Annotated in this window: 55 protein-coding genes and 1 pseudogene (1 of these 56 only partly in view); 40 read left to right on the plus strand and 16 right to left on the minus strand. The window is 62.5% G+C overall.

The features are described from left to right. The 11 genes and pseudogenes from NCCP691_RS05200 to NCCP691_RS05250 all read left to right on the plus strand — a co-directional run. Window positions 1-184, plus strand: a pseudogene (locus tag NCCP691_RS05200) (phosphomannomutase/phosphoglucomutase); the annotation flags it as partial. Between the two features lie 179 nt (window positions 185-363). Further along, window positions 364-2010 (plus strand): FAD-dependent oxidoreductase, encoded by a 1647-nt coding sequence (locus NCCP691_RS05205; RefSeq protein WP_220807204.1) that lies wholly within the window; start codon window positions 364-366, stop codon window positions 2008-2010. Between the two features lie 182 nt (window positions 2011-2192). Then, entirely contained in the window at window positions 2193-3218 is a 1026-nt protein-coding gene (galE, locus tag NCCP691_RS05210) for a UDP-glucose 4-epimerase GalE (protein WP_220807205.1), read from the plus strand. Between the two features lie 18 nt (window positions 3219-3236). Next, window positions 3237-4097, plus strand: a complete 861-nt coding sequence (locus tag NCCP691_RS05215) for a glycoside hydrolase family 16 protein (RefSeq protein WP_238482326.1) — start codon at window positions 3237-3239, stop codon at window positions 4095-4097. A gap of 198 nt (window positions 4098-4295) precedes the next feature. Next, the gene (locus NCCP691_RS05220; protein WP_238482327.1) at window positions 4296-5999 is read left to right on the plus strand and encodes a glycoside hydrolase family 16 protein; all 1704 of its coding nucleotides are present in this window, start codon (window positions 4296-4298) and stop codon (window positions 5997-5999) included. Between the two features lie 9 nt (window positions 6000-6008). Next, entirely contained in the window at window positions 6009-6158 is a 150-nt protein-coding gene (locus tag NCCP691_RS05225) for a hypothetical protein (protein WP_220807207.1), read from the plus strand. A gap of 397 nt (window positions 6159-6555) precedes the next feature. Continuing rightward, window positions 6556-7224, plus strand: coding sequence for a glycoside hydrolase family 16 protein (locus tag NCCP691_RS05230; RefSeq protein WP_238482328.1), 669 nt, complete (start codon window positions 6556-6558; stop codon window positions 7222-7224). A 223-nt stretch (window positions 7225-7447) separates the two neighbouring features. Beyond that, window positions 7448-8434: a glycoside hydrolase family 16 protein gene (locus NCCP691_RS05235; protein WP_220807209.1), complete on the plus strand. Its 987-nt coding sequence runs from the start codon at window positions 7448-7450 to the stop codon at window positions 8432-8434. Between the two features lie 372 nt (window positions 8435-8806). Next, complete coding sequence (locus NCCP691_RS05240) at window positions 8807-9907, plus strand: GNAT family N-acetyltransferase (protein WP_220807210.1); 1101 nt, start codon at window positions 8807-8809, stop codon at window positions 9905-9907. Between the two features lie 159 nt (window positions 9908-10066). Further along, window positions 10067-11203: a glycosyltransferase family 4 protein gene (locus NCCP691_RS05245; protein ID WP_220807211.1), complete on the plus strand. Its 1137-nt coding sequence runs from the start codon at window positions 10067-10069 to the stop codon at window positions 11201-11203. Window positions 11204-11301: 98 nt separating this feature from the next. Next, a complete protein-coding gene (locus tag NCCP691_RS05250) occupies window positions 11302-12063 on the plus strand; it encodes a polysaccharide deacetylase family protein (RefSeq protein WP_220807212.1) in 762 nt (253 codons plus the stop codon). Window positions 12064-12183: 120 nt separating this feature from the next. Here NCCP691_RS05250 and NCCP691_RS05255 read toward each other — a convergent pair whose 3' ends face one another. From NCCP691_RS05255 to NCCP691_RS05305, 11 genes are all read right to left on the minus strand, one after another. Then, the gene (locus NCCP691_RS05255) at window positions 12184-12930 is read right to left on the minus strand and encodes a WecB/TagA/CpsF family glycosyltransferase (protein ID WP_238482329.1); all 747 of its coding nucleotides are present in this window, start codon (window positions 12928-12930) and stop codon (window positions 12184-12186) included. Further along, window positions 12923-14110 (minus strand): glycosyltransferase, encoded by a 1188-nt coding sequence (locus NCCP691_RS05260; RefSeq protein WP_220807213.1) that lies wholly within the window; start codon window positions 14108-14110, stop codon window positions 12923-12925. Before NCCP691_RS05260 ends, NCCP691_RS05255 begins: the two co-directional genes overlap by 8 nt. Before the next feature lie 434 nt (window positions 14111-14544). Next, window positions 14545-15405, minus strand: coding sequence for a glycosyltransferase family 2 protein (locus NCCP691_RS05265; RefSeq protein WP_220807214.1), 861 nt, complete (start codon window positions 15403-15405; stop codon window positions 14545-14547). Then, window positions 15402-16163: a glycosyltransferase family 2 protein gene (locus NCCP691_RS05270; protein ID WP_220807215.1), complete on the minus strand. Its 762-nt coding sequence runs from the start codon at window positions 16161-16163 to the stop codon at window positions 15402-15404. The genes NCCP691_RS05265 and NCCP691_RS05270 overlap by 4 nt, the downstream gene beginning before the upstream one ends. Before the next feature lie 12 nt (window positions 16164-16175). Beyond that, on the minus strand, window positions 16176-17405 hold the full coding sequence (locus NCCP691_RS05275; RefSeq protein ID WP_220807216.1) for a glycosyltransferase family 4 protein: 1230 nt from the start codon (window positions 17403-17405) through the stop codon (window positions 16176-16178). A gap of 9 nt (window positions 17406-17414) precedes the next feature. Continuing rightward, window positions 17415-18908, minus strand: a complete 1494-nt coding sequence (locus tag NCCP691_RS05280; RefSeq protein ID WP_220807217.1) for an oligosaccharide flippase family protein — start codon at window positions 18906-18908, stop codon at window positions 17415-17417. After that, window positions 18895-20322 (minus strand): O-antigen ligase family protein, encoded by a 1428-nt coding sequence (locus NCCP691_RS05285; protein ID WP_220807218.1) that lies wholly within the window; start codon window positions 20320-20322, stop codon window positions 18895-18897. Before NCCP691_RS05285 ends, NCCP691_RS05280 begins: the two co-directional genes overlap by 14 nt. 233 nt (window positions 20323-20555) lie before the next feature. Further along, window positions 20556-21587 (minus strand): GDP-L-fucose synthase, encoded by a 1032-nt coding sequence (gene fcl, locus NCCP691_RS05290; RefSeq protein WP_220807219.1) that lies wholly within the window; start codon window positions 21585-21587, stop codon window positions 20556-20558. After that, complete coding sequence (gmd, locus tag NCCP691_RS05295; RefSeq protein WP_220807220.1) at window positions 21556-22737, minus strand: GDP-mannose 4,6-dehydratase; 1182 nt, start codon at window positions 22735-22737, stop codon at window positions 21556-21558. The genes fcl and gmd overlap by 32 nt, the downstream gene beginning before the upstream one ends. Window positions 22738-22791: 54 nt before the next feature. Next, window positions 22792-24198, minus strand: coding sequence for an undecaprenyl-phosphate glucose phosphotransferase (locus tag NCCP691_RS05300; RefSeq protein WP_220807221.1), 1407 nt, complete (start codon window positions 24196-24198; stop codon window positions 22792-22794). A 254-nt stretch (window positions 24199-24452) separates the two neighbouring features. Further along, window positions 24453-24596 (minus strand): hypothetical protein, encoded by a 144-nt coding sequence (locus NCCP691_RS05305; protein ID WP_220807427.1) that lies wholly within the window; start codon window positions 24594-24596, stop codon window positions 24453-24455. Here NCCP691_RS05305 and NCCP691_RS05310 point away from each other — a divergent pair. The 3 genes from NCCP691_RS05310 (at window position 24595) to NCCP691_RS05320 (ending at window position 27885) form a co-directional block, all read left to right on the plus strand. Continuing rightward, on the plus strand, window positions 24595-24996 hold the full coding sequence (locus NCCP691_RS05310) for a group II truncated hemoglobin (protein WP_444980940.1): 402 nt from the start codon (window positions 24595-24597) through the stop codon (window positions 24994-24996). The two genes, NCCP691_RS05305 and NCCP691_RS05310, sit on opposite strands and share 2 nt — an antisense overlap. Window positions 24997-25012: 16 nt before the next feature. Beyond that, window positions 25013-26482 carry a DNA recombination protein RmuC gene (locus NCCP691_RS05315; protein ID WP_220807223.1) on the plus strand — a complete coding sequence of 490 codons (1470 nt, stop codon included), beginning with the start codon at window positions 25013-25015 and terminating at the stop codon, window positions 26480-26482. Between the two features lie 80 nt (window positions 26483-26562). Further along, entirely contained in the window at window positions 26563-27885 is a 1323-nt protein-coding gene (locus tag NCCP691_RS05320; protein ID WP_220807224.1) for a hemolysin family protein, read from the plus strand. Between the two features lie 22 nt (window positions 27886-27907). Here the strand turns inward: NCCP691_RS05320 and moaA are convergent, their stop codons facing one another. The 3 genes from moaA to NCCP691_RS05335 all read right to left on the minus strand — a co-directional run bounded on the left by moaA (window position 27908) and on the right by NCCP691_RS05335 (window position 33334). Next, complete coding sequence (moaA, locus tag NCCP691_RS05325; RefSeq protein WP_220807225.1) at window positions 27908-29020, minus strand: GTP 3',8-cyclase MoaA; 1113 nt, start codon at window positions 29018-29020, stop codon at window positions 27908-27910. Between the two features lie 30 nt (window positions 29021-29050). Next, a complete protein-coding gene (gene chrA / locus NCCP691_RS05330; protein WP_220807226.1) occupies window positions 29051-30385 on the minus strand; it encodes a chromate efflux transporter in 1335 nt (444 codons plus the stop codon). Window positions 30386-30481: 96 nt separating this feature from the next. After that, window positions 30482-33334, minus strand: a complete 2853-nt coding sequence (locus NCCP691_RS05335) for an Rne/Rng family ribonuclease (RefSeq protein ID WP_220807227.1) — start codon at window positions 33332-33334, stop codon at window positions 30482-30484. Between the two features lie 572 nt (window positions 33335-33906). Here NCCP691_RS05335 and NCCP691_RS05340 point away from each other — a divergent pair. From NCCP691_RS05340 to NCCP691_RS05355, 4 genes are read left to right on the plus strand one after another with little or no spacing between them, the layout of a single operon-like run. Next, on the plus strand, window positions 33907-34911 hold the full coding sequence (locus NCCP691_RS05340; protein ID WP_220807228.1) for an RluA family pseudouridine synthase: 1005 nt from the start codon (window positions 33907-33909) through the stop codon (window positions 34909-34911). 22 nt (window positions 34912-34933) lie between these two features. After that, window positions 34934-35593 (plus strand): HAD-IA family hydrolase, encoded by a 660-nt coding sequence (locus tag NCCP691_RS05345; protein WP_220807229.1) that lies wholly within the window; start codon window positions 34934-34936, stop codon window positions 35591-35593. Further along, complete coding sequence (locus tag NCCP691_RS05350) at window positions 35586-35987, plus strand: Rieske (2Fe-2S) protein (RefSeq protein ID WP_220807230.1); 402 nt, start codon at window positions 35586-35588, stop codon at window positions 35985-35987. The genes NCCP691_RS05345 and NCCP691_RS05350 overlap by 8 nt, the downstream gene beginning before the upstream one ends. A gap of 9 nt (window positions 35988-35996) precedes the next feature. Next, a complete protein-coding gene (locus NCCP691_RS05355; protein ID WP_220807231.1) occupies window positions 35997-36977 on the plus strand; it encodes a S49 family peptidase in 981 nt (326 codons plus the stop codon). 240 nt (window positions 36978-37217) lie between these two features. On the opposite strand, the gene NCCP691_RS05360 is transcribed toward NCCP691_RS05355, so the two are convergent. Further along, window positions 37218-37970: an SAM-dependent methyltransferase gene (locus NCCP691_RS05360; RefSeq protein ID WP_220807232.1), complete on the minus strand. Its 753-nt coding sequence runs from the start codon at window positions 37968-37970 to the stop codon at window positions 37218-37220. Window positions 37971-37973: 3 nt separating this feature from the next. Beyond that, window positions 37974-38585, minus strand: coding sequence for a Maf-like protein (locus tag NCCP691_RS05365; protein ID WP_220807233.1), 612 nt, complete (start codon window positions 38583-38585; stop codon window positions 37974-37976). 94 nt (window positions 38586-38679) lie between these two features. On the opposite strand from NCCP691_RS05365, the gene NCCP691_RS05370 reads away from it, so the two are divergent. The 22 genes from NCCP691_RS05370 to acpS form a co-directional block, all read left to right on the plus strand. Next, window positions 38680-39180, plus strand: coding sequence for a YceD family protein (locus tag NCCP691_RS05370; protein ID WP_220807234.1), 501 nt, complete (start codon window positions 38680-38682; stop codon window positions 39178-39180). A gap of 117 nt (window positions 39181-39297) precedes the next feature. Next, a complete protein-coding gene (gene rpmF / locus NCCP691_RS05375; protein ID WP_057293158.1) occupies window positions 39298-39480 on the plus strand; it encodes a 50S ribosomal protein L32 in 183 nt (60 codons plus the stop codon). A gap of 145 nt (window positions 39481-39625) precedes the next feature. After that, complete coding sequence (plsX, locus tag NCCP691_RS05380; RefSeq protein ID WP_220807235.1) at window positions 39626-40696, plus strand: phosphate acyltransferase PlsX; 1071 nt, start codon at window positions 39626-39628, stop codon at window positions 40694-40696. Window positions 40697-40711: 15 nt separating this feature from the next. Further along, window positions 40712-41698: a beta-ketoacyl-ACP synthase III gene (locus tag NCCP691_RS05385; protein ID WP_220807236.1), complete on the plus strand. Its 987-nt coding sequence runs from the start codon at window positions 40712-40714 to the stop codon at window positions 41696-41698. Between the two features lie 18 nt (window positions 41699-41716). Continuing rightward, window positions 41717-42649 carry an ACP S-malonyltransferase gene (fabD, locus tag NCCP691_RS05390; protein WP_238482330.1) on the plus strand — a complete coding sequence of 311 codons (933 nt, stop codon included), beginning with the start codon at window positions 41717-41719 and terminating at the stop codon, window positions 42647-42649. Beyond that, window positions 42646-43392 carry a 3-oxoacyl-ACP reductase FabG gene (gene fabG, locus NCCP691_RS05395; protein WP_238482331.1) on the plus strand — a complete coding sequence of 249 codons (747 nt, stop codon included), beginning with the start codon at window positions 42646-42648 and terminating at the stop codon, window positions 43390-43392. The genes fabD and fabG overlap by 4 nt, the downstream gene beginning before the upstream one ends. Before the next feature lie 122 nt (window positions 43393-43514). Then, window positions 43515-43754 carry an acyl carrier protein gene (acpP, locus tag NCCP691_RS05400; protein ID WP_040041346.1) on the plus strand — a complete coding sequence of 80 codons (240 nt, stop codon included), beginning with the start codon at window positions 43515-43517 and terminating at the stop codon, window positions 43752-43754. Window positions 43755-43785: 31 nt separating this feature from the next. Further along, entirely contained in the window at window positions 43786-45033 is a 1248-nt protein-coding gene (gene fabF / locus NCCP691_RS05405) for a beta-ketoacyl-ACP synthase II (RefSeq protein ID WP_220807238.1), read from the plus strand. Between the two features lie 107 nt (window positions 45034-45140). Beyond that, on the plus strand, window positions 45141-45578 hold the full coding sequence (locus tag NCCP691_RS05410) for a protein YgfX (RefSeq protein WP_220807239.1): 438 nt from the start codon (window positions 45141-45143) through the stop codon (window positions 45576-45578). Window positions 45579-45675: 97 nt separating this feature from the next. Further along, a complete protein-coding gene (rpoE, locus tag NCCP691_RS05415) occupies window positions 45676-46278 on the plus strand; it encodes an RNA polymerase sigma factor RpoE (RefSeq protein ID WP_040041344.1) in 603 nt (200 codons plus the stop codon). Between the two features lie 63 nt (window positions 46279-46341). Next, window positions 46342-46959 (plus strand): sigma-E factor negative regulatory protein, encoded by a 618-nt coding sequence (locus NCCP691_RS05420; protein ID WP_220807240.1) that lies wholly within the window; start codon window positions 46342-46344, stop codon window positions 46957-46959. A 5-nt stretch (window positions 46960-46964) separates the two neighbouring features. Beyond that, on the plus strand, window positions 46965-47960 hold the full coding sequence (locus NCCP691_RS05425; RefSeq protein WP_220807241.1) for a MucB/RseB C-terminal domain-containing protein: 996 nt from the start codon (window positions 46965-46967) through the stop codon (window positions 47958-47960). Window positions 47961-47970: 10 nt separating this feature from the next. Next, window positions 47971-49461: a DegQ family serine endoprotease gene (locus NCCP691_RS05430; RefSeq protein WP_220807242.1), complete on the plus strand. Its 1491-nt coding sequence runs from the start codon at window positions 47971-47973 to the stop codon at window positions 49459-49461. A gap of 100 nt (window positions 49462-49561) precedes the next feature. Next, window positions 49562-49831: a glutaredoxin family protein gene (locus NCCP691_RS05435; RefSeq protein WP_220807243.1), complete on the plus strand. Its 270-nt coding sequence runs from the start codon at window positions 49562-49564 to the stop codon at window positions 49829-49831. Between the two features lie 156 nt (window positions 49832-49987). Next, complete coding sequence (gene lepA, locus NCCP691_RS05440) at window positions 49988-51781, plus strand: translation elongation factor 4 (RefSeq protein ID WP_220807244.1); 1794 nt, start codon at window positions 49988-49990, stop codon at window positions 51779-51781. Next, entirely contained in the window at window positions 51778-52689 is a 912-nt protein-coding gene (lepB, locus tag NCCP691_RS05445) for a signal peptidase I (RefSeq protein ID WP_220807245.1), read from the plus strand. The genes lepA and lepB overlap by 4 nt, the downstream gene beginning before the upstream one ends. 43 nt (window positions 52690-52732) lie before the next feature. Then, entirely contained in the window at window positions 52733-53110 is a 378-nt protein-coding gene (locus tag NCCP691_RS05450) for a DUF4845 domain-containing protein (RefSeq protein WP_220807246.1), read from the plus strand. Window positions 53111-53134: 24 nt separating this feature from the next. Next, window positions 53135-54121, plus strand: coding sequence for a ribonuclease III (rnc, locus tag NCCP691_RS05455; protein WP_220807247.1), 987 nt, complete (start codon window positions 53135-53137; stop codon window positions 54119-54121). Beyond that, a complete protein-coding gene (gene era, locus NCCP691_RS05460; RefSeq protein ID WP_220807248.1) occupies window positions 54118-55020 on the plus strand; it encodes a GTPase Era in 903 nt (300 codons plus the stop codon). Before rnc ends, era begins: the two co-directional genes overlap by 4 nt. Window positions 55021-55067: 47 nt before the next feature. Then, the gene (gene recO / locus NCCP691_RS05465; RefSeq protein WP_220807249.1) at window positions 55068-55877 is read left to right on the plus strand and encodes a DNA repair protein RecO; all 810 of its coding nucleotides are present in this window, start codon (window positions 55068-55070) and stop codon (window positions 55875-55877) included. A gap of 14 nt (window positions 55878-55891) precedes the next feature. Next, the gene (pdxJ, locus tag NCCP691_RS05470) at window positions 55892-56659 is read left to right on the plus strand and encodes a pyridoxine 5'-phosphate synthase (RefSeq protein WP_220807250.1); all 768 of its coding nucleotides are present in this window, start codon (window positions 55892-55894) and stop codon (window positions 56657-56659) included. Beyond that, window positions 56656-56769, plus strand: the start of a protein-coding gene (gene acpS, locus NCCP691_RS05475; protein ID WP_220807251.1) for a holo-ACP synthase. The gene runs 279 nt beyond the window's last position; 114 of the gene's 393 nt are visible here — the first part of the coding sequence; its start codon is at window positions 56656-56658; its stop codon lies beyond the right edge, outside the window. The genes pdxJ and acpS overlap by 4 nt, the downstream gene beginning before the upstream one ends.

Genomic DNA, 56769 nt, shown 5'->3' on the forward strand with positions numbered 1-56769 from the left:
CGTGACCATCGACGGTTTGCGGGTCGAGTATGCGGACGGCTTCGGCCTGGCGCGCTCGTCCAACACCACGCCGGTGGTGGTGCTGCGCTTCGAGGGCGAGACCGATGCGGCGCTGGCGCGGATCCAGAGCGAATTCAAGCGTGTGATCCTGGCCACAAAGCCTGATGCCGTGCTCTCGTTCTGAAAACAATTTCTAACATTCGTCAACATGGAGTAACCCGCTGCAATTTATCTTGAAGTCAGACCATCAACTGCTTCAGGCGCATGGTGCCAGCACAGGGAGTATGGCAGGCACGCGCCGGCGCATTCGCTGACTCCGGGAATGCATGATCGGATTTCATTCATTGAAAGCATAAGAAAACAATGTTTATTGATACGAGACGAGTAGAACAGGGCTCTGTTGTCGAGAGCACAGTCTGCATCATCGGGGGCGGAGTGGCTGGAATCACTCTGGCGCTGGAGCTCGACAAGCAGGGGATCGATGTCGTGCTGCTCGAAAGCGGCGGTTTCGCGCCCGACGATGGGACGCGCGACTTGTATCGCGGCGAGGACGTCGGTGAATGGCGCTACAACTTCGCCGATGGCTGCCGCAGCCGCTTCCTCGGTGGCAGCAGCAATTGCTGGGGCGGCTGGTGCCGGCCCCTCGACCCGTGGGATTTCGAAAAGCGCCACTGGGTCGCGCACTCGGGCTGGCCTTTCGGCCTGGATGAGCTGCTTCCCTATTATGACCGCACGCACTCCCTGCTCAAGCTGGGGCCGAACAACTTCGATCCGGAATTCTGGGAACGTTCCATCGGTCGTCCCGACGTGCGCCGCATGCCGCTCACCAGCGGCAAGGTGCGCGACACGATCTCCCAGTTCAGCCCGCCCGCCCGCTTCGGCAAGATGTATCGGGAGGCGCTCAAGAACTCGCAGCGCATCCGCGTCTATCTCTATGCGAATGCGGTCAACATCGACAGCGACCGGCCGGCGCAGAACGTGACCCGGATCCAGGTCGCGACCCTGAGCGGCAAGCGCATCGAGGTGAAGGCGAAGCAGTACATCCTCGCCACCGGCGGCATCGAGAACGCGCGACTGCTGCTGGCATCGAACAAGGTGCAGCCGGGCGGGCTGGGCAACGGCAACGACCTGGTCGGCCGCTTCTTCATGGACCATCCGCGCCTCCTCACCGGTAATATCCGCTTTACCCGCGAATGGTCGCGGAACAAACTGTCGGACGTGAAGTATCACTACATGAACTCGGCGGTGGCGGCCCACGGCACCCATATCGCGCATCAGTTCGCGCTGACGCCCGAGACGCTGGAGCAGGAAGAGATTCTCAACGCCCGCGTCTGGTTCAACTCGATATTCCCCGGCGAGGGAAGCGACGGCGCCCAGGCACTCTTCCGCATCAAGCAGGCATTGCTGCAGAAGGACCAGCAGGACTGGAGTCTGACGAAAGACGTGCTGACGATGTTCTCGCATCCGCTTGATACGATCGGCTACGGCTACACCCGCCTGTTCCAGCCGCGCTGGCTGATCCAGGGGGTCAAGTTCCAGCTGATCGTCGAGCCGGAACCGGATCCGAACAGCCGCGTGATGCTGTCTCCTTCCCAGAAGGACCAGCTCGGCATGAACCGGGTCCGCGTCGACTGGCGTCTGACTTCCCGCGTACAGCGCACCTTCGACCGGACGCTTGCCATCCTGGCCGACGACATGCGGCGCAGCGGCGTGGCGGAAGTGGAGCTCGATCCGGAGATCGAGGGCAAGAAGTGGCCGTCCGACCTCGAGGGAACCTGGCATCACATGGGTACCACGCGCATGCACGACTCGCCGAAGCATGGCGTCGTCGACCGCAACTGCAAGGTGCACGGGATGAACAACCTCTACGTGGCCGGCAGTTCCGTGTTCCCGACCTGCGGCGCAAACTTCCCGACGATCACGCTGGCCGCGCTCGCCTTCCGTCTCGCGGATCACCTGGCGCGCGAGATGAAGACGCCGGCCACGCAACTCACGATGGAGGCGGCATAAGATTACGCCGGGGCGCCGAGAGCCCTGCCCGCGCCGCCGGTTGCGGCGATGCAGGAGCCGCGGCGGAACAAGCGTAAACTATGGGGTTTTCTGGCGCGGAAGCCGGCGCTATCCGACTTGCGGGCCAGGACTCCGATTAATCTGGTCGAGCACCCGCGACCACCTCCAACTGGAAATCCTGCATGAAGAATCAAAAGACAGTCCTGGTAACCGGCGCGGCCGGCTACATCGGGTCGCATACCTGCGTCGAACTGCTTGCCTCCGGCTACGCAATCGTGGCACTGGACAACCTGTGCAACAGCTCGCGCGAGTCGCTGCGGCGGGTCGAGGAAATTTCCGGGCAGGCGATCCCGTTCTACGAAGCCGACATCCGGGACCGGGCAGCCGTCGAGCGCGTGCTGGCGAGCCACCGCATCGATGCGGCGATTCATTTCGCGGGACTCAAGGCCGTCGGCGAGTCGGTACAGCAGCCCCTCGCGTATTTCGAGAACAACGTCGCCGGCACGGTCGCGCTGCTGCAGGCACTGGGGCAGGCGGGGGCAAAGAAATTCCTGTTCAGCTCCTCGGCCACGGTTTATGGCGATCCCGAATCCGTGCCGATCAGGGAAACGGCAAGACTGTCGACGACGAATCCTTACGGCCGCTCCAAGCTGATGGTCGAGCAGATTCTCGAAGATCTGTCGGCGTCCGACGCCAGCTGGGCCATCGGCGCGCTCCGCTATTTCAATCCCGTCGGCGCCCACCCGAGCGGCCGGATCGGTGAAGATCCGCGTGGCGTTCCGAACAACCTGATGCCCTACATCGCCCAGGTCGCGGTCGGTCGGCGCGAACGGCTCTCGGTATTCGGCAACGACTATCCGACACCGGATGGTACCGGGGTACGCGACTACATTCACGTGGTCGATCTCGCGCGCGGCCATGTCGCGGCCCTCGACGAACTGTTCCGCTCCGAGCGGGGCTTCACCGTCAATCTCGGTACCGGGCAGGGCTATAGCGTGCTGGAGATGGTGCGGGCCTTCGAGCAGGCGAGCGGCAGACAGGTGCCGTATCAGATCGTCAGCCGCAGGCCGGGCGACATCGCCGTCTGCTACGCCGATCCGGCCAGGGCAGAGTCATTGCTCGGCTGGCGCGCGACCAAGGGGCTGCAAGAGATGTGCGCCGATCACTGGCGCTGGCAAAGCACCAATCCGAACGGATTCGGCGCCTAGCAAAACGAGGAGGGGGAGATGCTCAAGACAAAGGCTGTCCTGCGTGCCGCGACCTTCAGTGTCTGCGCTACGCTTAGTGTCACCGCATGCGGTCAGGAGCCCGCTTTCGACGAGCGCACGCTGATGGCGGCGAAGACGCTCGCGGCCAAGAAGAAAGAGTCGTCTTCCCGCACCCCCTTCGGACAGAAGGCCGAAGACTATGTGCTGACCTTCGCCGACGAGTTCGATCGCTACGATCCCGCGGTTTGGAACGACCATATCTGGTACGAGAAATCCAATCCGACGCGCAACTACACCGTCGAGGGCGGCAAGCTCAAGATCTGGCCCCAGCGCGATGCGACGGGCAAGTTCTTCAACCGCACCATCGACACCGACGGCAAGTTCGAACAGCGCTACGGATATTTCGAGATCGAGGCAAAGCTCCCCCGGGGCAAAGGAACGTGGCCCGCGTTCTGGCTGTTTGCGCATCCCGGCAACCGTCGCCCGGAAATCGATGTGATGGAAGCGTATGCGGGTGGCGTGGATCCGTGGGGATTCGTGGATGCCGACGGCGTGGCGAGGCCGCGCGCATACGGCGTGACGGTCTGGTACGACGAAGGCGCGCAGGCTGGCAAGCTGCAGTACGACACCGGCAAGGACCTCTCGGCGGGATTCCACAAATATGCGGTGAAGTGGGAGCCGCATCAGCAGACCTTCTACTTTGACGGGAAGCCTATTCATACCGTCAAGGCTGCCATCAACGACAAGCTGTATCTGATGCTCGACCTCTGGTTCGGCAGTTCAAGCGGCGATCCCGACGAAACCACACCGCAGGGCAAGTCCAACTCTTTCGAAATCAATTACATCCGTGCATGGCAGTTCCGCCATCACATGGAGTAGGCATCCTGGCTGTTCATCGGCTTGCCCTTGTAATTGTTTCCGGTTGTAACCTTTTCGGCTTCCCGCACTATATGTAGCAAGGAAAATCTTCCACAGATTTTGTAATGATTTCCGGAACCATTTCTTCATAGAAATGCTCGTAGGAAAGCCTCGCCCATCACGACAATGGGGCGAGAATTTTCTAGGAAGGAAATCACCTTGTTCAATCTGTCATTCCATCGTCAATCGGCTGCCGCGCTGTCCTGCGCCGCCGCCGCTGTTCTGTTGGCCGCCTGCGGTGGCGGCTCGGGCGAGGACAGCGCCGAAACCGCATCGGCCTCGGCTGGCGGGGCAACTCAACTCGCTGCCACCACCACCGTCACCACCTGGACCAAGTGCGCCAATGAGTATCAGACCTGCTCCTTCTCCGGTACTCGTCAGGTGCGCTATGGCCTGAACGGCAAGTTTGCGACGCGTACGGCAACCGGCTCGATCGCCTGCAACAACGAAGTGTTTGGCGATCCCGCTCCCGGCGCCGACAAGATCTGCGAATACGCGACGACGACCACCACGACGACGCCTTCGCCCGCTCCTGCACCCGCTCCGGCCCCGGCGCCTGCACCTGCGCCCACAACCAGCACCACGACGTGGACCCGTTGCGCGACCGAGAACAGCACCTGCAACTTCAGCGGCACCAAGCAGGTGCGTTATGGCCTGAGCGGCAAATGGGCATATCGTACGGCCACCGGCACGATCGCCTGCAACAATAATGTCTTCGGCGATCCGGCTCCGGGCGCGGACAAGGTTTGCGATGTCGCTACGACGACTTCCGCGCCGGCTCCGGCACCCGCTCCGGCTCCGGCGCCTGCTCCGGCACCCGCACCCGCACCCGCACCCGCACCCGCACCCGCACCCGCACCCGCACCCGCACCCGCACCCGCACCCGCACCCGCACCGACCACTTCCAGCTGGACCCGCTGCGCGACCGAGTACGGCACCTGCAGCTTCAGCGGTACCCGCCAGGTTCGTTATGGATTGAACAGCACCTGGGCCTACCGCACCGCGACCGGCTCCGTCGCCTGCAGCAACGATGTCTTCGGCGACCCGCTGCCTGGCGCTGACAAGGTTTGCGAATATGCGGGCACGACCAGCACGACTGCGCCCGCACCGGCACCTGCGCCGGCCCCGGCACCCGCACCCGCACCCGCACCGAGCGGCACTCCGGTCCCGTACGGCCAGGACGCAAGCGCTTATACGCTGAGCTTCAACGAAGAGTTCAACAGCTATAACACCAGCCTGTGGAACGACCATATCTGGTACGAGACTTCCAACGCGACGAAGAACTACACGGTCGAGGATGGCAAGCTCAAGATCTGGCCGCAGCGCGACGCCTCGGGCAACTTCTTCAACCGCACCATCGACACCGACGGCAAGTTCTACCAGACCTATGGCTACTTCGAGGTGGAAGCCAAGCTGCCGGTCGGCAAGGGCACCTGGCCCGCATTCTGGCTGTTCAACCATATCGGCAGCCGCCGTCCGGAAATGGACGTGATGGAAGCGTACGCCGGCGGTGCCGCGCCGTGGGGCTTCAACGTCAATGGCGTGGCCCATCCGCAGGCCTACGCGCCGACGGTATGGAAGGGCGACTACGAAGGCCAGCTGGTCGGCTCCCGCCAGTACGACACCGGCATGGACCTGTCCGCCGGCTTCCACAAGTACGCGGTGAAGTGGGAACCGAACAAGCAGACCTACTACTTCGACGGCAAGGAAGTGCTGGTGCTGAACGTGAGCATGGGCGACCCGATGTACCTGATGCTCGACCTCTGGTTCGGCAGCGCCTCCGGCACCCCCGACAATTCGACCCCCCAGGGCAAGTCGAACTCCTTCGAAGTCAACTACGTGCGCGCCTGGCGATTCAAATAAGGTTGACGCATGAACATTGAGCGAGGCGTCCGCCTTGCCCAAGCAACAAGGCCGATGGAGACATCGGCCTTTTTATTGCTGGGCGATCATCATGGCGCCCCGAAACCGGGGTTATTTTCACTGGAAATCGTTGCCCTGAAAAAAGGGCAACCGGATTAGGAAGCCACCAAAACGAAAAGTTCAACAAAGCAAGAAAAAACCTTCTTTTATGCATTTCTCCGGAACCATTTTCCCGGGGGTAAGCTCTGAACGTGCGTTGCCAGTGAGGATCATTGGCTACCATCAACCAGTTAAAAGAGGAACTGCTTTGTTTAATTTCACCGATTACCGCTCCGCTATTTCCACTCTGTGTTGCGCCTGCGCTACGGCTCTCCTCACCGCTTGCGGCGGTGGCGGTGGTGGCAGCTCCACCGAAGCAGCACAAACTTCGGCTGCATCCGGTTCTTCCCCTACTGTGACAGCATCGTCTGCCGCTACCGGCGATACCCCCACCTCGGCAATTCCTGAGTCCACTCAAGCCTCCGGCCCTTACGGCCAGGACGCCAGCGCTTATACCTTGACCTTCAACGAAGAGTTCAACAGCTATAACAGCGGCCTCTGGAATGACCACATGTGGTACGAGACTTCCAACCCGACGAAGAACTACGCCGTCGAAGATGGCAAGCTCAAGATCTGGCCGCAGCGCGACGCCTCGGGCAACTTCTTCAACCGCACCATCGACACCGACGGCAAGTACTACCAGACCTATGGCTACTTCGAGATCGAAGCCAAGCTGCCGGTCGGTAAGGGCACCTGGCCCGCATTCTGGCTGTTCAACCACATCGACCACCGCCGCCCCGAGATGGACGTGATGGAAGCCTATGCCGGCGGTGCCGCACCGTGGGGCTTTGAAGTCGACGGCGTGGCGCATCCGCAAGCCTACGCACCGACGGTATGGAAGGGCGACGCCGAAGGCCAGCTGGTCGGCACCCGCCAGTACGACACCGGTACCGATCTGTCCGCCGGCTTCCACAAGTACGCGGTGAAGTGGGAACCGAACAAGCAGACCTACTACTTCGATGGCAAGGAAGTGCTGACGGTGAACGTGACCATGACCGATCCGATGTACCTGATGCTCGATCTCTGGTACGGCAGCGCCTCGGGCACGCCGGATGATTCGACCCCCCAGGGCAAGTCGAACTCCTTCGAAGTCAACTACGTGCGCGCCTGGCAGTTCAAGAAGTAAGCGCGACAACACTCCGCATGAAAGGGCCGGCCCGCAAGCCGGCCCTTTTTCATTTCGCGATTGCCGAGTTGTGTTGTTTTTTTGTCGGCAAAGCGCAGAAGTAAGCTGAAAAATCACCTCATTTTCTTGACAGAAAGCCGGAACCAATTCCAACGGGCAATGCTCAGATACAACGTTGCTGCCGAGAATTGAGCGCAGCTTGTTAGATTCGGAAAGGTCCACCATGCAGAAGTCAGTTATCCAGCAGTTCAAACTCTCCACGCTCACCTGTGTTTGCAGCGCCGTCCTGCTTGCCGCTTGCGGCGGTGGCGGTGGCTCCGGCACCACCGAGCCTGCAGCCTCCCAGGCTTCGGTGCAGGGCACCGCGGCCGTGGCAACCGAGAGCGCCGCTGCGGAAACTGTCGCGGGTGACACCAGTGCCGGCGCGAGCAGCGACAAGGCCGACGCCTCCGGCGAGAGCGCAGCCACCCCGAGCGCCAACACCTCGGGCAGCGAACAGGCATCGGCTCCCGTGCCCTATGGCCAGGACGCCAGCGCCTACACGCTGAGCTTCAGCGAAGAATTCAATACCTACAACACGAACCTGTGGAACGACCACATGTGGTACGAGGGTTCCAATCCGACGAAGAACTACACCGTCGAAGATGGCATGCTCAAGATCTGGCCGCAGCGCGACGCCTCGGGCAACTTCTTCAACCGCACCATCGACACCGACGGCAAGTACTACCAGACCTATGGCTACTTCGAGATCGAAGCCAAGCTGCCGGTCGGTAAGGGCACCTGGCCCGCATTCTGGCTGTTCAACCACATCGACCACCGCCGCCCCGAGATGGACGTGATGGAAGCCTATGCCGGCGGTGCCGCACCGTGGGGCTTTGAAGTCGACGGCGTGGCGCATCCGCAAGCCTACGCACCGACGGTATGGAAGGGCGACGCCGAAGGCCAGCTGGTCGGCACCCGCCAGTACGACACCGGTACCGATCTGTCCGCCGGCTTCCACAAGTACGCGGTGAAGTGGGAACCGAACAAGCAGACCTACTACTTCGATGGCAAGGAAGTGCTGACGGTGAACGTGACCATGACCGATCCGATGTACCTGATGCTCGATCTCTGGTACGGCAGCGCCTCGGGCACGCCGGATGATTCGACCCCCCAGGGCAAGTCGAACTCCTTCGAAGTCAAGTATGTTCGCGCCTGGCAGTTCAAGTAAGCTGCTCGGAACGAAAGAGAATGCCGGCCACGTGGCCGGCATTTTTTTTGTCCGGTCGCCGCAGTGGCCGAGCGCTTCGAACGCGCCGGCAGGAATCGCCCACGAGAACCTCGTTTGGTGCTCATCAAACGAGTGAGCACAACCTCGCAGGCAAGGGATTTCGGCGTGAGAAGCAGATGTCTGACCTGCAGAGTGGGAGCAGGCTGAACCTGGCCGTGTGCCAGCGTATGGCATGTGCATGTGGACGATGTTGCGAACGCATTCGAAAGGTGGGCATGTATTTCGCATACGACCGTCCATGTAATGCGCTCTCGGTCCAGGAACGCATTCCGGGTGTCTCATTCATTAAGCCAATGTGGTGACAGCGAGAACATGGAAGCCAATAAGAACAGCATCATCTGCTACGAAAACGAAGTGCCTTCATTTGTCGAATCCGAAGTGGAGGGCTTGTACGGCAATATCTTTTCCTCTCTGATAGAGTTCAGGATCTACGGTTGGCAGGCGGGCGCAACGAGCACTTATGTGGCACGGTGCGGAGACAAAGTTCGCGCGATCTTTCTATTCGAGCGAAAACACGGAAGCGTTCGTGTGCTCAATGAAGCCATTCGCGTCGGAAGGGAAGAGATGGACTGCTTCTCGAACTATATCTTCGAGCGCTATCCGGACGTGCACGTCATCAGTTTCAAGGCAATCGAAACCGACGTCGAGACCTTGCCCTATCCGTATCAGCGTTTCAATCATCTCGAAGACATCACGCTCGCACTGCCTGACTCGCCGGACGCGTATCTCGCGGCGCTCGGCAAGAACACGCGCCGCAACATCAAGCGCTACGGAGACAGGTTGCGCAAGTCGTTCCCTGATTGCCGGTTCGAAGTCTTCACCGAGGAGGCCATCCCCGAGCATCACATACGCACGCTCATCGGCTTCAACCGTACACGGATGGCGAACAAGAACATCGCCTCCGCCATCGACGAAGATGAAACGCGCCGCATCGTCGCGCTTGCCCGTGCGTGTGGGGTGGCCGGCATCATGACGATAGACGGTGAAGTGGTCGCGGGGGCGATTGCCTATCGCGCAGGGCGAAACTACTTCCTCAACATCCTGGCGCACGATCCGCGTTACGACGATCACTGGGTCGGCTTCCTCTGCTGCTACGAGACCATAAGGGAATGCATTCGGCGCGGCGGCAAGGAATTCCACTTTCTCTGGGGACGCTACGATTACAAGTTCGCGCTCGGCGCCGTTCAGCGCGACCTCGACAACGTGACCATCTACCGATCGCGCCTGCAATTCCTGCTGAACGGCCGCGTCGCCTGGCGCCAGGCCGCGGAGGGCTACCGCCGGCAAGCCAAGGTCTGGGTGAAGTACCAGGATGCGCTGCTGCCGAAAACGATCCGGAACTGGGTCGAACGCGGCCGGGATCTGCGGCGGATGGCCGCCGAAATGCTGCCGCGGGGGCGCACCCCCGCCTGATCACGGAGGGGGCTAAGGTGGCATGACATTGCTCAGTTTCACCACGGTGGGAGTCCTATACACTGCGGCAACATGAGGAAGAGGCATCGAGGCTGCGGCGGGCCTGCCTCTCTTGATTTTCGTCATTTGTCGCAACTTCATTCCCACTACCATTAGCGCATGTTAAAAATAGCAATTGTCACGAACGAGCCGCCGCCGTATCGCATCCCCGTGTTCAACCGCATTGCGGCGGCCGCGGGCGTGCAACTGCAGGTAATTTTTTGTGCGCGCCGCGAACCCAACCGGCACTGGGATCTGCCGGTTTTCGAATTCGACCATCGCTTCCTCCGCGAGCGCATTACGACGGTCAAGGGCAGGTACATCCACAACAACCCGGATGTGGTGCCCGCGCTGAGCCGCTTCGGTCCCGACGTGATCGTCACCGACGGCCTCAATCCGACCCAGATCTATGCGTTCGGATACGCCTTCCTCAAGCGGATTCCGCATGTGCCGCTGACGGATGGCACCGACATGTCCGAGCGTGATCTCAGCCGCGTCCACAAGCTGGTGCGGCGCATCGTCTATGGCCGGTCCGCCGCCTTCCTCTCCGCGAGCGACGGCGGCCAGCGGCTGTTCGAGAGCTATGGTGCGGATCCGGGCAAGTGCTATCGTTCCTATCTGTGCATCGACAACGATGCCTACCGGCGCGAGCCGGAGCCCGCGGCGAAGCCCTACGATTTCATCTTCTGCGGTCGCATGGTTCCTGAAAAGGGACCCCGGTTTGCGCTGGACGTGGCGGCGCGGGTGGCACGGCGGCTGGGCAGGAAAGTCGGCATCCTGTACGCGGGATCGGGCAGCGAAGAGGCCGCGGTGCGGCAGGCGGCCGAATCATTGCGGGAGTTCGTACACGCCGATTTCCATGGCTTCGCGAAGCAGGCTGAATTGCCGGCATTGTACAAGTCGGCGCGCATTTTCCTGTTCCCGACGTCGGCCGACGTATGGGGTGTGGTGGCGAATGAAGCATGCGCGGCCGGACTGCCCGTCATCGTCAGCCCGCATGCCGGTGTCGCCGGCGAACTGATCGTCGACGGCGAGAACGGATATGTCTGTCCGCTGGAGGCGGATGTCTGGGCGGAAAAGGCGACGGCGCTGCTTGCCGATCCCGCCCGCCTCTCGGCCTACGCCCAGCGCAGCCTGTCGCTGGTGAGGGAATACTCTTTCGATAATGCCGCCGACGGCCTCGTCCAGGCGTGCAAGCGGGCGGTTTCTCATGGGCAGCCGGGCGCGGACCGGCGGCCTGCAGGCAAAACGCTCTGAACCGCACCGCGCGGGGAGCATCCAACTTTGAAGAAAGAATACATGGGCGGCTGCCTCCGCTTGCGGAGCAGATATACCGTTCAGAGGCGGAGCGAGTGATGGAAACCGTATTTACCTGTTCAATCGATGACGGACACCCGTCGGACATGAAGACCGCGGAACTCTTGCACAAGCATGGGCTACGCGGGACCTTTTTCGTGCCTATCCGAAACTGCGAAGGAGACCAGGTCCTCGCCGATGCGGGTATCCGGGAGCTTGGCAGGCATTTCGAGATCGGTTCCCACACGATGGACCACCGCTACCTGAAAAAGGTCGATATCTGGCATGCCTATCATCAGATCAGCGATGGCAAGGCGCGCCTGGAAGATATCCTCGGGGTCAGGGTCAACGGTTTCTGCTATCCGGGCGGGCGCTACACAAACCGGGATGTCGAACTCGTCAGGGCATGTGGATTCACCTACGCGAGGACCACCATGAACCTGCGCTTCGACGCGGGACGCCTGCCCTACGAGATGCCGACCACGCTGCAGCTGTACCCGCATGATCGCGCGGTCTACCTGCGCAACTTCGCCGGGTCGGGGGAGTGGGTGCAACGCCTCGAGGGACTCAGGCTCGCGTTGTCGCGCGAGGACTGGATTCAGCGTCTCTATACGATGTTCGACCATGCCTGCCACCATGGCGGCATCTTCCATCTGTGGGGGCATTCGAAGCAGTTCGACGAGCTCAATGCCTGGGAAGAGATCGACAGCTTCTTCGCCCATGTTGCCGCCCGTATCCCATTCCAGAACCGGCTGACGAACGAGCAGCTGGCGGTTCGAACCCACTATCTGTCGTCGCCCGCGCTGGCCAAGTCGGCCTGACGGCACGGGGCAAGGCCGGTACATCCGGCCGGATTTCCACGGTCTGCCCGGTGCGTTCTTCGTGCACGCAACGGCGAGGCGCTTTCCTTTCCAGGGTGCGCCTCGCGGCACGTTGTCGTCTCAGGTTTCGCCCGCTGGCAGCTTGGCCTGCACGTACTGGCGAATCAGGCCGATCACGAAAAGCGTATTGGTTACCGCATACCGCTTGAACAGGCGACGCGGTTCTGATCCGAGCCGATAGAGCCACTCAAGACCGTTCTTTTGCCACCAGAGAGGCGCGCGCCGGATGACCCCGGCATGGTAGTCGAAGGCCGCACCGACACCGATCATGACGGCGTTGATGCGCCCGCGGTGCTCGGCCATCCATTTTTCCTGCTTGGGACAGCCCAGACCCACGAATACGACGTTGGCGCCGCTGGCGTTGATCTCCTTGACGATGGCGTCGTCCTCTTCCCGGGACAGCGGCCTGAATGGCGGCGAGTACGTGCCGCCGATCTGCAGCCTTGGAAAATCGCGCGCCAGGGCCAGCCTGAGCTTGGCGAGGGTCGTGTCGGTGCTGCCGTAGAAGAAGACGACCTGGCCGAGCCTCTCCGCCTCCTTCAGGTACTTCATCATCAGGTCCGGGCCGTTGATGCGCTCCTGCGCCGAATGTCCCATCCGCCGCAGCGTCCATGCGATCGGAGCACCGTCGGCCGTCGCCATGTCGGCATTGTTCACGGCGATCTTGAACTCGACGTCCTGTGTCGTCGTCACCACCGAATGGACATTGCAGATGCAAACGTATCGCGATTCATGCGCCGCCCCCCAGTTGGTGATGCGGGTGAGGGCTTCATCCCAGGTTACGGCATCGATGAATGCCTCAAGCACAGGCTGGCCGGCTCGCGGTATCACGTTTGCGTCGTAGTGTTGAAATTGCATCTTCATAGATTTCCATCAGCTGTTCATAGTTGCGCTCAGGCGTGTACTTCGCCTCGTACTCTGCTCGTGCTGCCCGGCCCATGCGCATCATTTCCTCGGGGTGCGCTTCGGCCCAGGCCATCTTGTCCGCCAGGTCGGCCGCATCGCCCGGGTTGAACAGCAGCCCGGTGACCCCGTCCCTGACGATGTCGGCAAGCGAGCCCAGGCGGCTGGCGATGACCGGCAAGCCGCAGGAATAGGCCTCGACGATCGTGCGCGGCGAGTTTTCGTAGCAGATGCTGGGCAGGACCAGGTAGGCCGCGGTTTCCATCCGCGTCATGATCTCGTCGAGGGGGCGGAAGCCGAGCCACCGCGTGCCGAAGGTATCGCGTGCAATCCCCTCAAGCGGGCCGCCGCCGATCACGTCGATATCCAGACCCGGGCGCAGCCGGAATGCGTTGGCGAGGACCTCCAGGCCTTTCTCCGAGGAGAGGCGGCCGACATACATGCCGCCGGTGCGCTTGTGCCATTGCGGGGACCGTGAAGATGCAACGAAATTGGGCTTGATGCGAAACCGGTCGGCCGGCAGTCCGCCTTCCACATACTTCGACAGTGCGAATTCGTTGAGCGCGATGTAGCGCGTGACCTGGCTTCTGTAGGTGCCGATCGCGCGATGGACGGTCAGCATGCCCGCCAGCACCGCGGTCTGCGCGGCCGACTGGCGATAGCACTTGCGCGTGACGGCCCGCCACGGAAGCTTGCCCAGGCAGTCCTCGCAGATCTTTTCCTCGCGCAGAAAAATCGCTTGCGGGCACAGGAGGCGGAAGTTGTGGAGCGTCTGTACCACGGGTATGTCCAGGCGCGATGCCGCCCAGTACAGGGAGGGGGAGATCAGCGGGAAGGTGTTGTGCACGTGGATGATCTCCGGCTTGAAGCGGTCACAGATATCCTTCAGGTCGCGCGGACTGCGCATTGACCATACCGTCGTCGAGGCCGCCTGCACCTTCGGCATGCCGTTCAGCTCGTCGTTGTGAACCTGGTACATCTCGACCGTGTGGCCGCGGGACCGCAGAAGCTCGACTTCCGCTTCGACGACGACGTCTTCGCCGCCGCGATGTTGATAGGCATTGTGGGCGACAAGAATTCTCATGGATTTCGCGCTTTCCGCACCCCAGGTGCGATGCCGTGCATGCTGCTCCCGTAGCAGGCATCGCAAGAGCATCCGCTGCCGGCGACTCGCGCTGACCTGCGTCCAAGGGCGAACGCGCCGGCTGCCGGCGCCGCGTCGGGGCACAGGCCACGATGCAGCGCGATGTTTGAGATGGCCGTAGCCTTTTGCATGCTGTACTCCGGTACCGTGCGCGGGAGATTCCCGCGCGCGGTCTGTTTATGTCGTCTGTTTTTTTCCGCGAACAGTGATCGCCGCAAGTTCTTCATGCATTGTGATGGCGACGGCAGCCGGCAGTGCTGCAAAAATCAAACAGATTTCAATCGTCGCCAGACGACTTTGTAAAAATTCTTATACGTCGCTTCATCCTTGCACTGCACGCTCTGCCGTCCTGAGCGGTCGCGGCCCACACGGCGCTACGACTGGTGTGTCCGGCGCCAGCCGAGCAGTCCGTCGATTCGCCCGCGCATGGTCGCGTAGCCGAGCGCTAGCTCGGCGCCGAACGTGCCTTTCAGCACCGGCCTGAGCAGCGGGGCCGCCAGCCCGCGCAGGATGACCCACAAGGGGAGCTGGTGCTTGGCATACAGGGCACCCGTGCCGCGGGCGCGATGACGCACAGCCAGCTTCGTCGTCGGCGTGGCAACCGGCTTTTGAGGATTCACCGCATGGTGCACTTCGCCCAGCGGCTCATAGGTGAACAGAGCGCCTGCGCGCAGTGCGCGCATGACGAAGTCGGTTTCCTCGCCTGCACCGAACCACTGTCCCACGCCCAGCCTGGCGTCGAAGCCGCCGATATCCTTGAAGAGCTTGCGTTCGCAGAACAGGGTGATGGAGCTGACGGGAACATCGCGGAAAGCCCGTGAACGCTCCCAGGACAGATCGGCCGGACTGAGCGGCTGTTCATTCTGTTCGACCCAGCGGACGATGATGCCCGCCGGCTTGTCGCCTGCGCCATAGCGCGCCGCAACATGCTCGAGCAGGCGCGGCGAATACCAGCAATCGTCGTCCGGAAAGCCGATCCATCGACCGCGCGCGGCTTCGATTCCGACATTCCTTGCGGCAGCGAGATTCGCGGGACGGTGGCGAAGGTGACGGACAGCCACGCCGAGATAACGGGCGCGGTCGAGGTGCGGCAGCAGGCGGTCGTCATCGTTCTGGTCGACGACGATGACCTCGAAATTGCTGAAGGTCTGCGCCGCCAGTGATTCGAACAGGCGGGCAAGCTCGTCGGTGCGGCCGACGGTGGCGAGGATGAGGGAAATCTCGGGCGTTCTCATGCATGTCCTTTCGCATTGATTACACGCTGACGACGAACGAAATACCTTGCGTAGTGGGCAAGGCGGCTGACCGGGTTGTACCCTGCGTATTTGAGGCGAACCCGGAAATCCTCCGCCATCGCCGCCAGCCGGGTGCGCGACGAGCTGGAGAGGCTGCCCTCGTGTTCACGGAAAGCGGTGAGGGGTTCGTCGAGCTGCACCGGGTCGTGCATCCTGCCGATCTTCAGCCAGAGGTCGTAGTCCATCGCATACTTGAGGCCGGTGTCGAAGCCCCCGGCGCGCAGCATCAGATCGCGCCGGACGAAGGTCGCCGGATGCGGGATGAAGTTGCCGCGCAAAAGGCTACTGTAGCTGTAGCGCGGCGCGATGTAGTCGTCCGCGTGGAGCTTGCCGTCGATGCAGGTCATGGTGCGACCGAACAGCCAGCTCCTGCCGCTTTCCTGCAGGTGACGGGCGACGCGGGAAAGCACGTCCGGCTGGAGATAGTAGTCGTCCGAGTGCAGGTAGGCGATCACGTCCCCGGTCGCGATGCGCAGGCCCTCGTTCATCGCGCGGCTGACGCCGCCGCGCACGTTTTCGAGTAGCCGGTAGCTGCGTGGCAGGGCCGCGATCTGCTCCAGCGTGCCGTCGGTCGAGCCGCCGTCCACGAAGATGTATTCGATATCGGGGTAGTCCTGGCTGAGCAGGGAGGCAATCGATTCGTGCAGATATGCCTTGCTGTTCCAGGTGCAGGTGATGACAGAGAATTTGAGCGCCATGAGTGGAGCCTTTCAGCGTATGGTTTGGCCGGTCGGCAAACGATAGATATCCAATAATTGCTGCACCGCGCGCTCCGCGCCCGCGGCCTCCAGCGGCGGTCTGCCGAAGGACAGGCTGCGTGGCACGGTCAGCAGATCCCCGACAAGCGATCGCATGTCTGCATGGAGGCGAAGTTGTCCCGGCGCCGACTGGTAGACGGCCAGTTCGGGCGTGGCGCCGATCGCCAGGGCAAATACAGGTTTGCCCAGCATCAGGCCTTCGAGCGTGGTGGAGCCGAAGGCCTCCTCCAGCAGGGAAGGCATGACGACCGCGCTGGCAGCGGCGGCGACTTCCAGTGTTCGTTCAGGTGTGCACCAGCCGAGGAAGCGGACCCGCTCGCCTTCGAAACGGGCTCGCAGCCGCTGCTCGTCGGGACCGTCGCCGGCGACGGTCACCACCATGTCGTCGTCCATCCGCGGGACGAGTTCGGAAAGGAACGCTTCGATGCCCTTGGCTTCGTAGATCTTGCCGGCGACGGCGATGTGGAATGCGCCGCCCCGCACGACGGGAGAAGCGGCCGCCTGGGCGTTCTGCAGCATCGCGACATCGACGAAGTTGTGCACCGTATGACCCCAGGGGCCCTTGCCGGCGACCCGCTCGAAGTTGCGCTGCAGCAGATCGGAAACGAACACCGTCTTGTGCTTCCTGAATCCGTCCGCCACCTGCTGCCGGAAACGCACAACGGCGGTGGTGGAAGCCGCGCGCTGCAGCGCGTTGGGGCGCGGCGTCATGCAGGCGGCGCAGTGTTCCGCGTCGGTCAGATCGCAGATCTTGCCGTCGCGGAAACGGGTGAATGCCAGGCAGTCGCTGCCCTGGTCATGGCGCGTCTGCACGAAGTTCACATGGGGCGGGAGGAAGGCCGCCATGTTCGGAAAGTGGCCGTGGTAGTGGACTACGTCATAGTTCGCGGCGCGGCGCATGATGATGCGGGCGAAGCGTTTGGCGATGACGGTCCGCTTGAGCGGCATGTACACGCCCAGGCGGCCTTCTTTCCAGCCGGCGTTCTGCCCATGGAGCTCGCCGAAGAAGCGCCCGCCGAAGATGCCTTCATCGCCGGCGACCTCGATCGGATGCTGGTCGCCTCCGAGTATGTCCACCTGGTGGCCTGCGCGGACCAGGGCACGGGCGAGGTTGAGCGCATGCTTGGCAAGGCCGCCCATGCTCGGATAGGGAATGTCTTCACTGACGATCAGGACGCGCATGATGCAGCCTCAGGAGCGCAGACGGCGGGCGAAGTTGAGCACCGCGGTGCGCTGGTCCACGCCGACTATGAAGGCGATGCCGGCCAGGCAAAGCGCGATGGCGCCGGCGGTGACGATCGCCAGCGTGCCGAGCAGGCTGTTGGGCACCATCCACTTCAGCGGCACCAGCACCAGCAGGATCAGCAGCCCGACGGCGATGCTTCGGCCATATCCCATCCGCAGCGTTTCGATGAAACTGACCGGCACCGTGCGACCGTGCACGAACAGCAGGAAAGCCATTCCCATCAGCAGCGAGGAGACGAGATGTCCGGTCGCGGCGCCCACGATGCCGCCGACAGTGGTGCCTAGGTAGACCATGCCCACACCCATGACGCCATTGGCGACGGCGAAGCGCCCGGTGATGCGCGGATGGCCGAGCGCGTCGTTGACGAGGGACGGAATATTGGTCAGCGAGTCGATCAGCAATGCGATGGTCATCAGGATCAGCACGGGATAGCCGAGCTGGATGAATTCCGGCCCCACCCAGCGGCGGAGGAATTCGTCGCCGGCGAGGATGATCATGCCGAGGGCCACGAGGTTGATATAGGTGACATAGCGCATCACGTCCAGGTACACCGGGCGCAGTTCGCTGATGCGCCCGGCGCCCGCGAGGGCCGAAGCACGGGGATAGATCACGCTGGAAAGCCGGTAGGTCAGGCCGAGGATGCGGCCGGCAAGCGTCACGGGCACCGTGTAGAAGGTCAGCGCAACAGGCCCGGCGACCGCGCCGACGATGACCTTGTCCGCATGCTGATGCAGTGTCGAGGCAATCTTGCTCAGGTAGGCATAGGCGCTGAACGAGGTCAGTGCCGACCGGACTTCCTTGCGCGGCCAGCACATGCCCATGTCGAGCCGGAAGGAACGGATCAGGAATACCAGGTACAGCACATTGAGGGCCGATACGGATACGCGCGCCACGATGACGCCGACGATGCCGGTGCCGGCGAGCGCCGCCGCGACGGAGACGAGATTGACCAGCACGCCGAAGAAGGCTTCGCTCTGCGCCGAGCGGTCATAGCGCTGCAGCGCCTGCGGTACGACAAGCAGGTAGTTCTGCGTCTGCGACAGCGCGAATCCGAGCGCGCCGACCTGGAAGGCGAGTACGGTCGCTTCCCGGACTTCGGGCGAGACCTCGAAAAATCGCCCGACCAGGTACTCGGACGCAAAAAACAGCGCCAGCGCCCCGAGCAATCCGAGCGCGCCGTAGAACATGGCGCCGAACCAGAAGGTCTCGGCAAAGCGCTTGCGGTCGTTCGCCGCATGCTGCTCGGCGAGATACTTGATCGCGCCGGCGCTCAGGTTGATGTCGAGCACGCCGAAATAGCCGATGACCGACCCGACCAGCGTGACGATGCCGTAGCCCTCCACGCCGAGCGAGGCAATCAGCGCGGGAACGGTCGCCAGCGCCACCACCATCGGGATGGCGGAGCCGCTCAGGTTCCAGAGAGAGTTACGCAGCAGCATGTTGGTAGTGATATTGGTATTGGCGAACCTGGTATGCCTGCATGCCGACCGCGACGAAGGGCAGGGCCAGGGTGAGTCCGATCAGCTGCATGGTGCGATATTCGATGACCGGCGTTCCGATGAGCAGCGTCGGAAACCAGAACAGCATGCCGGCGAATCCTGTATCGGCGAGCATGCGTGCGTAGCCGACCAGGGATTTGCGGTGCCGCAGGTAGAAGCGGACGATCGCGCCGAGTATGCAGGAGAAGATGATCACACCGACGACGCCGGCCTTGAGGATGATGTGGCCGAACCCGCTGTGCACGAAGGTGTAATTGCCGTCATGGTAGGACAGCAGCTCGCTGTCGCCGTAGAAGCGGCCCCAGGTGCCGAGGCCGAAAAGCCAGTTGCTGCCCACGCTCTGCGCCGCCGCATACAGCTCGTAGAAGCGGCTGTCCTTGATTCCCCCGCGGCTCGGCGCCACGTCGAACAGAAGCGAGGACAGGATGCCGTCCCTGCCGCCGCCGGCAAACTGCAGGCGCTGTTCAAAGAAGATCGATGCGGCAAAGCTGATGGCGACACAGGCGACCATCGCAAAAAAGATCTTGCGCTTGCCGGGCAACTGCGCCAGCAGGAACAGGAACATCAGGCCCAGCCCCAGCAGGCCGGATCGGCGATAGGAGAGTGCGACCACGGCGATCTCAAGGGCGAGCAGCCCCAGCAGCACGGCGCGAGAAAGGAAGGACAGGCGCACCTGTGGCGAGGTCAGCATCCAGGCGATGGCGAAGGCGGCCAGTGCGGCGATGAAGTTGTCGCCGATGTCGAAGAAGTAGATCTTGATGTCGAAGCCGTCGAAGTTCCTGTACGGGTTGGCCGTGTCCCCACCCATGAACGCGTAGCGCACGCCGCCGAACACGGCGCGCAGCGCAGCCGCGGCGATGATGAACAGCAGCAGCTGCTTGATATCCTTTTCGCTGTTGAAGGACATGATGACCAGGTACATGAAGATCATCATGTTGAAGACGTTCAGTATCCCGTTGTAACCGAGGATCACGTTGAGTTCTATGCCTTGCATGAGGCCGGCGACGACGTGCCCGCTGAACAGGAAGACGAAAGCGATGAAGTACTTGGTGACGGACGGCGCCACCGCTGGCCCCTGGGGGTGGGCCAGGCGTTTCACGAGCGCGGTCGCGCCGAGCACGAAGAGCGCGAGATTGAGCAGCGAGAAGTAATACATGCCCACGCCGCGGGAATAGAGATTGTTGACCGTCTGCAGTTCGCCGTAGGTCGAGTCGGCGAAGAAGAACAGGACAACCAGGAATCCGAACATGACCAGCTTGGGCAGCTTGCAGAACATGCCGGCGGCAATCGGTATCAGAAAGAGCGCGGCAGCGAGGTTGATCATGACCTCGGTAGGCGAAAGGGCGTCATTCATCTTTCAACTCTTGATAGAAATGTTCGGCGGCGGCAGGGGCTCTCAATGCATGACCGCTCCACTGGTTCAGTCGTTGTCGTGTCGTGTGTGAAGCGGCGCCGGGTTGGGGCAGTGCTTTCCCACCGCCGGTTGCCGGCATCGCGACGGCTGAACGCCCGGGTCGTTCGCCCGCGGCCGCGGCGGATCGGCTCGCTCCGAGCCGCTCCGGCCGCCCGTCGTATGCCGCGAAGCCCTTAGCCGTACTCGGCCACGAAATGCCCATATGTCTCCTTGAGACCATCGCCAAGCGATTTCGACGGGCGCCAGCCTAGGGCGGTGAGCTTTGCCGTATTCATCAGCTTGCGCGGTGTGCCATCCGGCTTGCTGGTGTCGTACTCGATTTCGCCCTTGAAGCCGACTGCGTTCTTTATCATTTCGGCAACTTCGCGTATTGTGACGTCTTCACCCGTGCCAACGTTGATATGTGACAACATCGGCGACGTATGCGCCGCATAAGTCGCATTGTCGAGGTTCATGACATGCACGCATGCGTCCGCCATGTCATCGACGTGGAGGAATTCGCGGCGCGGCTTGCCGGTGCCCCAGATCACGACCTTCTCTGCGCCGGCAATCTTGGCCTCGTGAAAACGGCGGATCAGCGCGGGGATGACGTGGCTGTTCTCGGGGTGGTAGTTGTCCCCCGGGCCGTAGAGATTGGTGGGCATCACGCTGCGGAAATCCGTTCCGTACTGGCGGTTGTAGCTCTCGCACATCTTGATGCCGGCGATCTTCGCAATCGCGTACGGTTCGTTGGTGGGCTCGAGCGCGCCGTTCATCAGGTATTCCTCCCGTATCGGCTGTTCCGCCATGCGGGGGTAGATGCAGGAGGAGCCAAGGAACAGGAGCTTCCTGACGCCGGCGCGCCATGCCTCGTGGATCACGTTCGACTGCACCATCAGGTTGTCGTAGATGAACTCCGCCGGATAGGTATTGTTGGCGTGTATGCCGCCCACCTTGGCCGCGGCAAGATAGACTTCCTCCGGCTGGTGCTCGGCAAAGAAGGCGCGCACCGCGGCCTGGTCCTTGAGATCGAGTTCCGCGTGCGTCCTCGTCAGAATGTTGCTGTAATCTCGCTTGCGCAAGGCCCTGACGATCGCGGAGCCCACCAGGCCGCGGTGTCCTGCTACATAGATGCATTTATTGAGTTGATTTTTTTGATTTGCTTCCTCTTTCCCAGCGAATCCGGGCCTTGCTTCAGTTGTGATAGAAGTGGGAGTGGGCGTCATGCGTCTGGAACAGGTGATCCTTCCCGGCCGCATCTAGGTCGGCCTGCACCATCTCCCGGACCAGTGCGTGGAAGCCGATCGTCGGCTGCCAGCCGAGTCGTTCGCGCGCCTTGGTCGCATCGCCCAGCATGCTGTCCACTTCTGTTGGCCTGAAGTATCGCGCGTCGACCCGGACGACGACCTGATTCTTGGCAACGTTCGTGTGTTTTCCCGGATCGACGATGACCGCATGCTCGTCCAGACCTCGGCCTTCCCAGCGAAGGACGAGACCGAGTTCCTGGGCGGCCGCTTCGACGAATTCGCGTACGCTGTGCTGGACGCCGGTGGCAATGACGTAATCGTCGGGCTGGTCCTGCTGAAGAATGCGCCACATCATCTCGACGTAATCCCTCGCGTGGCCCCAGTCCCGCCGGGCGTCGAGGTTGCCGAGGTAAATGCAGTCCTGCTGGCCCATCACCACGCGCGCCAGGCCGCGTGTGATCTTGCGGGTGACGAAGGTCTCGCCGCGCAGGGGCGACTCATGGTTGAAGAGGATGCCGTTGGACGCATGCATGCCATAGGCTTCCCTATAGTTCACCGTGATCCAGTACGCATAGAGCTTGGCGATGGCGTACGGACTGCGCGGACGGAAGGGCGTTTCCTCGTGCTGAGGAGAATCGCCGGACGCGCCGAACATCTCGGAGGTGGACGCCTGGTAGAAGCGCGTCTTTTTTTCCATGCCGAGGCGGCGCAGGGTCTCGAGTATGCGGAGGGGGCCGAGCGCGTCCGAATTCGCGGTGTACTCGGGCTCGTCGAAAGAAACGGCGACATGGCTCTGCGCGGCGAGGTTGTAGATCTCATCGGGCTGCGTCTCCTGGATGATCCTGAGCAGCGATGAGGAATCGGTGAGATCGCCGTGGTAAAGGATGAAGCGGCGCTCGCGCTCCTGCGGGTCCTGGTAAAGGTGATCGATACGCTCGGTATTGAAGCGCGAGGTGCGGCGCTTCACGCCATGAACGACATAGCCCTTGGAAAGCAGGAGTTCGGCCAGGTACGCGCCGTCCTGTCCGCTGACGCCGGTAATGACCGCGACCTTCTGCCGCGGCGCGCTTGTGTCGAGGCCCGCCGGCTCCTGATCGCCGCGGACGCTGCTTTTTTCTGTATCCGTCATGATTGTCCTGGTTCAGCTGGCCGCAAGTCCGGCTTGCGGCTCATGTCGCGTCGCTCAGTAGGCGTTCTTGCCCGTCCATCCCTTGAACGCGGTCCAGGCGATGATGCGCAGGTCCATCCAGAGCGACCAGTGCTGTATGTAATGCAGGTCGAACTGCACACGCGTCGCCATCTTGTCGAGCGTCTCGGTCTCGCCGCGATGGCCGTGGATCTGCGCCCATCCCGTGATGCCCGGCTTTACCCGGTGGCGGAGCATGTAGGTTTCGAGCAGGTCCTTGTAGATCTCGTTGTGCTGCATTGCATGCGGGCGCGGGCCGACCACCGACATGTCGCCGAGCAGCACATTGATGAACTGGGGCAGTTCGTCGAGGCTCGTGCGACGCAGGAACCCGCCGATAGGCGTCAGGCGCGGATCGTTCTTGGTTGCCTGGGTCACCGTGTTCTGTTCCTGGTGAACCTTCATCGTGCGAAACTTGTAGACGTTGAACTGGCGCCCGTTCAGGCCGAGCCGGGGCTGCTTGAAGAACACCGGCCCCGGCGAGGTGCGCTTGATCATGATGGCGATCACGATGAACAGCGGCAGCAGCAGGAACAGCGCGAGCAGGGCGAAGCTGCGATCGAAGATTTCCTTGACGATGCCGTGTATGCCGCTGGTGACGGGCTGGTTCAGGTCGACCACGGGCAGGCCAAGGAAATTGCCCATGCGGTTGCTGAGCATCTGCAGTCCCAGGACGTCGGGCACCCAGCGGATGTCGACAAAGGTATTGCGCATCAGGTACTGCAGTTCCTGCAGCCGCGAGGAGGCGGTGAGCGGCAGCGTGACCCAGATTTCGTGGATATGCTGGGCGACCGCGTAATCGTGTACTTCCTTCAGGCTTGCAAGCCGGGCGATCGAAGGATCGACTATCTTGTCCGAGTCGAGCGGATCGGCGCAGACCGCCTTGACGTCGTAACCGGTCCAGTCCTGCTGCATCGCGCGCCGGTGCATCTCCTTGCCCGTGCTGCCATAACCGACGATGATGACGCGCTTGCTGTTGAGGCCCTTTGCACGCAGCATCCGCAGCGCGTAATAGACGGCGAAGCGGAAAACGACCAGCAGCGCGACGCCCAGCGCGTACCAGTAGAACATCCAGAGCCGCGACACGTTGCCGACATGGTGGACCAGGAAGCTGAAGAACAGCCCGATAAGCAGCACCACGCCCCAGGCGCCGACGAGGCGTACGAACATGTCCGGCAGCGAGCGGCCGCGCCACGACACGTAGAGCTGGAACTGCGGGAACAGCAGGAAGGCGAGAGCGCTGCAGAAATGCAGCAGGACGGTATGTATCGGCGGCGTTTCACTCAGGGGGATGTGGAAGTGGAGCAGGCCCGCCAGAGCGCCTGCGCATTCGAGCACGATGACGTCCATCAGACGCATCGACAGCTCCAGCCTGGAAGAATTTGTAATAATCAAGTCGCGCATGGCATTTCTTCTTTTCTTTTGGACAACGAATTCGTGACGGTGAGCGGTTTGGCCTTCCCGTCGTTACCGTCCGTTAAGTCCGCCCGGGATTGAATTTCCCGCCGCGCACCTGCTGGACCTCTCCTCGCAATCCTTTTGGTATTACCTTTTAGGCAATGGTAGCCATTCGCTTTGGCTTGAATTTGTAAAGTATGCTTTGCTTGTCCTCCCTCAAAGAGGGCGTTGCCGGCTGTCAAATGCGCCGTTGTTTAGTGTCAAAAAGAGACAGGGGCTGCCTGTTTATTGAGCAGACGGTCGCGCGGAATCGGGCTGATTTTTCGATCGGTCGAGCGGGCAAAGTCAAGGATGACATTTACGACCGGCAATTCATGCAGCCCTTGCGTTATCATGCGCGTCATGAGCACTGAAGAAACTTCTGCCCCGACGGCATTCGCGCTGCTCGGAGGCGAGCAGAAGGTCCGCGAACTCGTGGACCGGTTTTACGACTTGATGGAGCTCGAGCCCGAGTTCGCGCCGCTGCGCGCCATGCATCCCACGCCGCTCGACGGCTCCCGCGACAAGCTGTTCTGGTTCCTGTGCGGATGGCTCGGCGGACCCGACATGTATGTCGAGCGCTTCGGCCATCCCCGCTTGCGTGCGCGGCATCTCCCGTTTGCGATCGCATCGGCCGAGCGTGATCAATGGCTGCGCTGCATGGCCTGGGCCATGCAGGACTGCGGCATCGAGCAGGCACTCCAGGAACGCCTGATGCAATCCTTCTTCAATACCGCGGACTGGATGCGCAACCAGGCGGGTTGACGCGGGCAACCAAAGCATGACCACCACCGACATCCTTTTGCTCCTGCTGCTGGCGGCCTCGCTCGCCTTGCAGCTGCTGATGCTTTTCCGCGGCCGCCGCGACGGCGGCGAAGACGAACGCTTGCGCCTGCTGCAGGATGAACTGCAGCGCCACCAGGCCGTGACGAGCGAGCGCGTCGAACGCGAATTGCGGGAGCAGATCCTCGGCAGCGCGCAGTCGGCACGGCAGGAGCTCAGCGGCGGGCTGATGCAGTTCCAGCAGGCGCTGGTCACGCAGCTGACCAGCATGGCGACGCTGCAAAACAGCCGTATCGACGGTTTCGCCCGCCAGCTTGCTAGTCTGGCGGAGGCCGCCGCCGACCATCAGGCCAGGCTGCGGGAAGCGCTGGGCGAACAGGCGCAGGCCGGACGCGAAGAACAGGCGCAGGCGCTCAGGCGCTTTGGCGAGACGCTCAACCAGTCGCTGGCGAACCTGGCCGAGTCGAACGCGCGGCGCATGGAAGAAGTGCGCCAGACGCTGGAAACGAAGCTCAGGGAGCTGCAGGTCGACAATGGCAACCGCCTGGAAGAAATGCGGCGCACGGTCGACGAGAAGTTGCACGCGACGCTGGAACAAAGGCTGGGCGAGTCCTTCAGGCTGGTCTCGGATCGGCTGGACAAGGTGCACCAGGGGCTGGGCGAGATGCAGAAGCTCGCCGTCGGCGTGGGCGATCTCAAGCGCGTCCTCACCAATGTGAAAACCCGGGGCACCTGGGGCGAGGTGCAGCTGGGGATGCTGCTGGAACAGGTGCTGACGGTCGATCAGTACGGAAAGAATGTGGAAACCGTCCCCGGCTCCGGCGAGCGGGTGGAGTTCGCGGTGCGCCTGCCCGGGCAGCACGAGTCGGAGCGGCCCGTGTGGCTGCCGATCGACGCCAAATTCCCCAAGGAGCAGTACGAGCGGCTGGTGGAGGCTGCCGAAATAGCCGATGCGGAGGCCGTGGCCGCGGCCGGGCGCGAGCTTGAACGCGCGGTGCGCCAGGAAGCCAAGACCATCGCGGCGAAATACCTGTCGCCGCCGCTGACGACGGACTTCGCCATTCTGTTCCTGCCCACCGAGGGCCTGTATGCCGAGGTGATGCGGCGGCCCGGACTGGCGGACGAACTGCAGCGCAACTGCCGCGTCAGCATCGGGGGCCCGTCCACCTTGTCGGCCCTGCTCAACAGCCTGCAGATGGGTTTCCGCACGCTTGCGCTGCAGAAGCGGTCCTCGGAAGTGTGGCAGGTGCTCGGCGCGGTCAAGACGGAGTTCGGCAAGTTCGGAGACGTGCTGGCGGCGACGCGGACCACGCTCGAGCGCGCGGCCAGGAACATCGAGCAGGCGGAAACACGCACGCGCCAGATGAGCCGCAAGCTCAAGTCCGTGGAAGCCCTGCCTTCGGAAGCCGCTGATCTGCTGCTCGGCGCCGCGACGGCCGCCGATGACGAGAGTCCCGCTCTCGACTGAGTTGGCATGAATTGTGTTAAGTTGTCATTTCCGGCCGACTGGGCCGGCCACTGTTTTCTAGAGACTGAAATCCACCCCTGATGGAAATAGCAATACTCCTCGGCCTGATCCTGCTCAACGGCGTGTTTGCGATGTCCGAGATCGCACTTGTCACTGCCCGCAAGGCACGTCTGCAGCGCCTGGCCGAGAATGGCGACACGGCAGCCGAAGCGGCGATGCGGCTCGGCGACGACCCCAACCGCTTCCTGTCTACCGTGCAGATCGGCATCACGTCGATCGGCGTCCTCAACGGTATCGTCGGCGAGGCGACACTGTCGGCGCCGTTCAGCACCTGGATGCAGGGCATGGGGGTCGAGAGCCCGTTGTCGGATTACCTTGCCACCGGCCTCGTCGTCGTCAGCATCACCTACTTCACGATCGTGCTCGGCGAACTCGTACCCAAGCGCATCGGCCAGATCAGCCCGGAGCCGATCGCACGGCTGGTCGCGCGCCCCATGCTGTGGCTGGCGACGCTGACCAAGCCCTTCGTCAAGCTGCTGTCAGGCTCCACCCAGCTGGTGTTGCGCGCGGTCGGCATCAAGGAAAGCAACGAGCCGACGGTCACCCAGGAAGAGATCAACATGATGCTGGCAGAAGGCTCGAGCGCCGGCGTGATCGAGCATCATGAACACCAGATGGTGCGCAATGTATTCCGCCTCGATGACCGGCAGATCGCGTCGCTGATGGTGCCGCGCAGCGACGTCGTCTATTTCGATGTCAACGAGGCCCTGGAGGACAACCTGAAGCGGTTCGAGCAGAGCGACCATTCCCGCTATCCGGTATTGCGCGGCGGCTGGGACGAAGTGCTCGGTGTCGCCAACGCGCGCCAGCTGCTCGCGCAGACGCTGCGCGGCGAAAAGCCGACCCTGATGAGCAATCTGCAGCCGGCGGTGTTCGTGCCGGAGTCGCTGACCGGCATGGAGCTGCTGGAGAACTTCAAGAATTCGGGCGTGCAGCTCGCGTTCATCGTCGATGAGTACGGCGAGGTCCAGGGAATCGTGACGCTGCAGGATGTGATGGAAGCCATCACCGGCGAGTTCAAGACCCACCGTGCGGAGGACTCCTGGGCGGTGCAGCGGGAAGACGGCTCGTGGCTGCTCGACGGCCTGATTCCGGTGCCCGAGCTCAAGGACCGGCTCGGACTGCAGGGCGTGCCGGAGGAGGAGCGCGGACGCTACAACACGCTCAGCGGCATGGTCATGCTGTTGCTCGGCCGGCTGCCGCAGACGGCGGATCAGTGCGAGTGGGAAGGGTGGATCTTCGAGATCGTCGACCTCGACGGCAAGCGTATCGACAAGGTGCTGGCGCGCAGGAAGCCGGAACCGGTTCAGGAAAACACGGCCCCGGCGGACGCCGGAACCTGATTTCGGGCGCCCGCCCGGACGTTCAGCCGCCGATATAGGACATTTCGACCTTCGGTACGCCGGTCAGGCCCTCGGTGGCCTGGCTGCGCAACTCCGAGTAGCGGTCGGTCCGCTTGCGCCAGATATGCGCCACCGCCGTGGAAATTTCGGCATCGCTGCGACCCTGCCGCATCAGGGCTTTCAGATCGTGGCCGCCGGCGGCGAACAGGCAGGTGTAGAGCTTTCCCTCGGTCGACAGGCGCATGCGGGAGCAGTCGCGGCAGAAAGCCTGGGTCACGCTCGAAATTACGCCGACTTCTCCGCCGCCATCGACGTATCGCCAGCGCTCCGCGGTTTCACCGCTGTAATTCGGATCCAGCGGTACCAGCGGCATTTCCTCGCTGATGCGGCGCACGACTTCCGACGAGGGTACGACTTCGTCGAGTTTCCAGCCGTTGCTCGCACCCACGTCCATGTACTCGATGAAACGCAGGATGAAAGGCGATCCCTTGAAGTGCCTCGCCATCGGGAGTATCTGGTGGTCGTTCATGCCGCCCTTGACCACCATGTTGATCTTGATCGGCCCGAGGCCGACGCGATGCGCCTCGTCTATGCCCCGCAATACCTCGGCGACGGGGAAATCGACATCGTTCATGCGGCGGAAAGTGCTTTCCTCGATTGCATCGAGCGATACCGTGACCCGTTTCAGGCCCGCGTCCTTGAGCGCCTGCGCCTGGCGGGCAAGCAGCGAGCCGTTGGTCGTCAGCGTCAGGTCCAGCGGTTCGCCCGACAGCGTGCGCATTTCCGCCAGCATGGCGATCAGCTTGTCGAGATGCTTGCGCAGCAGCGGCTCGCCTCCGGTCAGCCGTATCTTGTGCACGCCATGCGCGATGAAGATTCTCGCGATGCGGGCGATTTCCTCGAAGGTGAGGAGCGAGGAGTGCGGCAGGAAGACATGCGACTTGTCGAAGACTTCCTTGGGCATGCAATACACGCAGCGGAAGTTGCACTTGTCGGTGACCGAGATTCGCAGGTCGTGCAAAGGGCGCGACAAGGCATCCGCGAGCAGTCCGTCAGGCGTCTCGAGGCGCGATGGGATGACAGGTATGTCGTGAAGCTGGCGATGGTCCGCGAGCGGAATGAATTTCTCGGCCATGTGAAACGGTGTCGGGACGAAGCGAGGAAACTAGGATACGTAAGATAGCATGAGGCCAGCAAGTGCACAGATCGCGATCACCGGGACCGCGCCCATCTTCAGTCGCATCAGGGCGAAAGCGGCGCCGGCGGCGATGGCCATGGCGGTGAAGTCCCATCCGGACGGTGGCTGATCGAGCAGAAATACATGCTCGGCAAAAAACACTGCAAGACTTACAATCACGCCGACCACCGCCGCGGAGATGGCGGTCAGCGGAGCCGTGAAGCGAATGTTGCCGCGAGTCGATTCTACCAGCGGGCCGCCGGCGAGGATGAAAATGAATGACGGCAGGAAGGTGAAAAAAGTTGCGACGACGGCACCCGCGGCGCCCGCCATTACCAGGCTGTCGGGACCGAAGAGCTCCTTGGTCCAGCCGCCGACGAAACCGACGAAAGCCACCACCATGATGAGGGGGCCCGGCGTGGTCTCGCCGAGCGCGAGTCCGTCGATCATCTGTTCCGCCGTCAGCCAGCCGAAGTTTTCCACTGCCCCCTGATAGACATAAGGCAGCACCGCGTATGCGCCGCCGAACGTCATGAGCGCGGCCTTGGTGAAAAACCAGCCCATCCGGGCGAGGGTGCCCTCGGCCCCGTATTGCCAGGCAAGCAGGCCCCAGGCGGTGGCCGCGATGACGAGGCCGGCGGCTGCCACCAAGCACAGCGCGCGAAGAGAATAGCGGGCATGCGCCGGCGTCGGCGTATGGTCGTCCAGCAGCGCGGGTGCATGAGGGCGGTCCGCTGCCTGCGCATGCGCGGCCGAGGTCCGGAATTTATTCGGCAGCATCCGTCCCCCGATTGCCCCCGTGACGCCCGCGGCAAGCACGATGGCGGGAAAGGGCAGACCGGCAAGTATGGCAATGAATGCGGCGCCGGCAATGGCTGCCAGCAGCAGGTTCTTCAGCGTTCGCGAGCCGATACGCCATGCCGCTGCCAGCACGATCGCCACCACGGCGGGCTTGACGCCGTAGAGGATGCCGGCGATCAGCGGCAGCGTTCCGAATGCCAGGTAAATCCATGACAGCAGGCCGAGCAGCAGCATGGACGGCAGAATGAACAGGATGCCGGCAAGTATTCCTCCCCAGGTCCGATGCAGCAGCCAGCCGATGTATATGGCCAGCTGCGTGGCCTCCGGCCCCGGCAGCAGCATGCAATAGTTCAGCGCGTGCAGAAAGCGCTGCTCGGATATCCAGCGTCGCTTTTCCACCAGGTCGGCATGCATGATGGCGATCTGCCCGGCCGGCCCGCCGAAGCTGATGAAACCGAGGCGGCACCAGTACAGCAGTGCGGTTTTCCAATGAACGGCGGCTGGCGGGGCGGCGTCTGTCATGAGTATGAGTGTTGTCCTGGCCTGCAGATATGGAAAAGGGGAGCTTCCGCTCCCCTTCATCGGCTGGCCGCCTGCATCAAGCGGCGTCAGCGATGCTTAATGACGGGTTTCCACCTGGATCAGGGGTTCCGTCGGCAGCGGGGGGAGAGGCTTGCGCTCGCGCGGCACCCGCGGGGCAGGAACATGCGCGGCGGCTGCTTCCTGCGCGGCGCGCAGCTTTTCCGGGTCGGTTACCGCGAGTGTCAGTCCTGCTGCCGCAAGCACCTCCTGCAAGTGATCGAGCGGCATCGGCGCGGCTGCCAGCGCGGGCTGGGGAGCCGGTGCCGCTTGCGGTGCGGGTGCCGGAGCCGGAGCCGGGGCATGGGCAGGGGCAGGAGCAGGAGCCAAAGCCGGAGCCGGCTGCGCATCCACCACCGGTGCCGTTTCTTCTGCTTCGACCAGGATTGCGGATTCAACCTCCGCGACGTCCGTCGGGGCTGCAGCCACCGCGTCTTCCGACTTCGCGGGCGACGCCTCGCTCACCAGCGTGACATCGGCCTCGGGCGCCGGCTCTGCCGCTGCCGCGATCTGCACCTCGTCCTGCGGCTGCGCGTCGTCGGCGGTCATGCCTTCGACACCGTTATCCGCCAGTTCGCCGTTCTCGCGCTCGCGACGGTTGCGGTTGCGGCCGCCACGACGGCGACGGCGGCGGCGCTCTTCACCCTGCTCGCCGCCGGCTTCCTCGCCATCGGCTGCAATCAGCTGCGCCTCTTCGACCGTCTCCTCGGTCTGGACCGGTGCCAGGGCGGGTGCCTGGACCGCGACCGCTTCCACCGCCGTGGCGGTCAGCAGCTCTTCGGTCTGTACTTCCTTGCGCTCCTCGCGCTGGCGGGGCGCCCGCTCGCGGCGACCTTCACCGCCTTCACGGGGTTCGCGCGGCTCTCTCGGCTCCCTCGGCTCGCGTGCTTCCTTCGGCTCTCTCGCTTCCCGCGGTTCACGTACCTCGCGCGGCTCGCGCTGTTCACGCGGCGGGCGGGGCTCGCGCGGGGGCTTGGGGGCCGCCGGCTGCTGTTTCACCGATTCATCCCGCGCTTCGGCGCGAACGCTGTCCTTCTCTTCGCCGCGTTCACGTCCGCGGCCGCGTCCCCGATTGCGTCCACGGCCGTTGCGATCCGCACGTTCGCGGCTCGGCTGCGGCTTTTCCTCGGCGACCGGTGCGGGCGCCGGCTCGGCAACCACGCGCTTCTTGCGGAAGAAACCGAATACCCGGCTGAGGAAACCTTCCTCGGCCACCGGGGCCGGCGCGGGTGCCACGACGGGTGCGGGCGCGGGTTCGACCGGCTTGCGCTCGACGATGGGTGCCGGCTGGTCCGGCGTGATGCCCTTGACCACTGCTTCCTGGCGCGGACGCGCTTCTTCCTTCTGGCGCTTGTCGTAGCTGATCTCGGTATCGATTTCCTCCGCCATGGCGTAGCTGGCCTGCGGCTCTTCCAGGCGCGGATCGTCGTGCTTGATGCGCTCGAGCTTGTAGTGCGGGGTCTCGAGATGCTTGTTGGGGATCAGGATGACGGTCACGCGGTGACGGGTTTCGATCTTGAGAATCTCGCCACGCTTTTCGTTGAGCAGGAACGCGGCGACGTCGACCGGCGCCTGGACATGGATCGCCGCCGAATTTTCCTTCATCGCTTCTTCCTGGATGATGCGCAGCACCTGCAGCGCGGAAGATTCGGTATCGCGGATATGGCCGGTGCCGTTGCAGCGCGGGCAGGTCACGTGGCTGCCGTCGGACAGGGACGGGCGCAGGCGCTGACGGGACAATTCCATCAGGCCGAAGCGCGAAATCTTGCCCATCTGGACACGGGCGCGGTCATAGCGCAGCGCGTCCTTGAGGCGGTTTTCGACTTCGCGCTGGTTCTTGGCGTTCTCCATGTCGATGAAATCGATCACGATCAGGCCGCCCAGGTCGCGCAGGCGAAGCTGTCGGGCGACTTCGTCCGCGGCTTCAAGATTGGTGTGCAGCGCGGTCGTCTCGATATCGCTGCCGCGCGTTGCGCGCGCGGAGTTGACGTCGATCGACACCAGCGCCTCGGTATGGTCGATCACGATGGCGCCGCCGGAGGGCAGCGGGACCGTGCGCGAGTACGCGGTCTCGATCTGATGTTCGATCTGGAAGCGGGAGAACAGCGGCACATCATCGCGATAGCGCTTGACCCGGTGCACCATGTCCGGCATCACGTGCGACATGAACTGCTGCGCCTGCTCGTAGATGTCGTCGGTGTCGATCAGGATCTCGCCGATATCGGGCTGGAAGTAGTCGCGGATTGCGCGGATGACGAGGGAAGATTCCTGGTAGATCAGGAAGGCGCCGGGCGCCGACTGGCCGGCGCCTTCGATTGCGCGCCAGAGTTGCATCAGGTAGTTGAGGTCCCACTGCAGTTCTTCGACGCTGCGGCCGATGCCTGCGGTACGGGCAATGACGGACATGCCGGTGGGCAGTTCCAGCTTGTCCATGGTTTCGCGCAATTCCTGGCGGTCTTCGCCTTCCACACGGCGGGAAACGCCGCCGCCGCGCGGGTTGTTGGGCATCAGCACCAGGTAGCGGCCCGCCAGCGAGATGAAGGAGGTGAGTGCGGCGCCCTTGTTGCCGCGCTCTTCCTTTTCCACCTGGACCATGATTTCCTGGCCTTCGCGCAGGGCGTCCTTGATCGTGGCGTTGCGCACATCGACGCCATCCCGGAAGTAGCTGCGCGCCACTTCCTTGAACGGCAGGAAGCCATGACGCTCTTCGCCGTAGTTGACGAAGCAGGCTTCAAGCGAGGGCTCGATGCGGGTGATGATCCCTTTGTAGATGTTCGACTTGCGCTGTTCGCGGCCGGCCGTTTCGATATCGATGTCGATGAGCTTCTGCCCATCGACGATGGCCACGCGCAGTTCCTCCTGCTGCGTGGCATTGAACAACATGCGTTTCATTTCTCGCTCCGTGACTCTAAGGTCATCTCAAGTCCGCATTCGGCGTTGACGCCGGCGATGCGGGACGCATAGGGATGTACGCGAGGTCGGAGTGCTTGAGGAGGGAATTGCCTTCAAGGTGCGGAAGCGCGATAGGTCAACGCAGGTTCCGCAACGGGGCGCAAATGTACGAGACGCGGATGCCGGATAGCCGCCGCGTCCGTGCATGACGGAGCGAACGGAGCAGCCGTCGCGCCGGAAGGCGGCACACGACCGGATGGAGCCAGAGAGAACATGGAGTCCAACATCAATGACGGCAAACGATAACCAGGTACATCAACCAGCGAGCATCCTGAACCAGGAAGTGCTCGCCGGACTTATCCTTAAATTTCAAGCAATCTGTCCAACGCCGTCCCGCCGCTCCGATTGCAACTACGGTGCAACCCAGGGCCGCGCGAGGGCGGTGCGTACACATCTTTTCCATTGTTTTCGCTGCAATGCGGGGCCGATGGAGACGCCCCTGTGTAGAATGTGCTTTTTATTCTTACACGCGCGCCGGTCTGTAACCGACGCGAAACAATTATATAAGCAAAATGAAGGACTTAGCGAGATTTTCTGGCGAGCGGACAGAAACGGGCACGACCGGCCAGTCCGCGCAGCCCCTCGCCCAGGTCCGGCTGGTGACGATTTCGAGCGAGGAAGCCGACCAGCGGATTGATAACTATCTGCTACGGGAGTGCAAGGGAGTACCGAAGAGCCACATCTACCGCGTGCTGCGCTCGGGCGAAGTGCGTGTCAACAAGGGGCGTATCGACCAGACCTACCGGCTGCAGGAAGGTGACGTGGTGCGGATTCCGCCGGTACGCGTTGCCGAAAGAGCAAGATCGACGGCGCCGGCGGCGGAGTTCGACATCCTGCTGGAAGACAGTCATCTGCTGGTGATCGACAAGCCGGCGGGGGTCGCCGTGCATGGCGGTTCCGGCGTCAGCCACGGCGTGATCGAGCAGCTGCGCGCCTCGCGCCCGCAGGCAAAATTCCTCGAGCTGGTGCATCGACTCGACCGCGAGACGTCGGGCATCCTGATGCTGGCCAAGAAGCGGTCGGCGCTGGTTCACCTGCACGAGCAGATCCGCGAGGGGCGTCTGGACAAGCGTTACCTGGCCCTCGTCCGCGGCGACTGGCAGAATGCGCGGCAGCATGTGCGGCTGCCGCTGTTCAAGTACACCACCCCGGAGGGGGAGCGCCGGGTGCGGGTGCAGGCTGACGGCATGGCGTCCCACACGATATTCAATCTCGTCCGCCGCTACCGCGATTTCGCGCTGGTCGAGGCCGAGCTCAAGACCGGCCGCACGCACCAGATCCGGGTCCACTTGGCCGCGAGCGGTTTCCCGATCTGCGGCGACGACAAGTACGGCGACTTCCCGCTGAACAAGCTCTTGCAGAGGGCGGAGGGCAAGCGGCTCCCGCTAAAGAGAATGTTCCTCCACGCGCACCGCCTGACGTTTACCCATCCCGAATCCGGAGCTCCGGTCACCCTGAATGCGCCGCTGCCCAGAGAATGCCGCGATTTCCTCGGCAGCCTGGAGGTGTCGGCATGACAAATCGGCAAAGTGGCAAAGCATGACAAGAAAACGCTTCGACCTGATCGTGTTCGACTGGGACGGGACGCTGATGGACAGCACCGCGACCATCGCCGCCTGCATACAGGCGGCGGCACGCGACCTCGGGCTGAAAGTGCCGAGCAGGGAGCAGGCCTCGTTCGTCATCGGTCTCGGCCTGCAGGAAGCGCTGCAGGCGGCGCTTCCCGATCTCGACCCGCGCCGCTATCCGCTGCTGGTGGAGCGCTACCGCTACCATTACCTGACCAAGGACAAGGGACTCACGCTGTTTGACGGGGTGCGCGACATGCTGTCCGATCTTTCGCAGCGCGGCTACTTTCTGGCGGTCGCGACCGGCAAGAGCCGGGTTGGCCTCAATCGCGCCCTCGACGCAGCCAATCTCCTGTCGGTATTCGATGCAACCCGGTGCGCGGACGAGACTTTCTCCAAGCCGCATCCCGCGATGCTGCAGGAATTGACGCGCGAGCTTGGGCAGGACATGGGGCGAACCGTGATGATCGGCGACACCACTCACGATCTGCAGATGGCAATCAACGCCGGCGCGGCTGGGGTCGCTGTCAGGTATGGAGCGCACGCGAGTCCGCAACTGGACGCGTTGCAGCCGCTTTATGCCGCGCCATCCGTTCCTGAACTGCATCAATGGCTGCTCGATAATGCCTGAACCGCAAGCCGAACAGATGATCCCGCTCTGCGCGGCCGAGGACCTCGCCGATGGCGGCAGGGGAGTGCGGTTTCCGGTGCTGGCCGGCGGCGCCGCGGGTACGGGTTTCGCGGTGCGATTCGACGGGAAGGTGTATGCCTACCTGAATCGCTGCGCGCATGTGCCGATAGAACTGGACTGGAACGAGGGGGATTTTTTCGAGTCGAGCGGCCTGTACCTGATGTGCTCGACGCACGGCGCGCTGTACGAGCCCGAAAGCGGGCGCTGCGTCGGCGGACCGTGCCGCAACGGCAGGCTCCGGCCGATCGAAGTGTCCGAAACCGAAGGGCGCGTTTTCTGGCGTCCCGACGACTTTGTAAAACCGGTGGATGCGCGCGCGTCCACCTCAACATGATGACTATCCATGGCAGATAACAATTTCGAAAGCGGCGGCGCGCCGGCTCGGGGGCGCGAATGGGAGCGGGAATTGCTCGAGAAGCTGGCGTTCGAGGCGTTGAAGGAACAGCGCGCGCGTCGCCGCTGGAACATCTTCTTCCGCTGCGCGACGCTGCTGGTCATTCTGACCGGCCTCTGGCTCGCCATGTTTCGGGCGGCGCCCGATGACGAAGTCGTCGGGCCTCACACCGCGCTTATCGATATCGACGGCACTATCGAGTCGGGCACTTCCGGCGCCGCGGAAAACGTCGTGCCCGCGCTGAACCGGGCCTACGCGGACGAGACGGCGGTCGGCATCATTCTGCGCATTAACAGCCCGGGCGGGAGTCCGGTACAGGCGGGCATCATCAACGACGAGATCAATCGCCTGCGCAAGGAATATCCGAAGAAGCCGCTCTATGTGGTGGTAGACGAGATCTGCGCCTCCGGGGGCTACTACATCGCCGCCGCCGCCGACAAGATCTTCGTCAACAAGGCAAGTATCGTCGGGTCGATCGGCGTACTGATGGAAGGTTTCGGCTTTACCGGCCTGATGGAAAAAATCGGGGTCGAGCGTCGACTGATGACGGCCGGCGAAAACAAGGGTTTCATGGATCCGTTCAGCCCCCAGAGCGAGAAGCAGAAAGACTTTGCGCAGGAGATGCTCGATGAAGTGCACCGGCAGTTCATCGATGTCGTTCGGCAGGGTCGCGGGAGCCGGCTCAAGGAAACCCCCGAGACTTTCTCCGGCCTGTTCTGGAGCGGTTCGAAGGCTGTCGAGATCGGCCTTGCGGACGGCTTCGGTACGGTCGACACGGTTGCCCGCGAAGAGCTGAAGGCGGAGGACGTCGTCGACTACACCCAGCGGGAAGGCTTGTCCGAGCGCCTGCTCAAGAAATTCGGTGGCGCGGTCGGCACCGCCGCGGCGCAGGCGATCTGGTCGCATGCCTACGGTCCGGCCATGCGGTGATGCCTGCCTTACCCTTGATTCCTCAGGGGTGGCTTCTATACTGGAAGCGTCCGGCACTTGTTTCGATCGCGGCTACCCACAACAAGTACGTCGCCCGAAAAAAACGGAAGCCGGGCATTGAAGTCCGCATCTCGGATGCGGAAAAGGAAGTCCAGTCTTCCTCATGAAGCGCGCCCGAACGGGGCTGCAAAACGGCGGTCAAAACCGCCGTTTTGCGTTTACTTGCGTTTCCCGAATCACTCAGGCATCGGCGAGCAACAGGAAAACCGTCGGCTTCTTGTGGATGTCCGGCGCTTTCCCGGCTTTGATCGCCGCCAGCCACGCGCCCGCGGTGCGCGTGATGACGGACTCCGACGGCAGCGTCAGATCGGTGGCAATGCACAAGAGCGTGGTCGGCCTGCAGGCAGTGGCCATCGCCTCGAGCATGGCCAGGTTGCGGTAGGGGGTTTCGATGAACAACTGCGTTTGCCGCTCGCTGCGCGAACGCTCTTCCAGCTGGCGCAGGCGCTTCGTCCTTTGCGCGGCGTCCGTCGGCAGGTAACCGTGGAAGGCGAAGCTCTGGCCGTTCAGGCCACTTGCCATCAGGGCAAGCAGAAGCGACGACGGCCCCACCAGCGGTCTGACCGGAATCCCTTCGAGATGGGCGAGGCGAACGAGACCCGCGCCCGGGTCTGCGACGGCCGGCACCCCGGCTTCCGAAATCAGCCCGGCGTCCATCCCGGCGCGCAGGGGCTCAAGCAAGGCCGGAAGCTGCTGTGCCGGTGTCTGAACGTTCAGTTCGCTGATTCGGATTTCCTGCAGCGGCATCGCCAGAGGATGGGTTTGGGCGACCAGCTTGAGGAAGGCGCGCGCCGACTTCGCGTTCTCGGCAATATAAAAGCCGAGGCGGGCGGCGGTGGACTGCACCTGCGCCGGCAGGATGGCTGCAAGAGCGTCCGCCTCCGCGGTGGCAGGGCCGAGCGTATTCGGAATGAGGTAAAGAGTACCTGGCATGACTTAACGGGTGAAGAAGGGGATACCCGCATGCCTGAGCATGGACGTCAGGGCAATGAGCGGAAGCCCGGTCAGGGCCGTCGGGTCTTCACTTTCTATCTTCTCAAGAATGGCGATGCCCAGCGCCTCGTTCTTTGCGCTGCCCGCGCAATCGTATGGTTGCTCCAGGCGCAGGTAGGCGTCCAGTTCATCGTCGGGCAGATTGCGAAACCGTACGATCGTCTGCACATTCGCCGTCTGTGCCGCCCGCTCATCGGGCAGGCGGCCATCCCACAGGCAGAGCGCCGTATGAAAAATCACGTCCCGTCCCCGCATGGCCTGCAGCTGGCGCAGAGCATTCTCGTGCGTGCCGGGCTTGCCGATCTGATTGCCGTCGAGCGTGGCCACCTGGTCCGAGCCGACGACGAGCGCGCCGGGATGCCTGCGCGCGACAACTCCCGCCTTTTCGCGCGCCAGTCTCAGCGCGGTCTGCTGCGGTGCTTCGGCGGCAAGCGGGGTCTCGTCGATGGCGGGCACTTCGACCTCGAAAGGAATGCGTAGCCGCGACAGCAGCTCTTTACGGTAGACGGAGCTCGATGCAAGGATCAGGCGTGGATGATGGCGCGGAACGGACATGCTGGGATGCGGGTCTTAATAAACCAAGCTAACACTTTGACGAATAAGGGAAAAGCCTGTTATTATCGCAGGTTTTCCGGGGTCGGCCTGCATTATGAATGATCTGCTAATTGACGCATTCGAATTCTGCCGCCTGAAAGAACGTCGCGAGGGCGGGCTGGCTGTGGCCGACCTGCCCAGGCTGGCGCAGGAGTCGGTCGACGGCGAAGGATCCATACGCTGGGTTCTCCAGGGCGGTACCGGGAAGCATGGACATCCCCGGCTTGAGCTGTCGGTGACGGCGGATGTGAAACTGATCTGCCAGCGCTGCCTGAGCGCATTCACCTTCGACATCGATTCCAGTTCGGTGCTGGTGCTTGCGCCCGACGAGAAGAGCGCCGACGAGATCGATGCGCAGCTTGAGGACGAGGACGTGGAAGTCATCGTCGGCAGCCACAGTTTCGACGTGCGGCAGGTGATCGAGGATGAGGCGCTGCTCGCGATTCCGCTGTCCCCGCGACACGAGACCTGCACTGCCGGGCCTGCTGTCGTGAATGCGCCGCCCGTGCCGGAAAAGGAGTCACCCTTCGCGGTGCTCAAGAACCTGAAAAAGTAGCGCCCGCGCTCGTCGCGGCGCTTCCTGGTGTAAAAGTTGTAGCAAGAATTCCTGGACGGCAAGAAGTTGGCGTACGGGGTATGTTAAAATTTCGAATCTCAAGATTTAGGAGTCATCATGGCCGTTCAGCAAAACAAAAAGTCCCCGTCCAAGCGTGGCATGCACCGTTCGCACGATCACCTGTCGGTTCCGCCGCTGGCTGTCGAGCCGACCACCGGCGAAACCCACCTGCGTCACCACATCAGCCCGAACGGCTACTACCGTGGCCGCAAGGTGCTCAAGACCAAGAACGACGAGTAATTCTGCTCGGTCTTCCTCTAGCAAAAGCGGCGCGGAAGTTTGACTTGGCGCCGTTTTTTCATATGCTGCAACAGCGTATCGCGTCATTTTGAATCGCGCCGGATCTGGCCCGCTGTAGGTTGGAGCGAGGCACTGAGTCAAAACAATGACAATAAAAATTTCCATTGACTGCATGGGTGGTGATCATGGCCCGTCAGTCACTATTCCTGCAGCAATCTCCTTCGTTGCGCATGAACCCGACGCCGAGCTGGTGCTGGTGGGGCCGGAAGAACTGATCCGGGCCGAACTGGCCAGGCATCGTGCCGCCGACCATCCGCGCCTGTCGATCATCAATGCCACGGAGGTCGTCACCATGGACGATCCGCTGGAGGTGGCTCTGCGCCGCAAGAAGGATTCATCGATGCGGGTGGCGATCAATCTGGTCAAGGACGGTGCGGCGCAGGCGTGTGTCTCGGCTGGCAACACCGGCGCCCTGATGGCAGTATCGCGCTACGTGCTCAAGACCATTCCCGGCGTCGACCGTCCTGCCATCTGCACTCTGATTCCGAACCAGAAGGACGCGCCCACCTACATGCTCGATCTCGGCGCCAACGTCGACTGCGAGCCGCAGCATCTGCACCAGTTTGCGCTGATGGGCTCCGCACTGGTGTCTGCGCTCGACGAAAAGCCTATGCCGACCGTCGGGCTGCTGAATATCGGCGAAGAAGACATCAAGGGCAACGAGGTGGTCAAGCAGACTGCCGCGCTGCTGCGCGCCGACCATGAGCGCGGACTCCTGAATTTCTACGGCAACGTCGAAGGCAACGATATTTTCAAGGGCACGACGGATATCGTGGTCTGCGACGGTTTCGTCGGCAACGTCGTGCTGAAGGCATCCGAGGGACTGGGACGTTTCGTCAAGTCCGCTCTCACCGCCGAATTCAAGAGCAATCCTCTCAACATGCTGGGTGCGATAATTGCCCGCGGCGCCATCAAGTCGTTCTCGCGCCGGATGAATCCTTCCCGCTACAACGGTGCCAGTCTGCTCGGTCTTCGCGGCCTGGTGTTCAAGAGTCACGGCGGTGAAGATGCATATGGCTTCGAGTGGGCGATCAAGCGCGCCTACGAGGCCGCCAAGCACGATCTGCTGGCCCGCATCACGACCGCGATCGCCGAACTGATGCCGCAGGAGGGGGGCGTTCAAGCAGCTGCCGCCCCGAACGCGGTGCAGAACTAAACGATAGATAGAGCAATGACCGTCTACAGCAAAATCATCGGTACCGGGAGTTGCCTGCCACCCCGGCGCGTGACGAACGACGACCTCGCGCAGCAACTGGCGGCGAAGGGAATCGAGACGTCGGACGAATGGATTGTCTCGCGCAGCGGCATCTCAGCGAGGCACTACGCAGATCCGGGCGTGCAGACGAGCGATCTGGCGGTGCAGGCAGCGCGGCGCGCCATCGAGATGGCGCGCTTGCAGCCGAACGACATCGATCTCATCATCCTCGCCACCTCGACACCGGACCATTACGGCGGTTTCCCCAGTACGGCCTGCGTGGTGCAGCGCAAGCTGGCCATCGACAACGGCTGCCCGGCGATGGATGTGCAGGCGGTCTGCAGCGGCTTCGTCTACGCGGTATCGGTCGCCGACAGCTTCATCAAGGCCGGAGCGCACAAGAACGTGCTCGTCATCGGCGCCGAAGTGTTTTCCCGCATCCTGAATTTCGAAGACCGCACGACGTGCGTGCTCTTTGGCGACGGCGCCGGCGCGATCGTGCTCAGCGCTGCCGCGGAGCCGGGCGTGCTGGCCACGCGTCTGCATTCGGATGGTTCGCACGGTGACATCCTCTGCGTGCCGGGCAGTTTCAGCAACGGCGCCATCGAAGGCAGCGCCTTCCTGCACATGGATGGACAGGCCGTATTCAAGCTCGCGGTGTCCGTGCTCGAGAAGGTGGCCAACGAGGCCCTCCAGGCGGCCGGAATGAAAGCGTCCGAGATCGACTGGCTGATCCCGCACCAAGCCAATATCCGCATCATGCAGGGCACGGCGAAGAAGCTCGACCTGCCGCTTTCCAAGATGGTCGTGACGGTCGACCAGCATGGCAATACTTCCGCCGCGTCCATTCCACTCGCGCTCGATGCCGCGGTACGGGACGGACGCGTGAAGCCGGGGCAGAACGTGCTGATGGAAGGCGTCGGCGGCGGTTTCACCTGGGGTGCGGTGCTCGCACGCATGTAATCACTCAACATACGATCCATGACTAAACTCGCATTCGTATTTCCTGGACAGGGCTCGCAGGCCATCGGCATGCTCAACGGCTTCGCGGGCAACGCCGCGGTTGAACAGACGGTCGCCGAGGCTTCGGACGCGCTGCAGCTGGACCTGGCAAAGCTGATCGCGGAAGGTCCCAAGGAGCAGCTCGACCTGACGACCAATACGCAGCCGGTGATGCTGACGGCCGCGGTTGCGTGTTATCGCGCGTGGATCGCCACCGGCGGCCAGGTGCCGGCAATCGTTGCCGGGCACAGCCTCGGCGAGTATTCCGCGCTGGTCGCGGCCGGCGTGATCGCGTTCCGCGACGCGGTGCCGCTGGTGCGCTTCCGTGCGCAGGCGATGCAGGAAGCGGTGCCCGTAGGGCAGGGCGGCATGGCTGCGATTCTCGGCCTGTCGGACGAGGACGTGCGCGCCGCCTGCCTCGAAGCCGCCCAGGGCGAGGTCGTGGAGGCGGTCAATTTCAACGCCCCGGCCCAGGTGGTCATCGCCGGCCACAAGGGCGCGGTCGAGCGCGCATGTGAGGCTGCCAAGGCGAAGGGGGCCAAGCGCGCATTGCCGCTGCCGGTTTCGGCGCCGTTTCACTCGTCCCTGCTCAAGCCGGCGTCGGATCGCCTGCGCGATTACATGAAGGATATCGCCTTCAGTGCGCCGCAGATTCCGCTCGTAAACAACGTCGACGTCGCGATCGTCCAGGACGTGGCGGCCATCAAGGATGCTCTCGTGCGTCAGGCGGCAAGCCCGGTGCGATGGGTGGAATCCATCAGGAAGATGCGCGCCGAGGGCGTTACCCATGTCGTGGAGTGCGGTCCCGGAAAAGTGCTCGCGGGTCTCACCAAGCGCATCGACGGCGATCTGGTGGGCGAAGCGCTGACCGATCAGGCTTCTCTCGAAAAACTACTGGAGCAGTTCAAGTGAATCTGACGAACCAAGTCGCGCTGGTCACCGGCGCTTCCCGCGGTATCGGCCGCGCCATCGCCACCGAGCTCGCAAGGCAGGGCGCACGCGTGGTCGGGACCGCGACATCGGAGAGCGGCGCGGCCGCGATCACCGAGTATCTGCAGGCGGTGCGTCCCGACGCCGGCCGGGGTGCCGTGCTCAACGTCACCGACGCAGAGGGCTGCACCGCCATCATCGACGGCATGCAGAAGGAGTTCGGCGGACTCTCCATCCTGGTCAACAATGCCGGCATCACGCAGGACCAGCTTGCGATGCGCATGAAGGACGAAGAGTGGGATGCCGTCATCGCCACCAACCTCACCGCGGTCGCCCGTCTTTCCCGCGCGGTACTTCGCGGCATGATGAAGGCGAAGTACGGCCGCATCATCAACATCACCTCGGTGGTCGGCTCCGCCGGCAATCCGGGGCAGATGAATTACGCCGCGGCCAAGGCCGGCGTGGCCGGCATGAGCCGCGCACTGGCGCGCGAGATCGGCAGCCGCAACATCACGGTGAACTGCGTTGCGCCCGGCTTCATCGATACCGACATGACGCGCGAACTCGGCGAGCAGCAGGTCGCCGCGCTGATGCAGCAGATTCCCCTCGGTCGCTTCGGCCTGCCCGAGGACATCGCGGCTGCCGTCGGTTTTCTTGCCTCGCCGCAAGCGGGCTATATCACCGGCACGACCCTGCACGTCAACGGCGGCATGTACATGGCATAGCTCGTCAAGACGAGCTTTTACGACGGTTTCCGGCTTGCAGAATACGAAAGCCGAAACTGCATTTTCACTGCGCAAACCTGATAAAATGCGCGCACTTTCTGTAACCCACTGGAGGGATAAATATGTCCGATATCGAACAACGCGTTAAGAAGATCGTCGCCGAACAACTGGGCGTCGCCGAAGCCGACATCAAGAACGAGTCGTCCTTCGTTGATGACCTGGGCGCCGATTCTCTCGACACCGTTGAGCTCGTCATGGCGCTCGAAGACGAATTCGAGATGGAGATCCCCGACGAGCAGGCCGAGAAGATCACCACCGTGCAGCAGGCGATCGACTACGCCAAGGCGCACGTGAAGGCCTAAATCCAGTTTTGATTCATTCCAGGAGAACCGCTTGAGCCGCTCACGTGAACGTCGCGTCGTAGTGACTGGCCTCGGTTGTGTTTCACCCGTCGGCAACACGGTCGCCGACGCGTGGTCTGCACTTATCGAAGGCAAATCAGGCATTGCCACCATCACCAAGTTTGACGCTACGCCTTTCTCCACCCGGTTCGCCGGTGAAGTAAAGGGCTTCAATGTCGAGGACTACATCCCCGGCAAGGAAGCGCGCCACATGGATACCTTCATCCACTACGGGATGGCTGCGGGAATCCAGGCAATGCAGGACAGCGGTCTGACGGTGACCGACGAAAACGCCGAGCGCATCGGCGTCATGGTGGGATCGGGCATCGGCGGCTTGCCGATGATCGAAGAAACGCATGCGGAGCTGACCAATCGCGGTCCGCGCCGGATCAGCCCTTTCTTTGTGCCCGCATCGATCATCAACATGATCTCCGGACACCTCTCGATCAAGTACGGCCTCAAGGGGCCGAACATCGCAATCGTCACGGCTTGCACGACCGGCCTGCACTGCATCGGCGCGGCCGCGCGCATGATCGAGTATGGCGATGCGGATGTGATGATTGCCGGCGGCGCCGAGTCCACCGTATCGCCTCTGGGCGTCGGTGGCTTTGCTGCGGCACGGGCGCTCTCTGCGCGCAACGACGATCCCGCCACTGCATCGCGTCCCTGGGACAAGGACAGGGATGGTTTCGTGCTGGGCGAGGGCGCCGGCGTGATGGTGCTCGAAGAGTACGAACATGCGAAGGCCCGCGGTGCGAAGATCTACGCGGAAGTCATCGGATTCGGCATGAGCGCGGATGCGCATCACATGACCGCTCCGCTGGAAGATGGTGACGGAGCGCGGCGCTGCATGGTAGCGGCGATGAAGAATGCAGGGATCAATCCCGATCAGGTTGACTATGTCAACGCGCACGGTACTTCCACGCCCCTCGGGGACGTGGCGGAGACGATCGCCATCAAGCGCGCGCTGGGAGACCATGCCAAGAGCGTCGTGGTCAACTCGACCAAGTCGATGACGGGACATCTGCTGGGCGGCGCAGGCGGCCTTGAAGCCGTATTCACCGTCCTCGCCGTGCACGAGCAGATTTCGCCGCCGACCATCAATATCTTCAATCAGGATCCCAACTGCGACCTCGACTATTGCGCCAACGTCGCGCGCAACATGCCGATCAACATCGCAGTCAAGAACTCGTTCGGATTCGGGGGTACCAACGGTACCCTCATCTTCGGACGCATCTGATCCGTGGCTTCCTCCGTCAGTGACGGAGGAAGCTTCTCCCATTCATGTCGATAGCGGCTTCCGTCATCGTACGCATGTCCCCCGCTCTGCGGGCGTCATGCGCGGTGATGTCGCTTGGCGCATTTCTGATCGGTGTGCTGATCGGCGCCGGTCGCGTCGGCGACCCCGATCCGCTCCTGCGCGCGATACTTGCCGCCGCATCCATTTTCCTCGGATTTTTTGGGTTTTATCATGGTGTCCGGCACCGGAAACACCAACATATCGATATCTCTGGTACGGGGCAGATCCGCCTTGTAGAAACGGGCGATACAGGGCCTTGTGCTGCTGCCAATCGGCCTCACCTAAAGAAGAACGGTCAGGTAGTTCATCTGCTGCCAAGCTCCACTCTCTGGCGCCGGATGTTGCTGCTGCGCCTTCGTACCGGGAGTGGAAGGATTATCACCGTGCCCGTCATGCCCGACAGCGTTTCGCAGGACAGCTTTCGGGCACTGTCCGTCGCCTGCCGCTGGATACTCAGCCGGAATGACTCGACCGACACGCGATAGGGCGGCATATTTCTTCACATCGGATTGAACTTATATCATTTCCTCTGGTCAACGACACAAGCCGCGTGTATGTTGCAATGAAACAAGGGAACGGGGATTGACGACAGAACGCGATATCGATCAATTGCTTGTCGAGCGTGTACAGCGCGGCGATAAAAAAGCGTTCGAGCTATTGGTGACCAAGTACCAACGGAAGCTGATGCGGCTCGTATCGCGGCTGGTTCGCGATCAGGCGGAGGCGGAAGACGTCGTGCAGGAAGCCTTTATCAAGGCCTACCGCGCGCTTCCGCAGTTCCGTGGCGACTCGGCTTTTTATACCTGGTTGTACCGGATCGGCATCAACACCGCAAAGAACTACCTCGTCACGCAGGGGCGCCGAGCCCCGACGTCGACCGAGGCCGATGCGGAAGAGGCTGAGACTTTCGACGATGGCGAGCATCTCAGGGACATCAATACACCCGAGTCCATGCTGGCGACCAAGCAGATCGCCGAGACGGTGAATGTGGCAATGGATGCACTGCCCGACGAGCTGAGGATTGCAATTACGTTGCGCGAGATTGAAGGCTTGAGCTACGATGAAATCGCCGAAGCAATGGGCTGTCCGATCGGCACTGTCCGCAGCCGGATCTTCCGCGCTCGCGAGGCGATCGCCGAGAAGCTCAGGCCATTGCTCGGCACGGCAATCGACAAGCGCTGGTAGTATTGCCGAAGAAGACTTGCTTGGCGCAAACGTTGAGGTTGGTGCAGCCTCTGTGAGGTAGGGATGGATACGAAGCAAAAAACAAGGGAGCAGGTTTCTGCACTGGCTGATGGCGAACTGGACGATGCTCAGCTCGACCTGGCGCTTGCCGCTCTGCGGGACGGAGATGCCAGAGCGGACTGGGAGTTGTATCACCGCATAGGCGACGCACTTCGGTCCGAAGAAGTGGCCGACGTCTCGTTGAGCGAGGGTTTCTCGGCGCGCCTGGCCGCACGCCTGGAAGCCGAGCCCACGATCATCGCGCCCGCCCCCGTTGTGCAAGCGGCTGCCACAGTGTCCGCCCGCCGGCGCTGGGCTCTTCCCGGCCTCGCAGCCGCGGCGGCAATGGCGAGTATCGCTTTCGTCGCCACGCCGCAGCTGATGGTCGCGCTGAACGGCGGCGGGCCAGCAACGGCGGCCGCCGAGCCTGCACTTGCAGAGGCCAAGACCGCTGCGCCCGTAGTGCCGGTTGCTGTGGTCGGTAGCGTTGCCGAGCCTGCGGTAACGGACAGCGGCGCCGTCGTGCTGCGCGATCCCCACATTGACGATTATCTGCTCGCACACCAGCGTTTTTCCCCATCGGTCTACAGCAGTGCTCAATACGCGCGGTCCGCCACGCTCTCGACGCAATCCGATAAATGACCTGTATGCGGCAAACAAACGCGTTGTTCCGGTTTGTCGTCACCCTGTCGATCTTTCTGGCGCTACCCGCAGCGGCACAGACCGCCGACGCGGATGCGCGCGGCGCCAAGGGGTGGCTGAAAAAGATCCAGCAATCCGCCCAGCAGCTGAATTACTCGGGCACTTTCGTTTACCAGCAGGGCAGCGAGATGCGCACCTCGCGCATCACCCACGTCCAGGACGCCAAGGGCGAACTGGAAAAACTCGAGATCCTGGACGGCCAGCCGCGCGAGTACATTCGCCGGGGCGACGAAGTCGTCTGCTATGTTCCGGAGGCCAGGACCCTGGTTATTGAGAAGCGGGTGGCCAATGACGCCTTCCCCGCAATTCTTGCCGCCGAAGAGGACGACCTCGCCCAGTATTACCATATCCGCGGCGGCGAGCCCGGGAGGGTGGCCGGGCGCGAGGCGCAGGCGATCCTGCTGGAGCCGAAAGACAAGCTGCGTTATGGATACAAGCTGTGGGCGGACAAGGCGTCCGGCCTTCTGCTTCGCGCCCAGACGCTCAACGACAAAGGCGATACCGTTGAACAAATCGCCTTCACCCAAATATCGATAGGCGATGCTGATCGATCGCGCGTGAAGCCGAGCTTCCAGAATACCGAAGGCTGGAAGGTTGAAAACACGCTCATGAGTCAGGTAAGTCTTTCCGGCTGGACGGTGAAGACCCTGCCGCCCGGCTTCCGCAAGGTGCGCGAGGTGAAGCGCCTGGTGTCGGATGTGACGGCCGGAGGACAACCGGTCCGGCGAGAGGTGTCGCAGATCGTGTTTTCGGATGGACTCGCGGCGATTTCCGTTTTCATCGAGCCGGGCAGTCAGAGCCGCACGGAAGGATCGATGCAGCAGGGGGCTGTTAATATTGTCGGCAAGCGGCAGGGGGATTACTGGCTTACCATAGTCGGTGAAGTGCCTCCCGCGGCTATCAGACAAGTAGCCAATTCGATTGAATTCAAGTCCAGGTAGCAAAAAGAATATGCATGCAAAAAATACAAGTTCTTCTGCCCGAAGCCTGAGCCTCGCTGTCGTCTTCGCTGCGTTTTCCCTCGTTGGCGCACCGCTCGCCGGGCTTGGGTCACAAGCTTCCGCCGCCACTACCGTGGCAGGCCTGCCTGATTTTGCCGATCTGGTGGACCGCACCGGTCCGGCCGTGGTGAACATCAGGACAACCGAGCGCGTCAAGCCCGGTCAGAACGGTGCGGTCCCCGGCATGGAAGACGAAGAAATGCAGGAATTCTTCCGCCGCTTCTTCGGCGTGCCGATGCCGCGTACACCGCAGCCGGAACGCCAGCCGAGGAACCGCAAGGGGCCGCAGCAGGAAGAGGAAGTGCCGCGCGGCGTCGGCTCCGGTTTCATCATTTCGCCGGACGGCTTCGTGCTGACCAACGCGCATGTGGTCGAAGGCGCCGATGAAGTCTACGTGACGCTGACCGACAAGCGGGAATTCAAGGCAAAGATCATCGGGGTCGACAAGCGCACCGATGTCGCCGTGGTCAAGATCGAAGGCACCAACCTTCCGCGCCTGACCATTGGCGATCCGAGCAAGCTGCGCGCGGGCGAATGGGTGATCGCCATCGGCTCGCCGTTCGGCCTCGACAATACCGTCACTGCCGGCATCGTGTCGGCCAGGGCGCGTGACACCGGCGATTATCTGCCGCTGATCCAGACGGACGTGGCGGTCAATCCGGGCAACTCCGGCGGCCCGCTGATCAACATGCGCGGCGAGGTGATCGGCATCAACTCGCAGATATATAGCCGTTCCGGCGGTTACATGGGTATTTCCTTCGCCGTTCCCATCGACGAGGCAATGCGGGTCGCCGAGCAGCTGCGCACCGCCGGCCGCGTCACGCGCGGACGCATCGGCGTGCAGATCGGCGAGGTGACCAGAGAGGTCGCCGAATCGCTCGGCCTGCCCCGGGCCCAAGGGGCGCTCGTGCAGCGCGTCGAGCCGGGCGGTCCGGCGGAGAAGGGCGGCCTCGAGGCCGGCGATATCATCCTGCGCTACAACGGCGCCCAGATCGAGAAGTCGAGCGATCTGCCGCGTCTCGTCGGGGCCACCAAGCCGGGGACCCGGTCCACGGTCACCGTCTGGCGCAAGGGTGCGAGCCGGGAGATGCCGCTTACCGTGGCCGAACTCGAGCCGGACACCGTGGCGAAGAAGGAAGAGCGCAAGGCCCGTCCAGAGCAGACTGCCAATTCGCTCGGCCTGGTCGTCAGCGACCTGTCCGAGGCCCAGCGCAAGGAGCTGAAAACCGATGGCGGCGTCATCGTCGACGCCTCGGAGGGAGCGGCGGCGCGGGCAGGGCTGCGTGCAGGCGACGTGATTCTTCGCCTGAACAATACCGATGTGAAGGATGCCAAGCAGTTCAATGCACTGGTGTCCAAGCTGGAGCCCAAGAAGCTCGCCGTGGTGCTGGTCCGGCGAGGCGACGCCTCCCAGTTTGTGCCGATCCGTCCCGGCCAGTGACAGTCCGGGTCGCGGCAGGCCCCGCCTGCCGTGACCCCGCCACGCCCGGGAAAGGTACAATGGGGGCGTTTTCCCGATGCGGCAGCGCCGTTCGCTTACCATGCCAGTGACCCATTTCACCCTCTACGGCCGCTCCTATTGTCATCTCTGTGACGACATGCTCGAAGCGCTTCAGTCACTCAGCGGCGAGTATCCCTTTACCGTCGATATCATCGACGTCGACAGCGACGAAGCGCTGGTCGCCCAGTTCGATGAACTGGTGCCGGTCCTGTTTGGACGACGAGGGGATGGCGAAGCGGTTCAGATCTGCCACTATTTTCTGGACGAGTCGAAGACGCGCGCCTTCCTGTCCGCGGCCCGGTCCGCCTGAATCCCGCAACCGCTTGTCGAGGAAACCGTCTCGGCAGGCGGTTTTCCGCTTCGAAATCCGGTAGAATGGCGGCCGTCGAACAACGTTCTGTCATAGGCGCTCGCTTGGGGAGACCTCCCCGTTCGGAGCGCCTTTTTTGTAGTCGAATCTTATTTAATGGACAACATCCGCAACTTCTCGATCATCGCCCACATCGACCATGGCAAGTCGACACTGGCGGATCGCATCATCCAGATCTGCGGCGGCCTCTCCGACCGCGAGATGGAAGCGCAGGTACTGGATTCGATGGACCTCGAGCGCGAACGCGGCATCACGATCAAGGCGCAGACCGCGGCCCTGAGCTACAAGGCGCGCGACGGTCGAGTGTACAACCTGAACCTGATCGACACGCCCGGCCACGTTGACTTCAGCTATGAAGTCAGCCGTTCGCTGTCGGCCTGCGAAGGCGCGCTGCTCGTGGTCGACGCCTCCCAGGGCGTCGAGGCGCAGACCGTCGCCAACTGCTATACGGCGCTCGACCTCAACGTCGAAGTGGTCCCGGTGCTGAACAAGATCGACCTGCCGTCGGCCGATCCCGAAAACGCCAGCAGCGAGATCGAGGATGTGATCGGCATCGATGCCAGCGACGCCGTGCGTTGCTCAGCCAAGACCGGCCTGGGCGTGGAAGACGTGCTCGAGTCGCTGATCGCCAAGGTGCCCCCGCCCAAGGGCGATCCGGGCGCGCCGCTGCAGGCACTGATCATCGATTCCTGGTTCGACAACTATGTCGGCGTCGTCATGCTGGTGCGCATCGTCAACGGCACCCTCAAGCCCAAGGAAAAGATCACCCTGATGGCGACGGGCGCCCAGTATCTGACCGAGAGCATCGGCGTCTTCACGCCCAAGTCCCAGCCGCGCGAGTCGCTGTCGGCGGGGCAGGTGGGATTTGTGATCGCCGGCATCAAGGAGCTGAAGGCGGCGCGGGTCGGCGACACCATCACGCTGGCGTCGAGGCCGGCGGCCGAGCCGCTGCCGGGATTCAAGGAAGTGCAGCCGCAGGTCTTTGCGGGCCTGTTTCCGGTCGAGGCCAACCAGTACGACGCGCTGCGCGAGTCGCTGGAAAAGCTCAAGCTGAACGACGCCGCGCTGCAGTACGAGCCGGAAGTGTCGCAGGCGCTCGGCTTCGGTTTCCGCTGCGGCTTCCTCGGACTTCTGCACATGGAGATCGTGCAGGAACGCCTCGAGCGGGAATTCGACATGGATCTCATCACCACCGCGCCGACGGTGGTGTACGAGGTGGTGCAGCGCGACGGCACCGTGATCATGGTCGACAATCCCTCGAAGATGCCGGATCCGTCCAAGATCGAGGAAATCCGCGAGCCCATCGTCACCGTCAACCTGTACATGCCGCAGGAATACGTCGGTTCGGTGATCACTCTCTGTACGCAGAAGCGCGGCGTGCAGATCAACATGAGCTATCACGGCAAGCAGGTCATGCTGACCTACGAGATGCCGATGGCGGAGATCGTCCTCGACTTCTTCGATCGCCTGAAATCGACTTCGCGCGGCTATGCCTCGATGGAGTACGAGTTCAAGGAGTATCGCGCGGCCGACGTGGTCAAGGTCGACATGCTGATCAACAGCGAGAAGGTCGACGCGCTTGCCATCATCGTTCATCGCTCCAACAGCCAGTACCGCGGCCGTGCCGTGGCCGCGAAGATGCGCGAGCTGATTCCGCGGCAGATGTTCGACGTCGCCATCCAGGCCGCGATCGGTTCCAACATCATCGCCAGGGAGAACGTCAAGGCCATGCGCAAGAACGTGCTCGCCAAGTGCTATGGCGGCGACATCAGCCGCAAGCGCAAGCTGCTGGAGAAGCAAAAGGCAGGCAAGAAGCGGATGAAGCAGGTCGGTTCGGTTGAGGTTCCGCAGGAGGCATTCCTCGCGATTCTACAAGTGGAAGATAAATGACACTGCAAGCGATACTTGGCAATTTCGCTCTCATTCTTTTCGTACTGACCGTCGCTACCGGCATCGTCTGGGTGCTCGACATCTTCTATCTCGCGCCGCAGCGCCGCCGCCGAGCCACACTGGCGCTGGCGGATTACGATGCCCGCCAGGCAAAGCTGCGCAGCGAGGGGATCAAGGTCGATCAGGGCGAGCGATCCCGGCTCGAGGCGGAACTGGTGCGCCAGCCGACCTGGATCGAATACTCCGGCAGCTTCTTCCCGGTGATCGCGCTCGTGTTCTTTCTGCGCTCCTTTCTGTACGAGCCGTTCAAGATCCCGTCGAGCTCCATGGTGCCGACACTCGAAATCGGCGACCTCATCCTGGTGAACAAATTCACCTACGGGATCCGCCTTCCGATCATCAACAAGAAAATCATCGAGCTGAACAACCCCGAGCGCGGCGACGTGATGGTCTTCAAGTACCCGAAGGACATGTCGCTTGACTACATCAAGCGGGTGATCGGCGTGCCCGGTGATAAAATCGAGTATAAAAACAAGCGTTTATCGATCAATGGTAAAGCGGTTTCTTATGAGCAGCTGCCGGATTACCTGGACGAGGAGCACCTCAGCTATTCGAAGCATTACCGTGAGCGGTTCGAGGGCTCGGAACACCGTATCCTGAACGATGAGCGCGCGCCATCCTACGTACAGAATCCCGACCCGTTCCCTGGCAGGGAAAACTGCACCTATAACCTGGAAGGTTTCAGCTGCACGGTCCCCGCTGGACAATACTTCGTGATGGGGGATAATCGGGATAACAGTCTCGACAGCCGTTACTGGGGCTTTGTGCCGGATCAGAACATAGTCGGGAAGGCGTTTTTCATTTGGATGAACCTGGGTAATCCCGGGCGTATCGGCGGTTTTGAGTAGTTGAATTATAAAAAAGGAAACAGGGGGTAATATGCGAGTCGGCATGAGCGCAAAGGCTGCGCACCGCGGTTTTTCGCTGGGAGGTTTTCTCTTTGTCATCATTATCGTCGCCTTGCTGGCCGTACTGGGGATGAAGGTGGTGCCGACCGTGATCGAGTATGCGGCCATCAAGAAAGCGATCGTCACCGCCAAGAACGCCGGAACGACACCCCGCGAAATCCAGGATTCGTTCGAAAAGCAGCGCACGACGGCTTACATTGACTCGGTGACCGGGAAGGATCTGGAAATCGTGAAGACTGGTGACGGCTACGACGTCAGCGTCGCCTACCAGAAGAAAATCGAACTGGTGGGTCCCGCCAGCCTGGTCCTCGACTACGAGGCATCCACGGCGCCGGGCTCAGCCGGCAAATCCGTGCAGTAAAAAGGGGACATAAGCGACAACGAGATGGATCTCAAGCTATTGCAAACCCGGTTGGGCCACACCTTCAAGGATGCTGTTCTGTTGCAGCAGGCCTTGACCCATCGCAGCCATAGCAGCGTGCATAACGAAAGGCTTGAGTTTCTCGGAGACTCCGTACTGAACTGCGTTGTCGCATCCCTGCTCTTTGAACGTTACAACAAGATCGACGAGGGCGACCTGTCGCGCCTGAGGGCCAACCTCGTCAAGCAGCAGTCGCTTTACGAAATCGCCCAGCGCCTCGAGCTTTCCCAGTTCCTGCGCCTGGGCGAGGGCGAGCTCAAGTCCGGTGGATTCCGGCGGCCCTCGATACTCGCGGACACGCTGGAAGCGCTGTTCGGTGCGATCTTCCTGGACGCGGGCTTCGACGCTGCCCGCGACGTCATACGCTCGTTGTATATCCCCATCCTCGATTCGGTTGATCCGAAGACGCTGGGCAAGGATGCCAAGACGCTGCTGCAGGAGTACCTGCAGGCCAAGAAAATCGCACTGCCCCAGTACAACGTCGTGGCCACCCATGGCGCCGCCCATAACCAGGAATTCGAAATCGAATGCCTGATCCCGAAGCTCGAGATTCAGGTATTCGGAACCGGCGGCAGCCGACGGGCCGGAGAACAGGCTGCAGCCAAGCTGGCGCTGGAAGCGGTGCAGGCCGCGCTGGCGAAAACCGCCAGCGGCGCGCGCAAGAGCCGGCCGCGATCCTCGCAACTGAAGCTTGCCGGCATCGCCACCATTCAGCCCGATGCCCCGGCCGAGGACGACACGAGAAAAAAGAGCCGGTCGCCGAAGGGCGAGGCCAGGGCGGATGCCAAGCCGGATGCAAAGCCGCCGGAAACCCGGCAAAGCAAACTCGATCTCAAGACAGGCGGACCTTCGCCTGACGCCGCCGGGGACGCGCCGGCGCCGGGCAACGAATCAGAAGCGATCGCCGCATCCACCAGCCCCGACCTGCCCAACCAGACCAAGACTGCATGAACCCCCAGGATGCCCAAGACAACTTCCGCTGTGGCTATATCGCCATAGTCGGAAGGCCGAACGTCGGCAAATCGACATTGATGAATGCGCTCGTCGGCGCAAAAGTCAGCATCACCTCGCGCAAGGCGCAAACCACCCGGCATCGGATCACCGGCATTCAAACCCGTGAGAACGCACAGTTCGTCTACGTCGACACGCCCGGTTTCCAGACCCGGCACTCGAACGCACTCAACCGGACGCTCAACCGTACGGTCACGACGACGCTGACCGCTGCCGACGTCATTCTGTTCATCGTCGAAGCCGGGACCTACGGACCGGCGGACAAGCAGGTGCTGGAGCTGCTGCCGAAGAACGTGCCTTGCATCCTCGTGATCAACAAGTGGGATCGGGTCAAGGACAAGAAGACCCTGATCGAATTCACGCGCCAGGTCAGCGCCGACGCCGAGTTCGCCGCGGTGGTGCCGGTGTCGGCGAAGCAGCGCTTCCAGCTCGACGCGCTCGAAGCGGAGATCGAAAAACTGCTGCCGCCGAATCCCCCGATGTTCGACGAGGACGACATCACCGACCGCAGCGAGAAATTCCTGGCGGCCGAGATCGTGCGCGAGAAAATCTTCCGCTTCGTCGGGGAAGAGCTGCCCTACACGAGCACCGTCCTGATCGAGAAATTCGAGCAGGAAGGCAACCTGCGGCGGATCTTTGCGGCCGTGCTGGTGGAACGCGAAGGCCACAAGGCAATGGTGATCGGACAAAAGGGCGCGAAGCTCAAGGAAATCTCGACCCAGGCGCGGCTCGACATGGAGAAGCTTTTCGGCGGACCCGTCTACCTGGAAGTCTGGGTCAAGGTGAAGTCCGGCTGGGCCGATAACGAAGCCGGGCTTCGGGCATACGGTTACGAATAGCCGCGAACCGGCGACATCCGCATAGGCGCCAGGACTTGACCGGAACCATGCCCGACAACAGGACTGACAGCAGGGAGCAGCCGGCGCCGGCCGACGCGCCCGCAGCGACCCGCGCGCGCACGAGCCGTCCGAGGACCGCCGACAAGGACAGCAAGGTCGCCGCCCAACCGGGTTTCGTCCTGCACAGCTACCCCTACAAGGAAACCAGTCTCATCGTCGAGGTCTTCACCCGGGACTTCGGCCGCATCGCGCTGGTCGCCAAGGGCGCGAAAAGGCCCCATTCGAAGCTCCGCGGCGTGCTGCAGACCTTTCAGCCGCTGACGATCAGCTGGAGCGGCAGGGCGGAGGTGCGGACCCTGACCGCGGCCGAATGGATAGGCGGCATGCCGCCACTGGAAAAGGCCGGGCTGCTGTGCGGCTTCTATCTGAACGAACTGCTGGTGAAGCTGCTGGCAAGGGACGACCCCCATCCGGTACTGTTTTCGCAGTACATCGCCACGCTCAACGAACTGGCGCACAACGAGCCGCCACCCATCGTACTGCGCAAGTTCGAACGGGCGTTGCTCAAGGAGACCGGGGTCGGCAACAATCTGACGATCTGTTCCGCCAGCGGCGCCCCGGTGCAGGCCGACAAGACCTATGTCGTCGATCCCGAGCGCGGCCCCCGGCCGGCACGGCCATCCGACGACATGCCGCGCGTGAGCGGCAAGACGCTGCTCGACATGGACAGGGAGGATTACTCGGATGCGGTGACCCAATCCCAGAGCAAGTTCCTGATGCGGTTTCTGCTCGCGCATCATCTCGGCGGCGCGCAGCTCAACACCAGGCAGATTCTGATAGATTTGACGCAGTTATAGCCAGGACTTCATCCATGAGCCTCTTACATCCCAACAAGCCGGTAATCGAGCTCGGCGTAAACATCGACCATGTGGCGACCCTGCGCAATGCGCGCGGCACGAGTTATCCCGATCCGATCCAGGCGGCGCTGCTGGCCGAAGAGGCCGGGGCGGACTGCATCACGCTACATTTGCGCGAAGACCGCCGGCACATCCGGGATGCCGACGTCGAAGCGCTGCTGCCGCAGCTGCGCACGCGCATGAACCTCGAGTCCGCCATCACCAGCGAGATGATCGATTTCGCGCTGCGCCTGCGGCCTCAGGATGTCTGCCTCGTGCCCGAACGTCGCGAAGAGATCACGACCGAAGGCGGGCTGGATGTGATCGCGCATTTTTCCCAGGTCAAGGACGCGGTCCACCGATTGCAGCTGGCCGGTGTGCGCGTGAGCCTGTTCATCGATCCCGATGCCGCCCAGGTGAAGGCCGCGGCCGAGGCGGGCGCCCCGGTCATCGAAATCCACACCGGCCGCTATGCCGAGGCGCGCACCGACGAGGAAGCCCAGCGTGAACTGGATCGCGTGCAGGCGGCGGTGCTCGCAGGCGTCGGCTATGGACTGAAGGTCAACGCGGGCCACGGTCTGCATTACACCAACGTCCAGCCGATCGCCGCCATCCCCGAAATCGCCGAACTGAATATCGGACATGCGATCGTGGCCCAGGCCGTCTTCATCGGCTGGAAAAACGCGGTCAAGGAAATGAAGGCAATCATGACCGCGGCCCGGCTGGGCATTCACAAGAAATGATCTACGGCATCGGCACCGACATCATCCGCATTTCCCGGATACAGGCCGCGCTCGAACGGCACGGCGACCGGTTCGCCGAAAAGATCCTGGGGCCGGACGAGATGCAGATC

The sequence above is a fragment of the Noviherbaspirillum aridicola genome (genome assembly GCF_019656455.1).
Classification (GTDB): Bacteria; Pseudomonadota; Gammaproteobacteria; order Burkholderiales; family Burkholderiaceae_D; genus Noviherbaspirillum; species Noviherbaspirillum aridicola.

Excerpts from the sequence above, each read along its gene's own strand:
- NCCP691_RS05205 (WP_220807204.1), top strand. The coding sequence starts at position 364 with ATGTTTATTGATACGAGACGAGTAGAACAGGGCTCTGTTGTCGAGAGC.
- galE (WP_220807205.1), top strand. The coding sequence starts at position 2,193 with ATGAAGAATCAAAAGACAGTCCTGGTAACCGGCGCGGCCGGCTACATC.
- NCCP691_RS05215 (WP_238482326.1), top strand. The coding sequence starts at position 3,237 with ATGCTCAAGACAAAGGCTGTCCTGCGTGCCGCGACCTTCAGTGTCTGC.
- NCCP691_RS05225 (WP_220807207.1), top strand. The coding sequence starts at position 6,009 with ATGAACATTGAGCGAGGCGTCCGCCTTGCCCAAGCAACAAGGCCGATG.
- NCCP691_RS05235 (WP_220807209.1), top strand. The coding sequence starts at position 7,448 with ATGCAGAAGTCAGTTATCCAGCAGTTCAAACTCTCCACGCTCACCTGT.
- NCCP691_RS05240 (WP_220807210.1), top strand. The coding sequence starts at position 8,807 with ATGGAAGCCAATAAGAACAGCATCATCTGCTACGAAAACGAAGTGCCT.
- NCCP691_RS05245 (WP_220807211.1), top strand. The coding sequence starts at position 10,067 with ATGTTAAAAATAGCAATTGTCACGAACGAGCCGCCGCCGTATCGCATC.
- NCCP691_RS05250 (WP_220807212.1), top strand. The coding sequence starts at position 11,302 with ATGGAAACCGTATTTACCTGTTCAATCGATGACGGACACCCGTCGGAC.
- NCCP691_RS05260 (WP_220807213.1), bottom strand. The coding sequence starts at position 14,110 with ATGAGAATTCTTGTCGCCCACAATGCCTATCAACATCGCGGCGGCGAA.
- NCCP691_RS05265 (WP_220807214.1), bottom strand. The coding sequence starts at position 15,405 with ATGAGAACGCCCGAGATTTCCCTCATCCTCGCCACCGTCGGCCGCACC.
- NCCP691_RS05270 (WP_220807215.1), bottom strand. The coding sequence starts at position 16,163 with ATGGCGCTCAAATTCTCTGTCATCACCTGCACCTGGAACAGCAAGGCA.
- NCCP691_RS05275 (WP_220807216.1), bottom strand. The coding sequence starts at position 17,405 with ATGCGCGTCCTGATCGTCAGTGAAGACATTCCCTATCCGAGCATGGGC.
- NCCP691_RS05280 (WP_220807217.1), bottom strand. The coding sequence starts at position 18,908 with ATGCTGCTGCGTAACTCTCTCTGGAACCTGAGCGGCTCCGCCATCCCG.
- NCCP691_RS05285 (WP_220807218.1), bottom strand. The coding sequence starts at position 20,322 with ATGAATGACGCCCTTTCGCCTACCGAGGTCATGATCAACCTCGCTGCC.
- fcl (WP_220807219.1), bottom strand. The coding sequence starts at position 21,587 with ATGACGCCCACTCCCACTTCTATCACAACTGAAGCAAGGCCCGGATTC.
- gmd (WP_220807220.1), bottom strand. The coding sequence starts at position 22,737 with ATGACGGATACAGAAAAAAGCAGCGTCCGCGGCGATCAGGAGCCGGCG.
- NCCP691_RS05300 (WP_220807221.1), bottom strand. The coding sequence starts at position 24,198 with ATGCGCGACTTGATTATTACAAATTCTTCCAGGCTGGAGCTGTCGATG.
- NCCP691_RS05310 (WP_444980940.1), top strand. The coding sequence starts at position 24,595 with ATGAGCACTGAAGAAACTTCTGCCCCGACGGCATTCGCGCTGCTCGGA.
- NCCP691_RS05305 (WP_220807427.1), bottom strand. The coding sequence starts at position 24,596 with ATGACGCGCATGATAACGCAAGGGCTGCATGAATTGCCGGTCGTAAAT.
- NCCP691_RS05315 (WP_220807223.1), top strand. The coding sequence starts at position 25,013 with ATGACCACCACCGACATCCTTTTGCTCCTGCTGCTGGCGGCCTCGCTC.
- NCCP691_RS05320 (WP_220807224.1), top strand. The coding sequence starts at position 26,563 with ATGGAAATAGCAATACTCCTCGGCCTGATCCTGCTCAACGGCGTGTTT.
- moaA (WP_220807225.1), bottom strand. The coding sequence starts at position 29,020 with ATGGCCGAGAAATTCATTCCGCTCGCGGACCATCGCCAGCTTCACGAC.
- chrA (WP_220807226.1), bottom strand. The coding sequence starts at position 30,385 with ATGACAGACGCCGCCCCGCCAGCCGCCGTTCATTGGAAAACCGCACTG.
- NCCP691_RS05335 (WP_220807227.1), bottom strand. The coding sequence starts at position 33,334 with ATGAAACGCATGTTGTTCAATGCCACGCAGCAGGAGGAACTGCGCGTG.
- NCCP691_RS05340 (WP_220807228.1), top strand. The coding sequence starts at position 33,907 with ATGAAGGACTTAGCGAGATTTTCTGGCGAGCGGACAGAAACGGGCACG.
- NCCP691_RS05345 (WP_220807229.1), top strand. The coding sequence starts at position 34,934 with ATGACAAGAAAACGCTTCGACCTGATCGTGTTCGACTGGGACGGGACG.
- NCCP691_RS05350 (WP_220807230.1), top strand. The coding sequence starts at position 35,586 with ATGCCTGAACCGCAAGCCGAACAGATGATCCCGCTCTGCGCGGCCGAG.
- NCCP691_RS05355 (WP_220807231.1), top strand. The coding sequence starts at position 35,997 with ATGGCAGATAACAATTTCGAAAGCGGCGGCGCGCCGGCTCGGGGGCGC.
- NCCP691_RS05360 (WP_220807232.1), bottom strand. The coding sequence starts at position 37,970 with ATGCCAGGTACTCTTTACCTCATTCCGAATACGCTCGGCCCTGCCACC.
- NCCP691_RS05365 (WP_220807233.1), bottom strand. The coding sequence starts at position 38,585 with ATGTCCGTTCCGCGCCATCATCCACGCCTGATCCTTGCATCGAGCTCC.
- NCCP691_RS05370 (WP_220807234.1), top strand. The coding sequence starts at position 38,680 with ATGAATGATCTGCTAATTGACGCATTCGAATTCTGCCGCCTGAAAGAA.
- rpmF (WP_057293158.1), top strand. The coding sequence starts at position 39,298 with ATGGCCGTTCAGCAAAACAAAAAGTCCCCGTCCAAGCGTGGCATGCAC.
- plsX (WP_220807235.1), top strand. The coding sequence starts at position 39,626 with ATGACAATAAAAATTTCCATTGACTGCATGGGTGGTGATCATGGCCCG.
- NCCP691_RS05385 (WP_220807236.1), top strand. The coding sequence starts at position 40,712 with ATGACCGTCTACAGCAAAATCATCGGTACCGGGAGTTGCCTGCCACCC.
- fabD (WP_238482330.1), top strand. The coding sequence starts at position 41,717 with ATGACTAAACTCGCATTCGTATTTCCTGGACAGGGCTCGCAGGCCATC.
- acpP (WP_040041346.1), top strand. The coding sequence starts at position 43,515 with ATGTCCGATATCGAACAACGCGTTAAGAAGATCGTCGCCGAACAACTG.
- NCCP691_RS05410 (WP_220807239.1), top strand. The coding sequence starts at position 45,141 with ATGTCGCTTGGCGCATTTCTGATCGGTGTGCTGATCGGCGCCGGTCGC.
- NCCP691_RS05420 (WP_220807240.1), top strand. The coding sequence starts at position 46,342 with ATGGATACGAAGCAAAAAACAAGGGAGCAGGTTTCTGCACTGGCTGAT.
- NCCP691_RS05425 (WP_220807241.1), top strand. The coding sequence starts at position 46,965 with ATGCGGCAAACAAACGCGTTGTTCCGGTTTGTCGTCACCCTGTCGATC.
- NCCP691_RS05430 (WP_220807242.1), top strand. The coding sequence starts at position 47,971 with ATGCATGCAAAAAATACAAGTTCTTCTGCCCGAAGCCTGAGCCTCGCT.
- NCCP691_RS05435 (WP_220807243.1), top strand. The coding sequence starts at position 49,562 with ATGCCAGTGACCCATTTCACCCTCTACGGCCGCTCCTATTGTCATCTC.
- lepA (WP_220807244.1), top strand. The coding sequence starts at position 49,988 with ATGGACAACATCCGCAACTTCTCGATCATCGCCCACATCGACCATGGC.
- lepB (WP_220807245.1), top strand. The coding sequence starts at position 51,778 with ATGACACTGCAAGCGATACTTGGCAATTTCGCTCTCATTCTTTTCGTA.
- NCCP691_RS05450 (WP_220807246.1), top strand. The coding sequence starts at position 52,733 with ATGAGCGCAAAGGCTGCGCACCGCGGTTTTTCGCTGGGAGGTTTTCTC.
- rnc (WP_220807247.1), top strand. The coding sequence starts at position 53,135 with ATGGATCTCAAGCTATTGCAAACCCGGTTGGGCCACACCTTCAAGGAT.
- era (WP_220807248.1), top strand. The coding sequence starts at position 54,118 with ATGAACCCCCAGGATGCCCAAGACAACTTCCGCTGTGGCTATATCGCC.
- recO (WP_220807249.1), top strand. The coding sequence starts at position 55,068 with ATGCCCGACAACAGGACTGACAGCAGGGAGCAGCCGGCGCCGGCCGAC.
- pdxJ (WP_220807250.1), top strand. The coding sequence starts at position 55,892 with ATGAGCCTCTTACATCCCAACAAGCCGGTAATCGAGCTCGGCGTAAAC.